The 55,558-nt window shown below is 73.9% G+C and carries 49 protein-coding genes, 2 tRNA genes, 3 pseudogenes and 1 riboswitch (1 of these 55 cut by a window edge); of the genes and pseudogenes, 27 read left to right on the top strand and 27 right to left on the bottom strand.

The genetic code is table 11. The features are described from left to right. Both LN042_RS18735 and LN042_RS18730 read right to left on the bottom strand, forming a co-directional pair. Positions 1-161 carry the start of a class I SAM-dependent methyltransferase gene (locus LN042_RS18735; RefSeq protein WP_230052406.1) on the bottom strand. It extends 631 nt beyond the left edge of the window, so the window shows 161 of its 792 coding nt (coding positions 1-161); the start codon lies at positions 159-161; the stop codon falls past the left edge of the window. Then, entirely contained in the window at positions 158-418 is a 261-nt protein-coding gene (locus tag LN042_RS18730; RefSeq protein ID WP_230052405.1) for an HAD hydrolase-like protein, read from the bottom strand. The genes LN042_RS18735 and LN042_RS18730 overlap by 4 nt, the downstream gene beginning before the upstream one ends. A 153-nt stretch (positions 419-571) precedes the next feature. On the opposite strand from LN042_RS18730, the gene LN042_RS18725 reads away from it, so the two are divergent. From LN042_RS18725 to LN042_RS18715, 3 genes are all read left to right on the top strand, one after another. Beyond that, a complete protein-coding gene (locus LN042_RS18725) occupies positions 572-874 on the top strand; it encodes a hypothetical protein (RefSeq protein ID WP_230052404.1) in 303 nt (100 codons plus the stop codon). A 262-nt stretch (positions 875-1,136) separates the two neighbouring features. Next, positions 1,137-1,682, top strand: a complete 546-nt coding sequence (locus LN042_RS18720; protein ID WP_230052403.1) for a DUF5753 domain-containing protein — start codon at positions 1,137-1,139, stop codon at positions 1,680-1,682. Between the two features lie 619 nt (positions 1,683-2,301). Further along, positions 2,302-2,374, top strand: a tRNA-Lys gene (locus LN042_RS18715). 415 nt (positions 2,375-2,789) lie between these two features. Here LN042_RS18715 and LN042_RS18710 read toward each other — a convergent pair. Further along, the gene (locus LN042_RS18710; protein ID WP_230052402.1) at positions 2,790-4,238 is read right to left on the bottom strand and encodes an ATP-binding protein; all 1,449 of its coding nucleotides are present in this window, start codon (positions 4,236-4,238) and stop codon (positions 2,790-2,792) included. Positions 4,239-4,897: 659 nt separating this feature from the next. Next, positions 4,898-5,002: an LPFR motif small protein gene (locus LN042_RS37325; protein ID WP_283843810.1), complete on the bottom strand. Its 105-nt coding sequence runs from the start codon at positions 5,000-5,002 to the stop codon at positions 4,898-4,900. Positions 5,003-5,520: 518 nt separating this feature from the next. On the opposite strand from LN042_RS37325, the gene LN042_RS18705 reads away from it, so the two are divergent. Beyond that, on the top strand, positions 5,521-6,165 hold the full coding sequence (locus tag LN042_RS18705) for a phosphatase PAP2 family protein (protein ID WP_230052401.1): 645 nt from the start codon (positions 5,521-5,523) through the stop codon (positions 6,163-6,165). A 221-nt stretch (positions 6,166-6,386) separates the two neighbouring features. On the opposite strand, the gene LN042_RS18700 is transcribed toward LN042_RS18705, so the two are convergent. The 3 genes from LN042_RS18700 to LN042_RS18690 form a co-directional block, all read right to left on the bottom strand. Continuing rightward, positions 6,387-8,051 carry a DUF6297 family protein gene (locus tag LN042_RS18700; RefSeq protein ID WP_230052400.1) on the bottom strand — a complete coding sequence of 555 codons (1,665 nt, stop codon included), beginning with the start codon at positions 8,049-8,051 and terminating at the stop codon, positions 6,387-6,389. Further along, positions 8,042-8,746: an ABC transporter ATP-binding protein gene (locus LN042_RS18695; protein ID WP_230052399.1), complete on the bottom strand. Its 705-nt coding sequence runs from the start codon at positions 8,744-8,746 to the stop codon at positions 8,042-8,044. The genes LN042_RS18700 and LN042_RS18695 overlap by 10 nt, the downstream gene beginning before the upstream one ends. Positions 8,747-8,816: 70 nt before the next feature. Then, positions 8,817-9,698: a LysR family transcriptional regulator gene (locus tag LN042_RS18690; RefSeq protein WP_230052398.1), complete on the bottom strand. Its 882-nt coding sequence runs from the start codon at positions 9,696-9,698 to the stop codon at positions 8,817-8,819. Between the two features lie 85 nt (positions 9,699-9,783). Between LN042_RS18690 and LN042_RS18685 the strand changes: the two genes are divergently transcribed. After that, positions 9,784-10,518: a CTP synthase C-terminal region-related (seleno)protein gene (locus tag LN042_RS18685; RefSeq protein ID WP_372495770.1), complete on the top strand. Its 735-nt coding sequence runs from the start codon at positions 9,784-9,786 to the stop codon at positions 10,516-10,518. 12 nt (positions 10,519-10,530) lie between these two features. Here LN042_RS18685 and LN042_RS18680 read toward each other — a convergent pair whose 3' ends face one another. Continuing rightward, complete coding sequence (locus tag LN042_RS18680; protein WP_230052396.1) at positions 10,531-10,854, bottom strand: hypothetical protein; 324 nt, start codon at positions 10,852-10,854, stop codon at positions 10,531-10,533. 71 nt (positions 10,855-10,925) lie between these two features. Next, a complete protein-coding gene (locus LN042_RS18675; RefSeq protein WP_230052395.1) occupies positions 10,926-11,972 on the bottom strand; it encodes an enoyl-CoA hydratase/isomerase family protein in 1,047 nt (348 codons plus the stop codon). Positions 11,973-12,167: 195 nt separating this feature from the next. Between LN042_RS18675 and LN042_RS18670 the strand changes: the two genes are divergently transcribed. The 6 genes from LN042_RS18670 (at position 12,168) to LN042_RS18645 (ending at position 20,777) form a co-directional block, all read left to right on the top strand. Beyond that, positions 12,168-13,574 carry a ParB and winged helix-turn-helix domain-containing protein gene (locus LN042_RS18670; protein ID WP_230052394.1) on the top strand — a complete coding sequence of 469 codons (1,407 nt, stop codon included), beginning with the start codon at positions 12,168-12,170 and terminating at the stop codon, positions 13,572-13,574. 356 nt (positions 13,575-13,930) lie between these two features. Then, positions 13,931-14,680 (top strand): HAD family hydrolase, encoded by a 750-nt coding sequence (locus tag LN042_RS18665; protein ID WP_230052484.1) that lies wholly within the window; start codon positions 13,931-13,933, stop codon positions 14,678-14,680. Then, positions 14,677-17,085, top strand: a complete 2,409-nt coding sequence (locus LN042_RS18660) for a glycoside hydrolase family 65 protein (RefSeq protein WP_230052393.1) — start codon at positions 14,677-14,679, stop codon at positions 17,083-17,085. The genes LN042_RS18665 and LN042_RS18660 overlap by 4 nt, the downstream gene beginning before the upstream one ends. A 111-nt stretch (positions 17,086-17,196) precedes the next feature. Next, positions 17,197-17,793: a helix-turn-helix domain-containing protein gene (locus LN042_RS18655; RefSeq protein WP_230052392.1), complete on the top strand. Its 597-nt coding sequence runs from the start codon at positions 17,197-17,199 to the stop codon at positions 17,791-17,793. Between the two features lie 97 nt (positions 17,794-17,890). Next, entirely contained in the window at positions 17,891-18,046 is a 156-nt protein-coding gene (locus LN042_RS18650; protein WP_230052391.1) for a DUF6126 family protein, read from the top strand. 181 nt (positions 18,047-18,227) lie between these two features. Continuing rightward, complete coding sequence (locus tag LN042_RS18645; RefSeq protein ID WP_230052390.1) at positions 18,228-20,777, top strand: WD40/YVTN/BNR-like repeat-containing protein; 2,550 nt, start codon at positions 18,228-18,230, stop codon at positions 20,775-20,777. A 100-nt stretch (positions 20,778-20,877) separates the two neighbouring features. Here the strand turns inward: LN042_RS18645 and LN042_RS18640 are convergent, their stop codons facing one another. The 4 genes from LN042_RS18640 to LN042_RS18625 all read right to left on the bottom strand — a co-directional run bounded on the left by LN042_RS18640 (position 20,878) and on the right by LN042_RS18625 (position 23,111). After that, the gene (locus LN042_RS18640) at positions 20,878-21,204 is read right to left on the bottom strand and encodes a hypothetical protein (RefSeq protein WP_230052389.1); all 327 of its coding nucleotides are present in this window, start codon (positions 21,202-21,204) and stop codon (positions 20,878-20,880) included. A gap of 94 nt (positions 21,205-21,298) precedes the next feature. After that, complete coding sequence (locus LN042_RS18635; protein WP_230052388.1) at positions 21,299-21,880, bottom strand: TetR/AcrR family transcriptional regulator; 582 nt, start codon at positions 21,878-21,880, stop codon at positions 21,299-21,301. After that, a complete protein-coding gene (locus tag LN042_RS18630) occupies positions 21,880-22,713 on the bottom strand; it encodes an alpha/beta fold hydrolase (RefSeq protein WP_230052387.1) in 834 nt (277 codons plus the stop codon). The genes LN042_RS18635 and LN042_RS18630 overlap by 1 nt, the downstream gene beginning before the upstream one ends. A gap of 110 nt (positions 22,714-22,823) precedes the next feature. Next, the gene (locus tag LN042_RS18625; RefSeq protein ID WP_230052386.1) at positions 22,824-23,111 is read right to left on the bottom strand and encodes a YiaA/YiaB family inner membrane protein; all 288 of its coding nucleotides are present in this window, start codon (positions 23,109-23,111) and stop codon (positions 22,824-22,826) included. A gap of 182 nt (positions 23,112-23,293) precedes the next feature. Next, positions 23,294-23,448, top strand: a riboswitch (cyclic di-AMP (ydaO/yuaA leader). An 11-nt stretch (positions 23,449-23,459) separates the two neighbouring features. Between LN042_RS18625 and LN042_RS18620 the strand changes: the two genes are divergently transcribed. After that, entirely contained in the window at positions 23,460-24,374 is a 915-nt protein-coding gene (locus LN042_RS18620) for a M23 family metallopeptidase (protein WP_230052385.1), read from the top strand. Between the two features lies 1 nt (position 24,375). Here the strand turns inward: LN042_RS18620 and LN042_RS18615 are convergent, their stop codons facing one another. Continuing rightward, entirely contained in the window at positions 24,376-25,287 is a 912-nt protein-coding gene (locus tag LN042_RS18615; protein ID WP_230052384.1) for a hypothetical protein, read from the bottom strand. 43 nt (positions 25,288-25,330) lie between these two features. On the opposite strand from LN042_RS18615, the gene LN042_RS18610 reads away from it, so the two are divergent. The 3 genes from LN042_RS18610 (at position 25,331) to LN042_RS18600 (ending at position 27,098) form a co-directional block, all read left to right on the top strand. After that, positions 25,331-25,915 (top strand): GNAT family N-acetyltransferase, encoded by a 585-nt coding sequence (locus LN042_RS18610; RefSeq protein ID WP_230052383.1) that lies wholly within the window; start codon positions 25,331-25,333, stop codon positions 25,913-25,915. Between the two features lie 75 nt (positions 25,916-25,990). Then, complete coding sequence (locus LN042_RS18605; RefSeq protein ID WP_230052382.1) at positions 25,991-26,677, top strand: sensor domain-containing protein; 687 nt, start codon at positions 25,991-25,993, stop codon at positions 26,675-26,677. Positions 26,678-26,858: 181 nt separating this feature from the next. Continuing rightward, a complete protein-coding gene (locus tag LN042_RS18600; protein WP_230052381.1) occupies positions 26,859-27,098 on the top strand; it encodes a winged helix-turn-helix transcriptional regulator in 240 nt (79 codons plus the stop codon). On the opposite strand, the gene LN042_RS18595 is transcribed toward LN042_RS18600, so the two are convergent. Continuing rightward, entirely contained in the window at positions 27,089-27,631 is a 543-nt protein-coding gene (locus LN042_RS18595; RefSeq protein ID WP_230052380.1) for a PadR family transcriptional regulator, read from the bottom strand. The genes LN042_RS18600 and LN042_RS18595 overlap by 10 nt on opposite strands. 84 nt (positions 27,632-27,715) lie before the next feature. Beyond that, entirely contained in the window at positions 27,716-28,630 is a 915-nt protein-coding gene (locus LN042_RS18590) for a L,D-transpeptidase family protein (RefSeq protein ID WP_230052379.1), read from the bottom strand. A 136-nt stretch (positions 28,631-28,766) separates the two neighbouring features. Between LN042_RS18590 and LN042_RS18585 the strand changes: the two genes are divergently transcribed. The 3 genes and pseudogenes from LN042_RS18585 (at position 28,767) to LN042_RS18575 (ending at position 31,068) form a co-directional block, all read left to right on the top strand. Continuing rightward, positions 28,767-29,585, top strand: coding sequence for an ArsR/SmtB family transcription factor (locus LN042_RS18585; protein WP_308191826.1), 819 nt, complete (start codon positions 28,767-28,769; stop codon positions 29,583-29,585). A 51-nt stretch (positions 29,586-29,636) separates the two neighbouring features. Next, a pseudogene (locus LN042_RS18580) lies at positions 29,637-30,312 on the top strand (MerR family transcriptional regulator). Between the two features lie 108 nt (positions 30,313-30,420). After that, a complete protein-coding gene (locus LN042_RS18575) occupies positions 30,421-31,068 on the top strand; it encodes a TNT domain-containing protein (protein ID WP_230052377.1) in 648 nt (215 codons plus the stop codon). Between the two features lie 86 nt (positions 31,069-31,154). Here LN042_RS18575 and LN042_RS18570 read toward each other — a convergent pair whose 3' ends face one another. The 6 genes from LN042_RS18570 to LN042_RS18545 form a co-directional block, all read right to left on the bottom strand. Further along, complete coding sequence (locus tag LN042_RS18570; RefSeq protein WP_230052376.1) at positions 31,155-32,300, bottom strand: hypothetical protein; 1,146 nt, start codon at positions 32,298-32,300, stop codon at positions 31,155-31,157. Between the two features lie 505 nt (positions 32,301-32,805). After that, complete coding sequence (locus LN042_RS18565) at positions 32,806-33,630, bottom strand: hypothetical protein (protein ID WP_230052375.1); 825 nt, start codon at positions 33,628-33,630, stop codon at positions 32,806-32,808. Positions 33,631-33,832: 202 nt separating this feature from the next. Beyond that, positions 33,833-33,906 (bottom strand) — tRNA-Met (locus LN042_RS18560). A gap of 300 nt (positions 33,907-34,206) precedes the next feature. After that, positions 34,207-35,052 (bottom strand): tRNA (guanosine(46)-N7)-methyltransferase TrmB, encoded by an 846-nt coding sequence (gene trmB, locus LN042_RS18555; protein WP_230052374.1) that lies wholly within the window; start codon positions 35,050-35,052, stop codon positions 34,207-34,209. A gap of 46 nt (positions 35,053-35,098) precedes the next feature. Then, positions 35,099-36,340, bottom strand: a complete 1,242-nt coding sequence (gene lhgD, locus LN042_RS18550; RefSeq protein ID WP_230052373.1) for an L-2-hydroxyglutarate dehydrogenase — start codon at positions 36,338-36,340, stop codon at positions 35,099-35,101. Positions 36,341-36,402: 62 nt separating this feature from the next. Further along, positions 36,403-37,911: an NsdA family TPR-like regulatory protein gene (locus tag LN042_RS18545; RefSeq protein WP_230052372.1), complete on the bottom strand. Its 1,509-nt coding sequence runs from the start codon at positions 37,909-37,911 to the stop codon at positions 36,403-36,405. Positions 37,912-38,770: 859 nt separating this feature from the next. Between LN042_RS18545 and LN042_RS18540 the strand changes: the two genes are divergently transcribed. Continuing rightward, on the top strand, positions 38,771-40,966 hold the full coding sequence (locus LN042_RS18540; protein WP_230052371.1) for an asparagine synthase-related protein: 2,196 nt from the start codon (positions 38,771-38,773) through the stop codon (positions 40,964-40,966). Positions 40,967-41,223: 257 nt separating this feature from the next. After that, positions 41,224-41,727, top strand: coding sequence for a universal stress protein (locus LN042_RS18535; protein ID WP_230052370.1), 504 nt, complete (start codon positions 41,224-41,226; stop codon positions 41,725-41,727). 7 nt (positions 41,728-41,734) lie between these two features. Here the strand turns inward: LN042_RS18535 and LN042_RS18530 are convergent, their stop codons facing one another. Continuing rightward, a complete protein-coding gene (locus LN042_RS18530; RefSeq protein WP_230052369.1) occupies positions 41,735-42,715 on the bottom strand; it encodes an ABC-2 membrane transporter-related protein in 981 nt (326 codons plus the stop codon). Continuing rightward, positions 42,712-43,443, bottom strand: coding sequence for an ABC transporter ATP-binding protein (locus tag LN042_RS18525; protein ID WP_230052368.1), 732 nt, complete (start codon positions 43,441-43,443; stop codon positions 42,712-42,714). The genes LN042_RS18530 and LN042_RS18525 overlap by 4 nt, the downstream gene beginning before the upstream one ends. Before the next feature lie 159 nt (positions 43,444-43,602). Between LN042_RS18525 and LN042_RS18520 the strand changes: the two genes are divergently transcribed. After that, on the top strand, positions 43,603-44,760 hold the full coding sequence (locus LN042_RS18520; RefSeq protein WP_230052367.1) for a sensor histidine kinase: 1,158 nt from the start codon (positions 43,603-43,605) through the stop codon (positions 44,758-44,760). Then, complete coding sequence (locus LN042_RS18515; protein WP_230052366.1) at positions 44,757-45,419, top strand: response regulator; 663 nt, start codon at positions 44,757-44,759, stop codon at positions 45,417-45,419. The genes LN042_RS18520 and LN042_RS18515 overlap by 4 nt, the downstream gene beginning before the upstream one ends. 109 nt (positions 45,420-45,528) lie before the next feature. Here LN042_RS18515 and LN042_RS18510 read toward each other — a convergent pair whose 3' ends face one another. Next, positions 45,529-46,446 carry an MBL fold metallo-hydrolase gene (locus LN042_RS18510; RefSeq protein ID WP_230052365.1) on the bottom strand — a complete coding sequence of 306 codons (918 nt, stop codon included), beginning with the start codon at positions 46,444-46,446 and terminating at the stop codon, positions 45,529-45,531. Positions 46,447-46,546: 100 nt separating this feature from the next. Between LN042_RS18510 and LN042_RS18505 the strand changes: the two genes are divergently transcribed. The 3 genes and pseudogenes from LN042_RS18505 (at position 46,547) to LN042_RS18495 (ending at position 48,690) form a co-directional block, all read left to right on the top strand. Continuing rightward, a complete protein-coding gene (locus LN042_RS18505; RefSeq protein ID WP_230052364.1) occupies positions 46,547-47,467 on the top strand; it encodes an AraC family transcriptional regulator in 921 nt (306 codons plus the stop codon). A 228-nt stretch (positions 47,468-47,695) separates the two neighbouring features. After that, positions 47,696-47,903 (top strand): annotated as a pseudogene (locus LN042_RS18500) (winged helix-turn-helix transcriptional regulator); the annotation flags it as partial. Positions 47,904-47,994: 91 nt separating this feature from the next. Continuing rightward, positions 47,995-48,690, top strand: coding sequence for a DsbA family oxidoreductase (locus LN042_RS18495; RefSeq protein ID WP_230052363.1), 696 nt, complete (start codon positions 47,995-47,997; stop codon positions 48,688-48,690). 26 nt (positions 48,691-48,716) lie between these two features. On the opposite strand, the gene LN042_RS18490 is transcribed toward LN042_RS18495, so the two are convergent. Both LN042_RS18490 and LN042_RS18485 read right to left on the bottom strand, forming a co-directional pair. Continuing rightward, the gene (locus LN042_RS18490) at positions 48,717-51,080 is read right to left on the bottom strand and encodes a sigma-70 family RNA polymerase sigma factor (protein WP_230052362.1); all 2,364 of its coding nucleotides are present in this window, start codon (positions 51,078-51,080) and stop codon (positions 48,717-48,719) included. Between the two features lie 270 nt (positions 51,081-51,350). Then, positions 51,351-52,142 (bottom strand): TetR/AcrR family transcriptional regulator, encoded by a 792-nt coding sequence (locus LN042_RS18485; protein ID WP_230052361.1) that lies wholly within the window; start codon positions 52,140-52,142, stop codon positions 51,351-51,353. A 313-nt stretch (positions 52,143-52,455) separates the two neighbouring features. On the opposite strand from LN042_RS18485, the gene LN042_RS18480 reads away from it, so the two are divergent. Then, positions 52,456-53,751, top strand: a complete 1,296-nt coding sequence (locus tag LN042_RS18480; RefSeq protein WP_230052360.1) for an NAD(P)/FAD-dependent oxidoreductase — start codon at positions 52,456-52,458, stop codon at positions 53,749-53,751. A 190-nt stretch (positions 53,752-53,941) separates the two neighbouring features. After that, positions 53,942-55,243: pseudogene (locus LN042_RS18475) on the top strand (PP2C family protein-serine/threonine phosphatase); the annotation flags it as partial. Positions 55,244-55,558 lie beyond the last annotated feature (315 nt).

The raw sequence follows: 55,558 nt of genomic DNA, 5'->3' as shown, positions 1-55,558 counted from the left end.
GTCAGCAGGGCTTCGGCGACCAGGCCGGTGCCGGTGCCGATGTCCAGCAGGTGGCGCGGGGTGCGGTGGGGGGCGGCCTCGTCGAGGACAGTGGCGACGGTCTCGGGGATGCCGGGGCGGTATTGGCGGTAGTAGTCGGCGGTGCCGGTGAACAGGCTCAACGGTTCCTCACGGTGGTCACGTGGCGGATGTGCCGGGTGGCTTCAAGGTCCCTTGCTATCAGGGTCTGGGACAGGAAGGCTGACGGGCGATCAGGAACCGTTCGGTCGCGGGAGATCCATGCCGCGTTGAGGCCGGCTGTGGTGGCGCCGGCGATGTCGCACTCCCAGTCGTCGCCGATGTGGACGATCTGGTCGGGGCGGAGGCCGTAGGTGTCGGCGACGGTAGCGGGCCGGGCTTGGCGAGGCTGGTGCGGCACGACGGGAAGTGGGCCTGGACCCAGTTGCCATCAGCTGGTGTAGCTCGTCGGGGTCGTGGTACAGGCAGGTGACATTGGACAGGGGCGCCAATCGTCACGCGCGGCCCGGGCACTGGCCGGCCCTTGAGTACGGCAGCCACAGCAGGGGTGGGCATGGTGTTCTCGGATATTAATGCCAGCGATCAAGCCGCAGCGGCGCGTATGGTCGTGAATCTCCTGATGGGGAAAGGAGGTTCACCAGAAATGGGCTTGTTCAAGGATGCGCCGCCGAGTGAGCATCCGGAATTCGGGCAACTGCGGTTCATGGTGGCCGGGTCACCGTCGTGGTGGAAGCAGAACCGACACAAGGTGCTCGCGATCGTGGGTCTCCTCTGCGGGCTGTGGCTCGCTGGCCACCACGACAGCGCCCCCAAGACCTGCGCTCCAGCCAGCACCTCCAGCAGCACCGCCCACTGATTCGAGAAGGAGTGTCCGGCCCCGTGCCCAGCACGGCGCCGGACACTCCAACCTAGCTGGATGGCCGGCACTGGCCATCGACAGGCCGTCATGGATTTGGCGCGAAGCGCTCTGCTCAAGGGCTGATGATCTGACTTCGCGCATGCTGTTCGGCTGAATGCCCGGACAACAGCCACCCGGCACTGCGACGATCAGCCCCATGCAGAACTCCTCTTCCCGGAACGCCGCCTGGGACGACTTGCTCCAGTCAGGAACCGGACCCGTGCAGCAGGGCTTTCTGGACCTGGTCAAGAACACCCGCAACTACGCCGGCTACCACCCGGACATCATCTGGGGGAACCTCCAGACCCCGGAGTACGCCGCAGCGATGCTGCGGCTCGTCGTCGACTTTCACGAGATCCCGGACGACATCGAGGCCGGCGTCGCCGCCCGGACGGCCAGAGCCCAGTACATCGGCCAGGAAGGGCGCACGTACCACGTGCTGCTTGGCGAGCAGGCCCTGCTGACCAACATCGGCGGCGCAGACGTCATGCGCGGCCAGCTGCAGAGACTGCTCGACGCCACCACCCTTCCCGGACTCACCCTGGGGGTCATCCCGGCCCGCGCCCGACTCCTGGTCTACCCGGGCGACGGCTTCTCCCTGTTCGATGACCGCCGCGCCGAGGTCGAGGGCTACCGCGGAGCCGAGACGATCACAGACCCGGCCAGGCTCGAGGTGTTCCGCAAGGCGTTCGGCCTGCTCCAGTCCTCGGCGGTGTACGGGCAGCACGCTCGTGATCTCATCTCGGCGACGAAGGCCGAGACGTGACGACGGGCCGGGCGGTCATGTACGGGTCCTCACGCCCTCGATGCCCCCACCGGAGCCTTCAGGAAGCCCGGTGGCTCAAGCGCGCCGTAGCCTGTGGGTGCCACGCCTCCCGGGACATGCAGGTCGCCGCTCAATGAGCGGTACTGACCCTGGTCGGTCCTGGTGCGCTCGTGGCCGGCCAGCCGCGGCCGACGAGCCGAGCTGAGCTGAGCCCGTTCCTCTTCCGCTGAGCGGAGCGGGCCCGGAGGCCGGGTATTCAGCGGTGCTGGCGGTCGGCGCCGGGGTAGTCTGGACCCATCAACTCTCCTGCGTCCCACGGGTGACGAGTGCTCGGTTCCTAGGAGAGGGGAAACTGCGGGTCTCGTGTTGGGAAATCCGCAGAGGTGGGGTTTGCGATCAGGCATCGCTGCTGGTCACGGCCAGTGAGCGGTCCCGGAGTCGGGCTGATCGGCCCCTGGCGGGGACGGTGCGGGGATGACGCGGGGACAGCGCGGGGACGGAGCCCCCCACGACCGGGGTGGATCACGGTAGACTCCGGTGGACACCGGGCTGGTGCCAACAACTGAATACGTGGTTTGACCTGCGGAAACCTGGACTCAGGTGGACGTGGATAGAGCAAGGGCTGCTAGCTCAATTGGTAGAGCTGCGGACTTTTAATCCGTAGGTTCAGGGTTCGAGCCCCTGGCGGCCCACCTGGAATGAGGGCGTTAGACCCCCTCTGACCTGCAGCGCAGCATCCCGAACCAAACAAGTGGTCGGGGTGCTGCTGCGTTTTCCGGCTCCATGCGTGAGCGGAGGAACTGACGCCCTGTCGGAGGACGGGTGCGGCGTCTCCGGCGGAAGAGCGTGCGGCAGGGCTCGGCGCCCGGCTTCACGACGTGGCGAACCGAACCGAGGACGTGTCTCCGGTGGTTGTCGTCGTGGCTCCCGCCGGTTCTGGGCTTGTGGGGCACGTGGGGACGCTCGGGACGGGCTGGATCGCGGAGGAGGCCCTGGGCGTCCGGGCCGGTTGGGGCGTGCCGGATCAGGTGATGGCCGGTGCCACGCGCCTGGTCGCGGGCGGGAAGCGCGCATCTGACACGGCAGCGGAGACCGGCGTCCTCGAGCTCAGCCCCAGGCACTGATCACCTGATCGGGCCCCCAGAGCACGCGGACGGCCGTCGGATCGACGTCTGCTGCGCTTCCTGACAGGGAGACCACCACCAGGCCGGTCGTGTCAGGTGTGAAGCCCGGCACCTGCGGGGCGGAGCGGGCCAGAGCCGTGAGGTCGTGGCGGTCGAAGGGGGAGAGCAGCCACTTGATGGAGCCGACGAAGAAGACCTGCTGTGCCACGGGGCTCCGGTCAGCTCCCACCAGGTCCAGTTCCGGGTCGAATTGGCGGTTCCACCAACCGCCGACCGCCTCGACCGGGCTCCAGGGCAGGGCGTCGTCGAGGGCGGCGAGTTCGAGTGACTGGCGCACGAGCGGCTCGACGGCGCGGCCGCGCCATGCGGTCCAGCGGCGTTCGATCACGCGGAAAGCCGCCTCGGGCCGCCCGCGCCGGACCTGGTCCTGGGCGTTGCGCAGGACGGCCAGGTAGAGGCGCAGGTTGCTGTCCGCAATGCGGTAGAGGGCAGGCTTGCTGGGCCGGGTGGACAGCGGCTCGTCCATGGCCAGCACGTGCTTCTCCGCTACGAGGCGGCGCAGTAGTGGCGACAGGGAGCCGGAGGGAAGGGCGCCCTGGCGGCTGCCGGCGGTGGCGGCGATGTTGGCGTGAGTGCGGTCGCCCCCACCGACGGCCTCCAGGACGCGGCGGGCTTGATCGGGTGCGGGGAACTCCGCCAGCAGGGACGACTCGGGGACCGAGAACACGGGTGAGGCGGGGTCGGCGCACTCCTGCTCCAGGAAGGGCAGCGCCGGGGTGGCGTGCGGCCAGACCCGCAGGATGCCTGGCAGGCCGCCGGAGACCAGGTGGGCGTCGATGGCGTCCGCCGGCTCCAGCCCCAGGGCGGAACCGGTCTCGGCAGGGTTCAGCGGACCCAGCGTCAGGTTGTCGGCACGCCCGTAGAAGGGGCGGTCGTAGGCGGTGAGGCGCTCCATCATGTGAAGGTCGCTGCCCAGCAGGAGCAGGAGGACAGGCCGTTGGAACAGGAGCCGGTCCCAGGCGGTCTGCAGTGCCCCGTCGAAGAGGTCGTCCTGCTCGGCTAGCCACGGCAGTTCATCGATCACGACAATGGAGGGCCGGTCGGGCAGGGCAGCCGCCAGGGAGCGGAATGCGTCCGGCCAGCTACCGGAGCTGCCGGAGGGCACCAGTTCGCTGTCCCGTGGCAGGGAGGACTGCCGCAGGTCGGACAGGAACTCGGCGACCGCCTCGACCGGTGAAGCGCCCTTGGTCGCGGTGAAGAAGAGGTACGGGGTGTCGGCCTGATCGCAGAACTCCTGGACGAGGCGCGACTTGCCCACCTGGCGGCGGCCCCGGATCGCGAGCGCGGTACCGGAGCCCGAGTCGATGACCTGTCGCAGGCGCTTGCCGAGCAGGGAGAGCTCCATCTTCCGCCCGACGAACGAAGAGACCATGCGCGGAGCCCAATCTACGTAGGTTCAATCTACCTAGATTGTAACTACATAAGGCCCTGCCTTGGCGACGCGGCCTGTGCTGTCGCGCCCGGCCGCACCGTCGTGGCCGGCAGGGCCTCGGCGAGCGGGGCGATGAACATGGACTCGCCGGAGCCGGTGCTCCCGACGACAGGGCGGTCGGCGCCCGAACGGGCGGCCGGTTTGCGTGAGCGATGCGTGAGCGGACTGGTGGCGGCAACCATCCGACGCCGGACGGAACGCCACCGCGCAGTACGCCGAGCTGCAAGGAGCAGCAGCGAGCAACTGCCCGCAAGCCACCAGATCACGATCCGAATCGATCTTTTAATCCGTGGGTTCAGGGTTCGGGCCCCTGGCGGCCCACTGCACACCCAAGCGCCCCACCTGCGGCTTCGGCTGCCGGCGGGGCGCTTTCTCGTGTCCGGGGCAGGCATCTCGCGAGGGCATCTGCCGGCCGTTGCTGCGGCGAGCCGCTCGGCGACCGGGGGTGCAGGGCCGCACTCAACCATTGCCGCGGCCGTGGTCGGGCCGCGGCACGGACCTGGGTGTCATGTCCTCTGCCCGTGCGGTGACCACTGGCCGGGCTCGGGCACTCACCCGGGTTTTGGCGAGCCGTGTGGCTCAGTGGGTTTCGTCAGGCGTCAGCCTCCCCCGAAGAGCCGGGCGAGGAGCCGGAACGGTGCCGAAACCACGGTGGCGATGGCGTTGCCCACCGAGCGGAAAACGTCGGCGATCACTCCGAACATGACGTGTCCCTCCGGTTGCCGCTGCGCGTCTGTTGGTTTCAGCCTGCGCCTCGGCACGCGCTCTGGCACCTCACGCGGGCGATGACGCCGAGCTGAGGTGATCGAGGCGATCGAGGAGATCGAGGAGAGCGTCGACCGGCTGAGGGCCGGTGGGGCCGGCCGGCTGGAGGTCGGGCAGGTCGGCCTCCAAGCCGTCGCGGGTGTTGCATGTGATCCCGCCTGCGGCGGGAACGACGGCGGTGCCCGCCGCGCTGCCCGCCACCGCCCGCCGCCGCCCGTCGGGCGGGCCTCCGGGCGCGGCTGCGGGCGCCTGTCGGCGGGCGGCGTCGTTGGGCGTCTACTGCGGCGATAGGCTCGGGCGGTGGCCCCGGTCGTTCATGGCTTGGTTCCCCAATGTTCATCATCTACAGTGGCGCAGACCTTCTACGTGAATGTAGAAGGACGCTCGTCGCCGTAGCGGATGCCGGCCGGAGAACTCGGTGGGCCGCCCGCCGGCTCGACTCCGAAGGATCCCGCCGATGACCAACCCCGCGGCCCATCTCGCCTTCGACGGCTCCGGCATCGACGGCTCGCTCTTCACCACCGTCACCGACTTCGCGCGGGATACGAGATGGCTCAACACCCCGATCGACCTGTGGACCAACGCGGGGCTCGGGGTGTTCGCGGTGCTGATGCTGATCGGCTGGTGGAACGCCCGCCGCCGCGACACCTCCGCCATGACCCTCGCCCTGGCCGCTCCGGTGGCCGTGGGCTTCGCCTTCGCCGTCGCCGAGGTCGCCAAGAAGCTGATCGCCGAGGCGCGACCCTGCTATGCGCTGCCGCACGACTACTTCGTCGACTCCTGCCCGGCCCCGAGCGACTACGCCTTCCCCAGCGGCCACTCCACCACCGCCTTCGCCACCGTGGCCGCCCTGTGGGTGCTCGACCGGCGCCTTTCGGTGATCGCCGCCGCCTTCGCGGTGTTCGAGGGCTTCACCCGGGTCTACCTCGGCGACCACTACCCCCACGACGTGATCGGCGCCGCCCTCCTCGCCGTCCCGGTCGCCTACCTGGCCAGCCGGATCCTGGGCCGGGTCGCCCTCCCGCTGGTGGCCCGCCTGCGCACCGGCGCGCTGTCCCCGGTGCTGACCGCGGCCCCCGGCGGCGCCCACGCCGCCCGCTGACGCCGAGGACCCGGCGGGGACCGGGTCGCCGGCGGGGTCCGAGCCCCGGTCCTGAGGGCCGGGGCTTCGTCAGTGGTCCGGGTGGTCTCAGTGGTCCGGGCGGTCTCAGGGGCACGGGTGGTCTCAGGGGCCCGGTCTCAGTGGTCCGGGTGGTCTGGTCCGGGTGGTCTCAGTGGTCCGGGCGGTCTCAGTGGTCCGGGCGGTCTCAGTGGCCCGAGCGGTCAAGGTGCGGCCCGGCGGTTCACCGAGCGGATGACGTGCCGGACGGTGACCGCGAGGGCCAGGACGGCGGAGACGGCGAACTGCGCGACGGTCGTGCCGGAGGTCAGGGCCGCCGCGGTGGCGGCGTGCCAGAGCAGCGGGGCGGCGACAGCGGCCGTGACCAGGGCGGGGGCGCAGTACCAGAGGACGAACGGGACCGCGCCGTACCAGTCCGCCGACACGGCCAGCAGTTCGTAGCGCAGCGGTCCGCGGTAGGCGCCCAGCAGCGCCGCGCCGATGCCCGCCGGGGCGCCCGCCGTGACCAGCAGCAGCACGGTGCGCAGCACGATGTCCGGGGCGCCGATCAGCAGCGCGGTCGCGATGGCGGCCGCCGCACCGAGCAGGGCGAGCAGGGCGCTCGGCACCACCAGGTGGGAGAGCGCGATCCGGGCCGGGCTGAACGGGAGCAGGGCGGTGCGGGCCGGCCGGTCGCTCTCCTCGCGGGCCGGTTCCACCAGCGCGGTAGCCGCCAGGTGGGGCCCGAGGCTCAGCAGGCAGCCCAGCCAGGCTGCGGTCAGCGGGCCGGGGTGGGCCTGCCCGGCCCACAGGCGGGTCGCGTGGAGCAGCGCCACGGTGCCGGCCGACCAGGCCGCGGCGGCGAACAGGCGCCCGGGTCGGCGCAGCAGGGCGACGGCATCGCGCCAGGGCAGGACCAGCAGTCTGCTGCGCGGCATCGGAAGGCGGAGCCCGGGGCCGGTCCGCCGGGCGCGGGCGGCAGCTTGGGCGACCAGCGCGATCTGCCGGAAGTCGAGCAGCAGCAGGCCGAGGTGGGCCCGGCCGGCCGCCCGCGAGCGCAGTGCCAGTTCGCCGGCCGGCAGGGTGGCCAGCGAGCGGTCGGCGGCGGTGACGGCCAGGGCGGTGGTGCCGGCCAGGGCCAGGGCGGCGAGCAGCGGGAGCACGGCGGAGCCGCCCGCCGTGCCGCCGATCGCCCAGCCCGCCCAGCCCCATGGACCCGAGGCCGCCAGCACGTCGGCCGGGGTGCCGATGCCAAGCGGCTGCTGACCGGCCGACAGGTCGACGAGGCCCGCCAGGGTGAGCAGCGTCGAGCCGCCCCGCACCAGCCGTGCCCAGCGCGCCGAACCCTCGGCCAGCACGCCCACCGCCGCGGCCGGCCAGGCCAGCAGCAGGCCGACCACCATGGCGAGCACGATCCCGACCGGCCCGGGACGGCTCCCCGCCGCGGCCACCGCACCGCAGCCCGCGCCCAGCAGGGCGCCGGCCGTCCCCGCGGCGACCAGTGCCGCCGACAGGCGCGGCCTCAGCAGCCAGCGGCGGTCCACCGGCAGCGGCAGCAGCCAGCTGAGTTCCGGCGCGGGCAGCACGATCGGACCGAGCCAGAGGGACAGTCTCAGCAGCCCGGCCGTGCCCAGCGTGGTCAGGCCCACCACCAGCCCCGGCAGTCGGCCTTCGTGGGGGTGCGGGAGTACCGCGCCGACCAACCGGGACAGCGTGCCGACCGGTCCCGCCACCATGCTCACCAGCAGCGCGGCGCTGATCAGCGTGATCCAGATCTGCTGCGCGCGGTCGCCGACCGGGCGCGCCGCCCGCCGGGCCCGGGTGCGCCGCAGCTCCTCGACCGCCTCCCGGGCGGTGTCGACGTCCAATTGACTGTCCGTCAGTTCCATGGTGTCGCGCCCCGGTCGAGCACTTCGGCGGTCGGGCCGTGATCGACCACGCGGCCGCCGTCCAGCACCAGCACCTGGTCGGCGAGCCCGCTGAGCAACTGCCGGTCGTGGACGGCCATCACGATCGCCGTGCCGTCGGCCACGGCCGTGCGCAGGGCGTCCGCCAGGCGCCCCCGGGCACCGGTGTCCAGTCGCTGCTCCGGTTCGTCCAGCAGGAGCAGTCGAGCGGGTCGGACCAACACGGCGGCGAGCAGCAGGAGTTGGCGTTGGCCGGCGGAGAGGGTGTCGGGCCGGGCGTCCGCCCGGTGGCGCAGGCCAAGCAAGTCCAGTACCCGCTCGCAGCGTTCGGCGGCGGTCGGGCCGAGCCCGTGGGCGGTGGCGACCATCCGCACGTGCTCGGCCACGGTGAGATCGGGGAAGCAGGCGGCGTCGTCCAGGAAGACGCCCACCTGCCGCCGGAAGCCGGACTCGTGCTCCCGGACCGGGCGGCCGCCCAGCAGCACGCTGCCCGCGTCCGGGCGGAGCAGTCCCGCGAGTGCCTTGAGCAGTGTGGACTTGCCGGACCCGTTGACGCCGACCAGCCCGAGGCAGCCGCCCGCCGGCACGGTGGCGGACGGTACGGCGAGCAACTGCACGTCGCCCGCGCTGACCCGCAGGTCGGTCGCGCGCAGCAGCGGTTCCAGGCGTTCGGCCACGTGTGTCCCCCCAGGAGCGTTCGATCGCGTCTCGACGGTACGTCAGCGGATCGGCGGGCGGCCGGGCGCGTCAGTCGTCGAGCAGCTCGACCAGCCGCCGCCCGGCCGGGGTGCCCGGGCGGGGCAGTCGCAGCTCGGTGCGGTGGAGCAGCCGGGGGCGGGCGATCGGCACGCCGGTCAGCCGGGGGTCGACGGCGGGGCGGGGGAGGACGGCGAGGCCGTGTCCGGCCGCGATCAGGGCGGTCAGGGCGTGCGGGTCGGTGCCCTGGTAGCGCAGGTGCGGGCGGAAGCCGTCGGTGTGGGCGGCGGCCCGCAGGGCGGCGAGCGGGACGGCGGCCCCGGGGGCGTCGATCCAGCGGGCGTCGACCAGCTCGGTCAGCCCCAACTTCCGCCGGGAGGCCAGTGGGTGGCCGTTCGGGAGGGCGAGCAGCAGCGGCTCCTCGGCGACCATCAGCACGCTGCCCGGGGCCTGGTCGGCCTCCGGCAGGTGGAGCGGGTCGGTGGGGGCCGCGATGCCGTCCAGCAGCACCAGATCGAGTTCGCCGGTGGCGAGTCGGGCGAGCGCCTGCGCGGTCGGCAGGGTCTCCAGGGTGACCAGGAGCCGGGGCAGGTCGGCGCGCAGCCGGGCCAGTGCCACGGCGAGCCGGTCGGTGGCGGCCAGCGGGGTGAGGCCGATCGCCAGCCGGGCGCTGGGTGCGGCGGCCAGCCGGGTCAACTCGGTGCGTACGGCGGCCAGTCGGAGCAGCAGCGAGCCGGCGTGCTCCAGCAGCCGGGTGCCGGCCTCGGTCGGCGCGACCGGGCGGCGGGTGAGCAGCGGCATTCCGAGGTCGGCCTCCAGGGCAGCGATCTGCTGGGAGACGGCGGACTGGGTGTAGCCGAGCTCCTGGGCGGCGGCCGAGAAGGAGCCCTCGCGGGCCACGGAGACGAAGGTGCGGAGCAGGTGCGGATCCATGGGGGCAAGCATCGCCGATCGATAAGCGTTGCTGATGCGGAGTACAGGAATGATCGTTGGCGCTGACCTCACCAGTCGGGGCAGCATGGCGGGCATGACCGAGATCCCTGTTGCGGCACGGCTGGCGCTGGTCGGCGACCGCTCCCCGAACGTCCGCTCGCACGCCAACATCCCCGATCTGCTGGCCGCCCTGGCCGAGCGGCACCGCCTGGCGCTGGATGCCTACTGGATCCCGACGGAGGAGGTGGCGGCCGACGGCGTGGCGGGGTTCGACGGCGTGTGGCTGCTGCCCGGCAGCCCCTACCGCAGCGAGCGGGGCGCGCTGGACGCCGCCCGGACGGCGCGCGAGCAGGGCATCCCGTTCCTGGGCACCTGCGCCGGGTTCCAGCACGCGATCCTGGAGTTCGCCCGCGGCGTCTGCGGGCTCGACGCGGCCGGCCACGCGGAGAACGACCCGAGCACCGAGCAGCCCGTGATCACGCCGCTCAGCTGCTCGCTGGTCGGCCACGAGGGCGCCGTGCTGGTGGCCCCGGACACGCTGGCCGAGCGGCTGCTCGCCGACCGGCGCACCCAGGAGCGCTATCACTGCAACTACGGCGTGGCGCCGGACTACCTGCCGCTGCTGGAGCGGCACGGGCTGCGGTTCAGCGGCCGGGACGAGTCGGGCGAGCTGCGCATCGTCGAGCTGCCGGGGCACCCGTTCTTCCTGGCCACGCTCTTCCAGCCGGAGCTGGCCCCGCTCACCGGCGACGTCCACCCGCTGATCCGGGGCTTCGCCGCCGCGGTGGTGGCACGCGGCAGGGCGGCGGTGGGGCGATGAACGAGCGTTCGGTCAGCGGCCGATCGGGATCGTCGAGAGCGACAGCACCGACAGCACCGCAGCGGCGGGTGCCAGCAGATACAGCGTGGACCTGAGGCCCTGGCCGGCCGACCGCGCGGCCGGCCAGCTGCCGATCAGGAGCAGCAGCGCCACCGGCAGGCAGGCCACCGCCAGTACGACGTGCTGGTCGGTCTGCGGGCAGCCACCGGGATCGCACGGGTCGTAGGCCATCGGCGACAGCAGGGCGAGCAGGCCGCCGTAGGCCAGCAGCGGCAGGGTGACCAGGGTGACGGCGACGGGTGCGAGCCACCACCGTGGGCGGGGAGCAGTGGTCATGCCCCGAGCTTCCCGCCCGAACCCCCCGCCCGGTCACCGCCCGGCTACTCGAACGGCCTGAGTACGCGTACTCAGGACAGCCCGAGCTCCTGGGGCGCCGGCGCGAAGTGCCGGGCCACCGCCTCCTCCGTGACGCCGGCCAAGGTGGCGGGGGACCAGCGCGGATCGCGGTCCTTGTCGACCACCTGCGCGCGGATCCCCTCGACGAAGTCGTGGTCCGCCACTCCAGCGCAGGAGACCCGGAACTCCTGCTCCAGCGCGGCCTCCAGGCAGGGCAGTCGGCCGGCCCGGCGGAGCGCCGCGAGGGTGGTCTTGAGGGCGGTCGGCGACTTGGCCCGGATCAGCTCCGCGGCCTCCTTGGCCTCCGGCAGGCCGGCGCCGTCCAGCCGCTCCAGGATCTCCTCCACCTGGTCCGCCGCATAGCAGTGGTCGATCCAGGCCCGCTGGCCGGCCAGTGGCGCGGGGCCCGTGGGCACTGCGAACTCCCGCACCGCGTCCGCCGGTTCGCGCTCGGCCAGGGCGGCGGTGAAGTGCGCCAGCCGGTCCAGGGGCACCAGGTGGTCGGCGAAGCCGCAGTACACCGCGTCGGCGGCGGTCATCCGGCCGGCGGTCAGCGCCAGATGGGTGCCGAGCTCGCCCGGGGCGTGCGCGAGCAGCCACGTGCCGCCCACGTCGGGCACGAAGCCGATGGTGGTCTCCGGCATCCCGACCGCGGCCCGTTCGGTGACCACCCGGACCGAGCCGTGCGCGGAGACGCCCACCCCGCCGCCGAGCACCAGCCCGTCCATGATCGCGACGTACGGCTTGGGGAAGCGGGCGATCCGCTGGTTCAGCCGGTACTCGTCCCGGAAGAAGGCCCGCACCGCCGCCCCGCCCAGCTTGGCGTCGTCGTGGAAGAACCGGATGTCGCCGCCCGCGCACAGGCCGCGCTCGCCGGCTCCGGTGAGCACCACGGCGGCCACGGCCGGGTCCGCGGCGAACTCGTCCAGCGCGGCGTGCAGGTCCAGGACCATCCGGTGGTCGAGCGCGTTGATGGCCCGGGGCCGGTTGAGCAGCAGCCGGCCGACCCGCCCGTCGCGGTGGGCCAGGACCAGCCGGTCTTCCTGCGCTTCGGCCATCGGGGGTGCTCCTTGTCGGACGTGCGGACGGTGCCGACCGCCCACCGTACGCGGCCCGCCGCGCGATGCCTCCCAAGGGCCCCCGGTACCCCGAAAGACACACTCCCAGCTGCGGTGATGCGGGAATCGGAGTCGGCACCGGCCTCGTTGACCGGGCTGATACCCGCTCAGTCCGCAGTGAACCCGGAGGCCCGCATGACCGTCCTCGACCGGGTGCCGCTGGCAGCCCTCAGCCTTCTCGCCCCGGAGCAGTCGCCCCGGGCCGCGAGCGTGGACGAGGAGCACGCCGCCCGCCTGGCCGCCCTGCCGACCGACCTGCCGCCGATCCTGGTGCACCGTCCCACCATGCGGGTGGTCGACGGTGCCCACCGGCTGCGGGCGGCCGCGCTGCGCGGTGAGTCGACCATCGCCGTGGAGTACCTGGACGGCGATCCGGTGGAGGTCTACCTGCGCGCCGTCGAGGCCAACGCGGTGGACGCCGGGCCGACCGAGGACGGCGAGCCGCTGGTGCTGCCGCTGACCCTCGGCGAGCGCAAGGCGGCCGCCGAGCGGATCATCGCCCTGCGCCCGCAGTGCTCCGACCGCTCGATCGCCCGGGTGGCGGGCCTGTCGGCCAAGACGGTCGGCGAGCTGCGCCGTCGCAGTGGGGTGGCCGAGCTGTGCACCAAGTCCCGGGTGGGCTTGGACGGTCGGCTGCGGCCGGTCAATCCGGACGAGGGGCGGCGCCGGGTGCTGCAGGTGATGCGCGAGCGCCCGGGCGCCTCGCTGCGGGAGATCGCCCGGGCGGCCGGGGTGTCGCTGGGCACCGCGCACGGGGTGCGGGCCCGGATCGGGCGGGGGGAGGCCGCGGTGCCGGCCCGACTGCCCCGGCCGCGGCGCGGTGGCGGCAAGGCGGCGGCCCGGCGGGAGGAGGGGCAGCGGGAGGAGGGGCAGCGGCCCGAGCAGGGCCGGCAGGCGCAGCTGCTCGAGCAGGGCCGGCAAGGCCGGCAGGTCCGGCAGGTGCAGCAGTCGAGCGCTGCCGGGCAGCCGACCGTCACGCGGCCGGCCGCCGAGTCGCAGCCGACCGTCACGCGGCCGACCGCCGCGTCCCGGCCCGCGACGGTGTCCCGGGCGACCCCTGGGACCGGCGCCGTGCCGGCCCCCAGGAGGGCCCCCGAGAGTCAGGCCGCTCCGATCGCCGCCGCTCCGATCGCCGCCGTCCCGATCGCCGCCACCGCGGCCTCCGGCAAGCCCGCGCCCGTGCGCCCGGCCCCGGTGCGTGCGGTGCCGAGCCCGGCCCGCCAGGAGCAGCCCGCCCAGCCGCCGGCCGCCGTGCACCCGTTCGGCGCCGCCCGCCACCACCCGCTCGGTCGACGGGCCGGCGAGGCCTTCGCCGGCCTGGCCCTGCTGCGCCGTGACCCCTCGCTGCGGATGACCGACCACGGGCGCGCGCTGCTGATGTGGCTGCAGCGGCGACTTGTCCCGGTCAGCATCAGCGAGCGCGAACTCCAGCAGATCCCGGCCCACTTGATCCCGGTGGTGGCAGAACTGGCCCTGGAGTGCGCGGCCGGCTGGCAGCAGCTGGGGGAGCAGCTGCAGCGCCGCTCCCGTCAGATCGGCTGACGCCGCGGCGGATGGCGCCCGGGGATCCGGCTGCCCGCAGTTGCCGCGGTGCCGCTGCCGTCCGGCAGGCCGCAGTTGCCGCGGTGCCTCTACCGTCCAGCTGCCCGCAGTTGCCGCTGCCGCCGGACCACCCGGCGCCGCTGCCGCCGCATCGACCGGACGTGCTCGCCTGACCGACGGAACCGCTGCCCACAAGCGAGTTGACGCAACATCGGTTCGGGTCGTACGCGACGGTGAGCGGATGATCCATCGCATGTTCTTCACACGGTCGGCCGAGCCCGAGCCCGGACTGAACGCTGTACGACGCGCCGTTCGGAATCGACCCGGGGATCGGGTTCGTGAGCCAGACTGCAACCATGCTGGGGCTACCCGACCACATCCGCGCCTGTCTCTTCGACCTTGACGGTGTGCTGACGCAGACCGCCAAGGTGCACGCCGCCGCCTGGAAGGCGATGTTCGACGACTTCCTGCGGGCGGAAGCCGACCGCACCGGCGCCGCGTTCGTCCCGTTCGACCCGGTCGCCGACTACGACCAGTACGTCGACGGGCGCCCGCGGCTGGACGGCACGCGCACCTTCCTCGCCTCCCGGGGCGTCACGCTGCCCGAGGGCGGCCCGGACGACGAGCCCGGCGAGCGCACCGTCAACGGCCTGAGCAGCGCCAAGAACGACATGGTGCTCAAGCTGATCCGGGAGCAGGGCGTGCAGCCCTACGAGGGCTCGGTGGCCTACCTGGAGCGGCTGCGCGCGGCCGGGGTGCCGCGGGCCGTGGTGTCCTCCAGCGCCAACTGCCGGGACGTGCTCAAGGCGGCCGGCATCGACGGCTACTTCGACACGGTGGTCGACGGCATCGTGGCCAAGCGTGAGGGCCTGCCCGGCAAGCCGGCCCCCGACACCTACCTGGCGGCCGCCAGGACCCTCGGCTTCGAGCCGTCGGCCGCGGCGGTCTTCGAGGACGCGCTCGCCGGGGTGGCGTCCGGCCGCGCGGGCGGCTTCGGCTGCGTGGTGGGGGTGAACCGGACCGGCCAGGCCGAGGCGTTGCGCGCCAACGGCGCCGACCTGGTGGTGGACGACCTGTCGGAACTGATCGAGGGGGCGGCACAATGACCGCACAGGAGGGCTTCGCGGTCGATCCGTGGAGCATCACCGAACACCGTCTTGACCTGCCGGGCATGGCCCGCAGCGAGTCCGTCTTCGCGCTGTCCAACGGGCACATCGGCCTGCGCGCCAACCTTGACGAGGGCGAGCCGCACGGCCTGCCCGGCACCTACCTGAACGGCGTCTTCGAACTGCGCCCGCTGCCCTACCCGGAGGGCGGCTACGGCTACCCGGAGTCCGGGCAGAGCGTCATCAACGTCACCAACGGCAAGTTGGTCCGGCTGCTGGTCGACGACGAGCCGTTCGACCTGCGCTACGGCGAGCTGCGCGGCCACCGGCGCTCGTTGGACTTCCGCGAGGGCGTGCTGCGCCGCGAGGCGGAGTGGACCTCGCCGGCCGGGCGCACGGTCAGGATCCGCTCGGCCCGCCTGGTGTCGCTCACCCAGCGGGCGATCGCCGCCGTGGACTACGAGGTCGAGGCGGTGGACGGCCCGGTCCGGATCGTCCTCCAGTCCGAGCTGGTCGCCAACGAGCAGTTGCCGGACAGCGCCGACGGCGACCCGCGGGCCGCGGCGGTGCTGGAGGCGCCGCTGGTCGCCGAGGCGCACCACGCGCACGGCACCAAGGCGACGCTGGTGCACCACACCCGCTACAGCAACCTGCGCCTGGCCGCCGGCATGGACCACGTGATCGAGGGCCCGGAGGGGCTCAGCGTGACCAGTGAGGCCCGCCACGACCAGGCCCGGATCAGCGTCACCACCGTGCTGAAGCCCGGCGAGCGGCTGCGGCTGACCAAGTTCCTCGGCTACGGCTGGTCGGCCACCCGGTCGCTGCCGGCCGTCCGGGACCAGGTCGAGGCGGCGATCACGGCGGCCCGCTACTCCGGCTGGGACGGCCTGCTGGCCGAGCAGCGGCAGTACCTGGAGGAGTTCTGGGACGCCAGCGACATCGAGATCGACGGCGACGTCGAGCTCCAGCAGGCCGTCCGGTTCGCGCTCTTCCACGTGGTGCAGGCCTCCGCGCGGAGTGAGGAACGGGCCATCCCCGCCAAGGGGTTGACCGGTCCCGGCTACGACGGGCACAGCTTCTGGGACACCGAGACCTTCGTGCTCCCGGTGCTCACCTACTGCCTGCCCGGCGCGGTCGCCCAGGCGCTGCGCTGGCGCCACTCCACGCTGCCGCTGGCCCGCGAACGCGCCGCCCAACTGGGCCTGGGCGGCGCGGTGTTCCCGTGGCGCACGATCCGCGGCGAGGAGTGCTCCGGCTACTGGCCGGCCGGCACCGCGGCGTTCCACATCGGCGCGGACATCGCGGTCGCGGTGGCCCGCTACGTCCGGGCCACCGGGGACGTCGAGTTCGAGCGCACCTACGGCCTGGAGCTGCTGGTCGAGACGGCCAGGATGTGGCGCTCGCTGGGCCACCACGACTCGACTGGCCGGTTCCGGATCGAGGGCGTGACCGGGCCGGACGAGTACAGCGCGATCGCCGACAACAACGTCTTCACCAACCTGATGGCCCAGGCGAACCTGCGCGCCGCCGCGGACGCGGTGGCCCGCCACCAGCTGGAGGCGGCCGCCCTCGGGGTGGACACCGAGGAGACCGCCGCCTGGCGGGACGCCGCCAAGGCGATGTACATCCCGTACGACGAGAAGCTGGGCGTGCACCCGCAGGCCGACGGCTTCACGCTGCACCAGCAGTGGGACTTCGAGGCCACCCCCAAGGAGAAGTACCCGCTGCTGCTGCACTTCCCGTACTTCGACCTGTACCGCAAGCAGGTGGTCAAGCAGGCCGACCTGGTGCTGGCGATGCAGATCCGCGGCGACGCCTTCACCCCGGAGCAGAAGGCCCGCAACTTCGCCTACTACGAGCGCCTGACGGTGCGCGACTCCTCGCTCTCCGCCTGCACCCAAGCGGTGATGGCGGCCGAGGTGGGCCAGCTGGATCTGGCCTACGACTACACCGCCGAGGCCGCCCTGATGGACCTGCACGACCTGGGCGGCAACACCCGGGACGGTCTGCACATGGCCTCGCTGGCGGGTGCCTGCATCGCGCTGGTGGCGGGCTTCGGCGGGATGCGCGACCACGGCGAGGCGATCGGGTTCCGGCCCCGGCTGCCCGCCGGGCTGGTCCGGCTGGCCTTCTCGATGCGGATCCGGCAGCACCTGCTGCGGGTGGAGATCGGCCACGACGAGACCACCTACACGCTGCGCGAGGGCGACAAGCTGCTGGTCGAGCACGAGACCGAGAAGGTCTGGGTGGAGGTCGGCCGTCCGGTCTCCCGGCCCACGGTCACGCCGGAGGCGGGCGAGCGACCGGTCCAGCCGCCCGGCCGCGAGCCGGCCCGGCGCAAGCCGCAGGCGATGCCGATCGGAAGCTCGCCGATAAGCACGTCGGAGCACCTGCCGGCGGAGTGACCGCCGTGCGAGAGGCCTCCGGGGCGACCCGAAGTCGGGTACCCCCGGGGGTCTATTTGCCTCACAGGCACATTTCTTGCCCCTGTGGCAGCGAAGGTGTGCACTGGGTGCATGACCACCGACGAGGAGCTGCCCGGACTCGGCGCCCGGCTGCGTGAGCACCGGCAGTCGAGCCGACTGACCCTGGAGGCGGCCGCTGCCCGCGCCGGGGTCTCGCCAGCCTACCTCTCCCGGCTGGAGACCGGTCGCCGGCAGCCCTCGCTGCCGGTGCTGCTGTCACTGGCCCGGCAGTACGGCGCCACGGTGGCCGAGCTGCTCGGCGAACAGCCCGCCAGCGCCGATCCGGTGATCCGCGGCGGCCCGATCGAGCCGGGCCGCACCGGCGGCTGGGGCTACCGGCGGGCCGGCGCGCCCGGCATGGCGATGCAGGCGCTGCGGGTGCACGTCCCGCCCGGCCCGGAGGGCGCGGTGGTCCGGGTGCACCCGGGGGAGGAGTGGCTGCACGTCACCAGCGGTCGGCTGCGGCTGACCCTGGGCGAGCAGAGCCATCTGCTGGAGCCCGGTGACAGCGCCCAGTTCGACTCGCTCACCCCGCACCGGCTGGCCGCCGAGTCACCGGCCGGGGTGCAGATGCTCTTCGTCCACACCCTGCTGCAGAGCCCGGTCGGCGACCTCTGCCTGCCGGCGGGGCACCGCGGCGTCCATTGACCGATCCGCTGAGCAAGTCCCCCTGAAGCTGAGCAAGTCCCCCTGAAGCTGAGCAAGTCCCCCTGAAGCTGAGCAAGTCCCCTTGAAGGAGCCCGAGATGGCCGTTCAGCACCTCAACAGCTATGCCCCCACCACCGACGGCGGCAAGCGGACCGACCACCGGGTGGCGATCCGGGTCGGCGTCTACATGGCGGCCGCGCACCTCTTCGGGGCCTTCCTGTTCCTGCTCTTCTGGATCGGCGGCCATCGCTGACGCTCCATCAGTCCTGCGGCTGACAACGGTTGGATCACAGGTCTGCTGAAACCGTGTCACACCTCACCGCTTCTGTGATCGAGTGCGCCCGGCACCGAGGTCACCAGGAACGGGAGGGGTTCTGTTGTCGGCACGACTGACTACCGGGCGATGGCTAACGATCTGCGCCATCACGGCCACCATGGGACTGACCGTCGGCTCACCGGCCGGCGCCGATCCGCTGCCGCACGCGGCGGGCACCACCGCCCGGCCGATGGACAAGGGCGACGGCGGGGACGACGACGAGTCCGACTCCATCCAGGAGGGCGCCGACCAGCGCGCCGAGGCCCGCACCTCGCCCGGCGTGGTGGCCCCGGGTGCGTTCACCGCCGCCTGGAACGCGATGAAGGCACTGCCCGGCACCGGCGGCCAGTGGCAGCACACCACCGGCCTGCCCTACGACTCGGACGACCCGCGCTACCGCGACGTCGCCTCCAACTCCAGTGCGGGCATGGGCAAGGTGACCGGCCGGGCGTCCGCGGTCGCCGCCGATGACAAGGGCGACGTCTACGAGGGCAGCGCGGGCGGCGGCGTCTGGCGCTCCACCACCGGCGGCGGCCACTGGCAGCCGATCAGCGACAAGCTGCCCGCCCAGGCCACCGGTGCGCTGGCGCTGGACGACCGGGGCCGGCTCTGGCTGGGCACCGGCGAGGCCTCCACCAACTCCGACGCCTACCTGGGCGCCGGCGTCTTCGTGCTGGACCACCCGGAGCACGGCGAGTTCAGCGCCAAGTCCCGGGTCGGCGGATCGGAGTTGGACGGCACCACCATCCACGAACTGCGCTTCGGCGCCGGCCTGGTGTGGGCGGCGACCAGCAAGGGCGTGTGGAGCCACTCCACCACCGACCTGAGCGGCCCGTGGACCCTTGAGTTCGCGCCCAACCCGGACTACCTGCCCGGCGGCAAGCTGGCCTCCGACCCCGACGCGCCCTACAAGAACCTCACCAACGACATCGCCATCGACCCCAAGGACCCGTCCAAGGTGGTGCTGGCCGTCGGCTGGCGCAGCGGTGACACCTACAACGGCTTCTACAGCAAGGCCGCGGACGGCAGTTGGCAGCGGCTGAGCTCGCTGGGCGACCTGCCCACCGATGCCGCGGACATCGGCGAGGTGACCTTCGCCCGCTCGGCGGACGGCTCCAAGTACTACGCCATCGACCAGTCCCCGACGATGCAGAACTCCGGTGCCCCCAGCGCGCTGGCCGGCATCTTCGTCTCCGACTCCGGCTCCCCGCTCGGTCCGTGGACCAAGGTCGCGGACGCCAACAAGCTGGCCGGCTCCGGTTCGGCGCTCAACTCGCCCAGCCAGCTGCCGGGCCAGCAGTCCTGGTACGACCAGTCGCTGCAGGTCGACCCGAACGACCCCGAGCACCTGTGGGCCGGCCTCGAGGAGGTCTTCGAGTCCAAGGACGGCGGCGCGACCTGGAACACCGTCGGTCCGTACTGGAACTTCAACTTCGCCTGCTGGAGCATCGACCCGACCAAGCAGAGCGGCAGCTGCCCGCAGACCACCCACCCGGACCAGCACGCGCTGGCGGTGGGCTCGCTGAACGGCAAGTCCTACGTGCTGGCCGGCAACGACGGCGGCCTCTACTCCCGCCCGGTCAACGGCCAGGTGGACGCGCTGGGCCACGGCACCGACTGGACCTCGCTCAACGACGGCACCATCGACACCCTGGAGTACTACTCGGTCGGGGTCGGCAAGGACCTGACCTACGGCGGCGTCTCGGTCACCGGCGGCATGCAGGACAACGGCCAGTCCATGTTGCGCCACGGCGACAAGGTGATGGGCTCCAACTTCGGCGGGGACGGCGGCGGCACCCTCACCGACCCGAACAACGGCTGCAACATCGCCCAGGAGTACGTCTACCTGGCGATGAACGTGACCCAGAACTGCGCGGTCAACGACGGCGGTTACCTGACCGACCCGAGCAAGGCCACCACCTTCTCGGTGGCCCCGCCCGACAACGCGCTCGGCGGCGCCGGTGCCCGCTTCATCGCCCCGATGGCGGCGGACCAGCAGAACGGCAACCTCTGGGTGGCCGGCGGTCGGCACGTCTGGGTGCAGAACCAGGGCTACGCGATCCGGGACGGCAGCGCCTGGAAGAGCGCCTTCGACCTCGGTGACGGCCATGTCGCCACCGCCGTCGCGGCCTCCGGCGGCAAGGTCTACGCCGCCTGGTGCGGCCCGTGCAACAACCAGGGCTTCACCCGCGGCATCGCGGTCGGCAACGCGGACGGCACCGGCTGGCAGCAGCTGGCCCTGCCGGTCGACGGCACCGTGCCCAACCGCTACCTGGCCGGCCTGGCGATCGACCCGAAGAACCCCGACCACGTCTTCGTCGCGGTCAACGGCTTCTCGCGGGCCTGGACTTCGGGCCCGGGGGCGGGCGTCGGCCACGTCTTCGAGTCCACCGACGCGGGTGCGCACTGGACCGACATCTCGGCCAACCTGCCGGACGTGCCGGCCGACTCGCTGGTGATCACCAAGACGGGCGGGCTGGCGCTGGCCACCGACCTGGGCGTGGTCTACCGGGGTGCGGGCCGGAGCTGTTGGCAGCGGGTGGGCGAGCTGCCGGCGGTCGCCGTCGACCAGCTGACGCTCGGCACCGACGGCCGGCTCTACGCGGCCACCCACGGCCGCGGCATCTGGTCGTTCAAGGCGGCGGACCTCGACCAGAACGAGCAGTAGTCCGCAGCGGTCCATCGGGCGGGGGTCGGGGGCGTGCGCTCCCGGCCCCCGCTCCGGGTTCCTCCCTCGCCCCGGGCTTGCGCCGGTGCTCGCCGCGGGCCTACTGGCCGTCCACCTCGCCGTAGCCCGGCTGCGGCCGGGCCGGCACGGTGGCGAGCGAGCGCAGTCCGCGGATGACGGCCAGCCCGCGGCGCACGGCGGCCCAGCCGGTGGGCTGCGCGGGGTCCGCCGGCGGTGCGGCCGGCGGTGTGGCCGGCGGTGCGGCGTTCGGCACGGCGTTCGGCGGGGTGGTCGGCACGGCGTCCGGTGCGGTGGTCGGTGCGGCGTTCGGCACGGCGTCCGGTGCGGTGGCCGGCCGCGGCGTCGGGCCGGACCGCTGGGCGGGGGTCGTGGCGGTGCCGTCGGCGGTGCCGGGCTGCTGGGTCATCGCCCCTCCTGGTCTCCACGGGTGAGAGGGACTGTAGTCCGATCCGATCCGCAGACCATCACACCGGGGCGGAATCCGCGCGGTTCCGGCGCCCTCAGGCGCTCTTCGCACCCGGCCAGCTGCGCAGGCCGTCGGTCAGCAGGGTGAGCAGCCGGTCCTGGGTCTCGGTCAGGTCCTCGCTCAGCCGGAACGCCCCGGCGATGCTCAACGAGGCGAAGCCGTGGGCGATGGCGCGCACCGAGCGGGCCGCGTGCACGGCTTCGGACTCGCCGATGCCGTAGTCGGCGAGGACCTCGAAGATGGTGCCGACCAGCAGGGTGGCGGCGTCCATCAGCTGCTCGTCACCGGGCAGCGGCGCCTGCGGCAGCGCCGCGTACCGCTGCGGGTGGGCCATCGCGTAGGAGTGGTAGGCCCGCATCAGCGCCGTCACGGCGGGCTCGCCGTGCTTGCCGGCGATCGCCCGGCGCAGCTCCTGGGCCAGGTCGGTGGTGACCCGGACGGCGATCAGCCGGCGCAGTCCGGCCAGCCCGCCCGGCACGTGCTTGTAGAGCGAGGGGGCCGCGACCCCGGCCCTGGCGGCGACCGCGGCCAGGGTCAGGGCGTCCGGCCCCTCCTCGTCGATCAGGGCCAGGGCGTGGTCGACCACGGCATCCGGATTGAGTCCGGCTCGGGGCATCAGGCCACCTCCTTCAGGAACGGGAGCAGGGCGTCGGCGGTGGCCTGCGGGAACTGGGCCTGCGGATAGTGACCGGCGCCGTCGATCATCACCTTACGGCCGCCCAGGGCGGACGCCTGGCGGTCCGCCACCAGCTCCGGGCTGGGGAAGTCGGGGTCCTTGCTGCCCATCACCGCCAGGGTCGGGACGTTCACCCCGGTGCTCCAACCGATCGGCGCCGAGTCGCCGTAGACGTAGCCGCGGGTGGCCTTGCGGCGCCCCGGAGTGCGCAGGTTGGCCACCAGGCCGGCGTTGTAGGCGGCGATCTCCTCGGTCACCCCGCCCGGGTAGGCCAGCTTGTTCAGGTACCAGCCCCAGATCCTGGGGAAGGCCAGCACCGCCGAGCCGAGGGCCTTGACCATCGCCTTCTCGAAGGCCGTCGCCGGGACCTTCTCGATGAAGGCGTTCAGCAGCACGATCCCGGCCACCCGCTCCGGGGCGTCGGCTGCGACCCGGACCACGCTGGCGCCGGTGTAGGAGTGGCCGACCAGTACGGCCTTGTCGATCCCCAGGTGGTCGAGGAGCGCGATGGCGTCGGCGGCAGCCGAGGCGGGGCTGTAGTCGTCCCAGTCGATCGAGGACTCGCCGAACCCGCGCAGGTCCATGGTGATCACCCGGTAGCCGGCCGCGTTCAGCAGCGGGCGCAGGTGGCGGAAGCTGCGCCGGGTCTCCAGCATCCCGGGGAGCAGCAGCACCGGGGTGCGGTTGCCGGTGCCCGCCGTGTCGTCGTAGGCGAGGCTGCCGCCGGGGAGCTGGAGGTACTGGGTCTGCGGGGCGGTGCTGGTGGCGTTCATGGGGAGCCTCCTGACCGGGAGCGGTGGGTGCCGGCCGCTGCCGACACCCACAAAGCTATGGCTAATAGCCTTAGCCGTCAACCCCTGGGCGCCCGGGTGGACTCCGGTGCTCAGGACTCCACGCGGAACGGGTCGTGCTCGGCGAGCAGCTTCTCCAGGCGCGCCTGGTCGACCCGGTTGACCACCTCGCCCTCCTGCTGGCGGTCCCGGACCACCTTGGCCAGGGTGAACGCCGAGGTCACGGTGTAGAGCGCGCCGAGCGCGAGGAAGGCGCGCATCCACGCGCTGACCGGCAGGTAGGCGATGCCGATCGCGAGGCCGCCGCCGGCGAGGGCGAAGGAGAGGATCGCCTGGACGTAGTAGGCGGACGTGGTCCGCGGCTGCACCGAGGAAGTCATGTGTGAAGGATCGCCAACTCCGGTGTGCGGCGCCTGAGTACGCGTACTCAGTTCGGCACTCAGAGTGAGGGGCGGTCAATCCCACGAGAGCGGCTTGGAATCACGGGCTCCTAGGATTAACGTTTGATAACGCAGCGCGGTCGGCAACGCCGTACCCTGACGGCACCGTGCGCGTCGCCTAATCCGCAGGCCTGCCTGAACCGCAGGCCGGGAGCCGGGGAACCACCGTTCCTTGGGGTGAATCGGAGCGCTCCCGTCCACGGCCGGGGTCGCTCGGTAGGAGACCTTCCTGCTCCGAACCCGTCAGCTAACCCGGTAGGCGCGAGGGAAGGAAAGGAGCGCGCCCCCGTGGCGTTGACGCACACCCCGCACAGCAACAGCGGCCTGCTCGACCACACCGACGCGCCCGATGACTCCGCCCGCCACCGAGTGCCCAAGCAGGCCCGCAGCAGCGCCCCGGTGCTCGGAGTCACCGCGATGGCCGCCGCCCTCGGCGCCACCGGCTTCACCGCCGCCGCGGCCGCGACCCCGGCGAGCGCCGCGCCGGCGGTGAGCGCACCCGACCAGGCCGACCCCGGGCTGGCGCTGGCCGCCCGGATCCAGCAGCAGGCCGACGGGGCCCCGGAGGCCGAGGACGCCGACCAGCTGACGGGCAGTCAGGACGCCGCCCACCAGGAAGCCGCTCGGCAGGAGGCGGCCCGGCAGGAGGCGGCCCGGTTGGCCGCCGCGCAGGAGGCCGCCGCCAAGCGGGCCGCCCAGCAGGCGGCCGCCACCGAGCGGGCCGCCCACGCCGAGCAGGTCACCGCCCACGACGAGCAGGCCGCCCACGCCGAGCAGGTCACCGTCCCCGCCGCGGCCGCCTCCGCCGAACTGCCCGCCGCCGTCCCCCCGCTGCCCGGTCACTCCGTCGACACCCCGGCCGCCACCCCCTGGGACCAACTGCGCACCGGCATCGAGATCTCCGCGCCCGCGCACACCCCGGTGCGCGCGATCACCGCCGGCACCGTCAGCTCGGCCGGCTGGTCGGGCCGCTACGGCTACCGGGTGATCCAGACCCTGCCGGACGGCACCGAGCTCTGGTACTGCCGCCTCGCCTCGATCTCCGCCACCGCCGGGGAGCTGGCGCCGGGCGCCGTGCTCGGCCAGGTCGGCGCCACCGGCAGCGGCGCCACCGGCCCGCGCCTGCACCTGGAGGTCCGCCCGGGCGGCGGCGCCCCGGTCGACGCGCTGGCCTGGCTCCAGGCGCACGGCGTCACCGCCTAGCTCACTCGCCCTCGGCGAGGCCCTCCCACTGCCCGATGTCCGGCAGCTCCACCAGGCCGCGCTTGATGATGTACTGGTCCACTTCGGCGGCGCCCGGCTCGGGCGCCAGGTCCTGATACTCCGTCAGCAGCAGCTCCGGGAGCCCGGGCACCGTCCACTGGCCGAGCAGCCGCACCGCCTCCGCCTGCACCGCCGACTCGAACTCGGAGAAGTCCCCGGCCAGTTCGGCGGGCATCGGGCGGCCCAGCGCGGTCAGGTCGGCCAGGTTGCGGTAGCTGCGCTGCTTCAACTGGTCCTCCACCAGCAGCCGGGCGCCGTCGGTGGCCATGCCGATCGACAGCAGCACGCCCTCGGTCCAGCCGTCCACGCCGTCCGGCTGGTCCAGCTCCGTGAGGTCGGCCAGCACCGCGATCCGGTCGTGCGGATCGAGCACCCGGAACCAGTCCAGCCAGGCCCGCACCGCGTTCTCGTCGGCGGTGTCCACACCGGCCTGGCGCAGCAGCAGCGCGTACAGCCGGGGCCAGGTCAGCAGGTGCGGCTGGCGCAGCAGCCCGGCGAGCAGCTCGCCCTGCCACTCGGCCTCCTCGCGCAGCCGCTGCTGCCGCTTGGCGTTCAACCGCCGGGCCGCCCGCTGGTGGTCGATCAGCAGTCGGACGGCGGCGCCGTAGGCCAGCGGGTCCTCGTCCGGGGCCGGCTGCACATAGAGGTGGATCCGCTCGTAGAGCAGCTCCTGCACCAACGCGGAGGTGAGCTCGGGGAAGCCCTCGTACATCCGGGCGTCACCCAGTTCGAGCAGTGTCAGGACCGCGTTCAGCGGCTCCTCCGGCACTGGGTCGAGACCCTGCTCGGCAGCCCAACGCAGCAGCTCAGCGGTGTGCGGCCGGGGTGTCAGCCGCAGGTCCTCGTCGTCCATGGCAGGTACGGTAACCGCTTCGGCGGGCACTACCGTACGTGCCATGCATCCCGTCCTGCTCACCGGGCCACGGCTGACCATCCGCGAGTTCCACCATGTTCCGCGTGACATCGACGCGTTGCACGCGATCTTCGGTGATCCCGAGGCCGCCCGCTACCTCTCGTTCGAACCGCGGGACCGGGAGGACTGCGCCGACCAGGTCGCGCTCTACCTGGACGAGGCGGAGAAGGAGCCGCGCACCGTCTTCCGGCTGGCGGTCACCCTGACCGGGGACGGCGAGGACGCCGTGCCGCTCGGCAACGCGGTCCTCGGCATCGAGGGAACCGAGGCCCAGCGCGCGGCGTTCATCGGGTACGCGCTGCGGCGGGACGCCTGGGGGCTCGGGTACGCCACCGAGACCGCCCGGATGCTCTGCGACTTCGGCTTCGGCGAGCTCGGGCTGCACCGGCTGGCCGCCCGCCTGGACCCGGCCAACCTCGCCTCGGCCCGGGTGCTGCGCAAGGTCGGCTTCCAGCTGGAGGGCCGGATCCGCGACGACCTCCACCTGCGCGGCGAGTGGCACGACGCGCTGCAGTACTCGCTGCTGGAGCACGAGTGGAGTCCGGCCGGCACCCGGGTGGGCGGCTGACCGGGGGTTAACCCCACCCCGGGTCCGCCGGTCAGCCGCATTACCGTGCGGCGCCCGCCCCGGCAGGGTGGAGGCATGACGACGAGCTTCGCGACCACGACCACCGCTCCGGCCGCCCGGCGGGCCCTCCACAGCCACCGGACGTACCGCGAACTGGGCTACGTCTGCACCTCACTGGTCACCGCGATCACCGGCTTCACCTGGGTGGTCGTCCTCTTCGCGCTCGGCGCCGGCACCCTGGTCACGGTGCTCGGCCTGCCGGTGCTCGCCCTGCTGCTCTCCGGCGCCCGCGCCCTGGGCCGGCTGGAGCTCGACCGAGTGCACCGGCAGCTGGGCCTGCCGCTGGCCGCGCCCGCCCCGGTGGCGATCCCGGCGGGGGCCGGCTTCTGGGGCCGGGTCGGCGCCCGGCTGCGGGACGGCGCGGGGTGGCGGGCGGCCGCCTACCAGCTGCTGATGTTCCCCTGGCGGGTGTTCAGCTTCTGCGTCGCGGTCAGCCTCTGGACCACCGGGCTGTCGCTGGCCACGCTGCCGGCCTGGAACTGGGTCTTCCCGACCTACGTGGGCTGGCCCGGCTACCGGCTCTTCGACTACACCGACGCCCACCACGTGCACCACGCCTACTACATCGCGTCCTTCTGGCAGGTGACCCGCGCCTCGCTGGTCGGGATCGGGCTGCTCTTCCTCGCCGCCTGGGCCACCCACCTGCTGACCAACGTCTCGCGCGGCGCGGCCCGCGCCCTGCTGGCGGACTGGCGCTCCTAGCCCTTCCCGGCCGGACGCCCCGACGACCCGTCCGGGCCGGTGAACGCGGTTGGCCACCACGCGCACCCCGCTGCCTCCCCGTCGGCCGAATCCCGATTCCCGGGCTGCTGTTGCGTGCTTGGGGCCTTCGAGCCAACACCTACGTGGGCGATGCCCTGTACATCGCGTTGACCGAGACCCTGTGCTGCCCGTTGATGACGACGGACAGCAAGATGGCGGGCGTCCCGGGTGTGCGCTGCGCGATCGAGCACGTCCCGCACTGCCCCCCGAGGCGCCGCCCCGCGTCGACTACCAACTGACCGAGGCGGACCGGGCGTTGCTGGTTCCGATGGCGGTGATGGGGGAGTGGGCGGCCCGCTACGGTGACGACGTGCCGGCCGCCCAGGACCGGTTCGCCGAGCGGCGGGTGGGTCAGCCCTGACGGGCCTCGATCTCGCCCGCCAGCTCCGCCGTGATCTCCCGCAGCCACTGCAGCTCCGCCCGCCGTGCCGCGCCCGCGCGGACGAAGATGCCGCGGCGGAACCGGTTGACCTCCTCGGCGCGCACCGGTCGTCCGTGCTCGTAGAAGAAGCTGGCCGACTCCTCGGTGTACTCCAACCGGCGGCGCAGCACCCGCAGTTGGTCCTCGGCCTCGGGGAGGAGGTGGAGGAAGGCGAGCAGCGTGGCGAAGGCGTTGTTGTCGGTGATCTCCACGGCGCCGGGTTCGGCGAGCCGGCGCAGCAGTTCGGCCCGCCCGGTCTCGGTGAGGGTCAGCACCTGCCGGGGCGCGCCGGCGCTGCCGGGCTCCTCGCGGCGGGTGAGCAGGCCGGCCGCGCGCAGGCGGTTCAGCGCCGGGTAGAGCGCGCCGTCGCTGACCGGCCGGACGTGACCGGTCAATCCGGAGATGCGGGCGCGGAGTTCGTAGGCGTGCAGCGGTTCCTCGGCCAGGAATCCCAGGACGCACAGGGTCAGCATGACCGGTAGCCTACCCAGGGTGCCTCGATTAGAGTGGCTGGGGCTGGGGCTGGGGCCGGGCGGTACGGGGGTCCGTCCGGCCCTTCACTGCCTGAGCAGGTCGGCCGGGCCCATGGCGATCACCGGGTGGTCGGCCGGGTCCAGCAGGGTGAGCAGGGCGCGCATGTCCTCCTTGGCGAGGGTGACGCAGCCGTGGGTCGGGCCGCCGTGGTCGACGTGGAGCCAGATGCCGCCGCCGCGGTAGCCGCCGAGCGGGTGACTGTCGTCGAGCGGGGAGCGGCCGGGGACGCGGTTGTAGTCGATGGCGACCACGTAGTCGAAGGCGCCGGTCAGGGGCTCGCCCTCGAAGCCGGTGCCGCCGACGGTGAACTCGTCCGACCGGTAGTAGGGCAGTTTGGCGCCGGGGTCGGGCAGCTGGCCGCCGGCGTCGCTCAGCGAGAACACCCCGATCGGGCTCTGCAGGTCGCCCGAGCGGTGCTCGGCGGTCCAACCGTGACGGGCGTTGTGGGCGCGCCAGACTGGGCCGGCCGTCCAGCGACCGGCGTCGGCGGCGGTCCACAGCTGGACGGTGGTGTCGGAGGAGTCCGAGCCGCTGCCGGCCGCCACCAGCACCTGCCGGGCGTCGGGGGGCAGCAATCCCATGGTCTTCGGGCCGAGGCCGGCGATCGCGGTGGTGGACGCGGGCGGTGGTGCCTCGGTCGGTGCGGCGGCCGCCGGTGCGGCGCTCTGCGCGGTGTGCGCCCGCAGCGTGGAGTGGGCGGTGGGCGCCGCACACGCGGAGGCGGCGCCGGCCAGCAGGCCCAGCGCGCACAGCAGCGCTCGGCCGCGCCCGCGCACCGTTCCCCGCACCGTGCCGTGCGCCGAGTCGCGCACCGCGCCGCGCACCGAGTCGCGCACCGTGCCGCGCACCGAGTCGCGCACCGTGCCGCGCACCGAGTCGCGCACCGCGCCGTGCGGCGGCCGGGCGGCGGCACCGGCGTACTTGGCGAAGTCCTTCATCGAGGAGGCCCTTCACTGGACTGGTGGTGTCCTGGCAACGACGGCGAGGGGTGCGGGGTGCTTGTCGGAAACCGCCAAATTGCGATAGGCAGGTAAATGCCTGCACAGTGGACCCATGAGCCTCGAGGGATCAGCCATCGACGCGGTCTTCAAGGCGCTGGCCGACCCGACCCGCCGCCTGCTGCTGGACCGGTTGCGCGAGCAGAACGGTCAGACCCTGCGCGAGCTGTGCGAGCGGTTGGAAATGGCGCGCCAGTCGGTGACCCAGCACCTCGACGTCCTGGTGCGGGCCGGCCTGGTGACCGTCGTGCGACGCGGCCGGGAACGGCTGCACCACCTCAACCCGGTGCCGATCCACGAGATCGAGGAGCGCTGGATCGCGGGCTTCGACCGGCTCCGGTTGGATGTGATCAGCGCCATCAAGAACCAGGCAGAGCAGGAGCGAGCCATGAGCGACACCCCCTCGGGCGCGACCGGTCCCGTGCCCGACTACGTCTACGTCACCTACATCAAGGCCACCGCCGAGCAGGTCTGGCACGCCCTGACCGACGCCGACCTGACGGCACGCTACTGGGGTCACGCCAACGTCTCCGACTGGCAGTCGGGCTCGGCCTGGGAGCACCGCCGGACCGACGGCTCGTCCATCGCCGACGTGATCGGCGAGGTCCTGGTGGCCGAGCCGCCGACCCGCCTGGTGGTCACCTTCGACGGTCCCGCGGACCGCCCTACGGGGCGCCGACCGGCGACCGTCACCTTCCTGATCGAGGCATGGGGATCCCCCCGGCCGGAGGCTGGGGGAGAGCAGATCGTCCGCCTCACCGTGACCCACCAGCACCTGCCCGACGAGCAGGCACTGCGTGACGTCTCGCGCGGCTGGCCGGCGGTGCTGGCCAACCTCAAGTCGCTGCTGGAGACCGGCGCGGTGCTGCCGCAAGTGCCGTGGGAGATGCCCTGATCCGGCACCGCGCTTGAGTCTCCACCCGGTGGAAACCGGCAAGCTGCTCCCATGTCCAACGGCGACGGCACCCACTACTCCATCGGCGAACTGGCCCGGCGCACCGGGCCGGCGGTGCGGACCATCCGGTTCTACGCCGACGAGGGCATCGTGCCGCCGACCGACAGGAGCCCCGGCGGCTACCGGCGTTATGACACGGAGGCGGCGGCTCGGCTGGATCTCGTCCGTACGCTGCGGGACTTGGGGATCGACCTGCCGACGGTGCGGCGGATCCTGGACCGGGAGACCACGCTGCCCGAAGTGGCCGAGCTGCACGTACGGGCGATCGAGGCGCAGCTCGGCACGCTGCGCCGGCGCCTCGCCGTCCTGCGCGCGGTGGCCAGGCGCGGGGCCTCAGTCGAGGAGACGGATCCGATGCACCGGCTGGCCAAGTTGTCCGATGTAGAACGGCGAAGCATCATCAGGGAGTTCGTGGAAGAGGCGTTCGGCGGCCTGGACGCCAACCCGGAGTTGGCGGCGATGCTGCGGGCGGCGATGCCCGAACTGCCCGAGGAGCCGACCGTGGCCCAGGTGGGGGCTGCGGCAGTGGATGCTGCGGCGCCTGGAGGTGGCGGCCGACCCCCGCACTGAGCGCTACTGGCAGCTGCTCTCGGCGGTCAACGGCTGGCCGGCGCCGGAGAGCCTGGCGCCGGTCACGGCCTGGCTGGTGACGGCGCTGCGGCAGTAGCTGACCTGTGGTCAGAAAGCGGTGCCGGACGAGAAGGACCGCGGTGGAATCCAGCCAACTGCGGGAAAGACCGGAGCGGGAGCGTCCCCTCCTATTACCGTCCGTCGAGTGAATATCACCCAATTGAAGGCCGGAAGCCTGCTCGCCGCCGCGATGGCCGGCGCCGCCCTGTTCACCGTGGCCGCCCCGGCCGCGCACGCCGACACCCTGCCGTCCGACCAGTGTTCGACCGACTTCCAGGCCGGCGACCCCCGGCTCGGTCCGGCCCGGCTACCCGCCACCGGCCCGGTCGGCCGGGAGGTGCTCGGCTATGACCGCACCGGCGGCGCGAGCGACCAGGCATTCCTGCAGCAGTACTACGACTCGGCGTCCGGCGGCTGGAAGTACCCGCCCGCCGACGGCTACGTCGTGCTGAACGGCCGGCCGGTGGAGTTCGACCAGACCCTGCTGACCGGGCAGGACATCGACCGGTTCGGTTCCGAGTACGGCGCCTACCTGGCGCCCGCCGGCCTGCCCTACGCGATGCGCTCGCTCCCGCCGCAGAGCCTGGACGGCACTCCGGCGGCCGGCTGCAACTACCACGACTACAAGGTGCTCAAGCCGTTCGCCGTGCACGGCGGCCCGATCGCACCCTGGTTCAACCAGCCCGGCTACGGCTGGCAGTACCAGCTCGACGGCGCCCTGCTGCCCGGTGCTCCGGCGAAGGTCAACGTGGGCTGGCTGGTGGCCAACGGCTATCTGCAGCGCCTGGTCTGACGCCGGAACCGCCTCAGCTTCCGGAACCGCCCCAGCCCCCGGGGGGGGCTCAGCCCCCCCGGACAGGCTCAGACCCCCGGAGAGGCTCAGACCCCGGACGGCCGGGGCGACGGCACGTGGCCGATGGAGTCCAGCCTGGCCAGGATCCGCTCGGCGATCCAGCGGCGGTCGGAGGCGTCCGGAATGCCGTCCGGGGCGAGCAGTTGGTTGATGATGGCCGTCCGCAGCCGCATCCGCTGGTCCCGGCCCAGCCGGCTCAGCATGCTTCGGGCGGCGAGCAGCGCGTGGTAGTGCTCGAACGCGCTGCGCGGGTGCTCGACGTACTCCAGCACGCTCTCGAAGTCGCCCAGCGCGGCGTTGCCCTGAGTCAGCGCGAGGGCCTGCAGCCGCAGGCCCTCGTCGTCGGAGGCGAACAGCCCCCGCACCTCGTCCTGGGTGGCGGGGGAGCGCTTGGCCCCGGCCCGCACCTCGGACACCTGGATCACCGGCGCGGCCGGACTCCCCGGGGCGGGCTGCCCGGCCTGGTGGGCGAACTTGCCGAGTTGGCCCATCGCCTGGATCCGCAGGTCCTCGGCGTTGACCTCGTTGCCCTCCTTCAACTGCTCCTGGGCGTTGGCGAACAGGTGCAGCGCGGTGCCGTCGGCCCGGGTCATTGCGCCGGCCAGCAGCAGCCGGGTGGTCAGCCAGCCGCCGAGGAAGCCCAGGACCACGAAGTAGAGCACCAGGGCGGCGGCGAACGGGGTGGCGTCGGCGCGGCCGCCGAGTGCGGGGGAGAGTGCCCGGCCGAGCTGGCGGGCGCTGTGCCAGATGCTGCCGAGCTGGGTCAGTCCGACACCGAGCAGCAGCTTGGTGAGCCAGTCCGAGACCTGTTCCAGGTTGGTGTTGGCGATGTACGGCCCGCTCTGCGGTGCGGTGCCTGCCGTACCCGGCGAAGCCGTCGGACCGGCCGCGTCGGCGCCCGTACCGCCGGCCAGCACGTGCGGGACGCCGAAGAGGAAGCCGACCAGGGCGCCGGCCACCGTGGTGGCGCAAGCGATCATCACACCGGCGCCGAGCGCGCTCACCGGATGCGGTGCGCCCGTGGTGTAGAGCAGCAGGCCGAAGAAGCCGAGCCCGAACATGGTGCCCACGGCGGTGCCCTGCCGGCGCCGCACCACCGAGACCGGTCCCTGCCGCTGACCCGCCGACCCCTTCAGCCGCGGCAACCCCTGCAGCCCCTCCAGCCCCGCCATTCGCCCGCTCCCCGTCGCACCGGTCCGCTCCGAACGCGAGGAACTGTAGCGCTCCGCGGGCCGACGCGCCGACGGCGCAGCCCCGATCAGCGGACGCACCCGCGTGCAACGTCGACGAGCGGGAAGGGGCCCCGGAAATGCCGAAGCCCCCGGGCCTCGCTGTGAGGAGTCCGGGGGCTCGACAACTTCTGCGCGGTTCCATCCGCGGGGCGGCGGCTGATCAGGCCGACAGCTCCACGGAGGCGCGCCCGAGCGAGTCAGACGCGCGAAGCGCAGTCGTCTTGGTACTCAACTCAGGATCACCTCCTTTCCGTGTTCGCCGCCACGATAGGCAGACGGTGCCGCCGGAGGCAACGGATTATCGGAGCCGATTGGCGGAACCGACCACCGCAGCCGCTCCGCGTCCGGTGGCGCGTCCGGTGGCGCGTCCGGCTCGGCGGCAGGGAGGGCGGTCGGTTCGGTCACCGGTTCGGCGGTCGGTTCGGTCACCGGTTCGGCGGCCGGTTCAGTGGCCGGCGAGCGCCTTCAGCTGGGCGGCCGAGATGACCTGGTCGGCCGGCGGCGCGGTGACGGTGACCGGCACGTCGTAGTCGGTCAGCGTGATCTTGTCGGTGCCGCCGGTGCCGTTGCCGCCGGTGGCCTGCAGCGGGTACGGCTTGCCCTTGGTGGCCACCCAGAGGGTGGACTTGGTGCCGTCCGAGGCGACCTCCTGCAGCGTCTGGGCCGGCTGGCCGTTCAGCGTGGTGGCCTGCCCCTTGGTGGGCTTCTCGCTGCCGTCGTCCATCTGGGAGCTGAGTGCCTTGAGGTCGCAGAAGCCCACCATGCCGGCCATGGTCGGGTCGGTGGGCGGTCCGCTGAGCCACTTGCCGTGGAGGGCCACCACGGCCTTGGCGCCGCCGAGGGTCTTCCAGTAGGTGTCGTCGGGCTTGAGGTAGGTGGTCTTCGACTTGTCCTGGATCACGTCGGCCGAGCCCTGGCCCGGCATCGAGACGTTGCCGGTGCAGCCGCTGCGGCTGTCGGTGGCCAGCTTGATCCGCTGGTCGCCGGTGGCGCCGGCGATCGTCATGTCGATCTTGACGGCCTGGGCGCCGGTCAGCGCGGTCTCGGACGCCTTGAGGATCTGGTCGGCGGTCATCGTCGACAGGTCGGGTGCGGCCGACGCGTCGGCGGCGGGCGCGCCCGAGGCCGCGCCGGAGTTCGCCGCGGCGGGCGCGGCGGCGCCGGCCGCGGCGGCCGCGTCGGAACTCTTGGCGCTCGAACCGCAGGCGGTGGCGGCCAGCGCGATCGCGGCGCAGGAAAGGGTGACCCCGAAGGTACGGGAGATTCGCACGTTCTGTCCTTCTCGCGGGACGTACCCGGCCGGTCGGTGCCGGGCGAAAGCTCACGAGAAGCTATCACCAAGATCAGCGCGTTTTGGTTCCACTCTTCGAGCCTTGAATGCCGTGAACGCGGCTCGTGGGGCCGTGGGACCGTGGCGCCGGGAATGCCGAAGGCCCGGTGGAGAATCTCCACCGGGCCTTCGTGCTACTGAGTAGCGGGGACAGGATTTGAACCTGCGACCTCTGGGTTATGAGCCCAGCGAGCTACCGAGCTGCTCCACCCCGCGTCGGTGAACACAACAGTACGCGATGACGTCGCGGAAGGGAAATCGGTTGTGGGGCGCCCACCTGCCACGGAATCCGCGCAGCTCGGACCGGCTGTACGGGAGGCATCCGAGGTGCGTGCGGCGCGGGCCCGCGGCGGTGATCCGCCGCGCGCCCTGCTCGGCGGCGTCGCAGCGGCAGCAGGGTGGCCGGCAGGATCGGGCCCCGCGCAGTGGTCGTGCCCGCCTGGCAGCAGAGCCGCCGGAACGGGCCGTCGTCGGAGCTCGCCGGAACGGGCCGTCGGAGTCCGCCGGAACGGGCGGTCAGAGCTTGCGGAACAGCAGGTCGTGCACCACGTGGCCCTTGGCCAGGCCGGCCCGCTCGAACTTGGTCACCGGGCGCCACTCGGGCCGCGGCGCGTAGCCGGGCACGCTGCCGTCCCCGCGGTCCTCCAGCCAGGACGAGCCGTCGCCCTCCGGGTGCAGGTTGACCAGTTCCGGCCGGGCCGAGAGCACGTCCACCATCTGCTCGGCGTAGTGCTCCCAGTCGGTGGCGCAGTGCACCAGCGCGCCGGGGGCCAGGCGGGGCAGCACCAGGTCGAGGAAGCCGTGCTGGACCAGCCGGCGCTTGTGGTGCTTGGGCTTGGGCCAGGGGTCGGCGAAGTAGACCCGCAGCCCGGCCAGCGAGGCGTCCGGCAGCATGTCGCGGATCAGGATGATCGCGTCGCCGGCGGCCAGCCGGACGTTCTGCGAGCCGTTCTGCTCCAGCAGGTTGAGCAGGGCGCCGTGGCCGGGGGTGTGCACGTCGGCGGCCAGGATGCCCATCTCCGGGTCGGCGGCGGCCATCGCGGCGGTGGTCTCGCCCATGCCGAAGCCGATCTCCAGGGTGACCGGCAGGCCGCCGAAGAGCTCGGTGAGGTCCAGGGGCGTGCCGTCGATCGCGACGCCCCAGCGCTCCCAGTGCCGGTCCAGCGCGCCGGCCTGCACCTGGGTCATCCGGCCGCGGCGCGGCTGGAAGGTGCGGATCCGCCGCTCGCGGTGCTGGGCCTCGGTGGCCTTGTGCGGGTACATCGGCGCCGGGTAGCCGGCCGGGGCCGCGGAGAGCCGCTCGGAGGGGCGCTGGCCGGGGATCTCGGCGGGGACCTGGGGAGAGGGGGCAGTCGCAGTCACAATGCGGTCGAGTTTACGGGGGTCGGCGGAATCACCAGGGCCCGGATCAGCCACCGGCGGCGAGGGCGGCCAGGGCCCGCCGGGCCACCTCGGCGCCGATCGGCAGCGACGCGGTGGCGGCGGGTGACGGCGCGTTGAGCACGTGCACGGTGCGGCGCGGGGAGCGCGGATCGGCGGGGTCGAAGCCGGCGAACGCGAAGTCGTCCAGCAGCGAGCCGTCCGGGGCGACCGCCTGGGCCCGCACGCCCGCCGCGGCCGGCACCAGGTCGGGGGAGTCCACCGAGGGCAGCAGCCGGCGCACCGCCCGCAGGAAGGCGCCCTTGCTGAGCGAACGGTGCAGCTCGCCCAGCTCCTGGCGCCAGTGCCGGCGGGCCAGGCGCCGGCTGCCCGGGAAGCGCAGCGTCTCGCCGAGGTCGGCGAGCCGCACCGTGCCCCAGTCGTAGCCCTCGCGGGCCAGCGCGGGCACCGCGTTCGGGCCGATGTGCACCTCGCCGTGGACGCCCCGGGTCAGGTGCACGCCCAGGAAAGGGAAGGCCGGGTCGGGCACGGGGTAGACCAGGTTGCGGACCAGCCCGCGGCGGTGCGGCACCAGTTCGTAGTACTCGCCGCGGAACGGGACGATCCGCACGCCCGGTTCGTCCCCGGCCAGCTCGGCGATCCGGTCGCTGTGCAGGCCCGCGCAGTTGACCAGCACGGCGCAGCGCAGTTCGGCGCCGTCGGCGGTGCGCACCGCCACCGTGTCGGCCCGCCGCTCGATGCCCAGCACCTCGCGGCCGGTGAGCACTTCGGCGCCGCGCTCGCCGGCCAGTCGGGCGTAGCAGCGGGCCACCTCGGCGAAGTCGCAGATGCCGGTGGACGGCACCCAGAGCGCCCGCAGCCCGGCGACCGCCGGCTCGCGCTCCCGCAGCCGGGCCGGCGGCAGCTCCACGACCTCCAGCCCGTTGGCCCGGCCGCGTTCGGCCAGCGCCGCGAGGCGGGGCAGTTCGGCGGGCACGGTGGCCACGATCGCCTTGCCGGTCACCTCGTGCGGCAGCCCGTGCTCCTGGCAGAACCGCACCATCGCGGCGGCGCCCGCCACCGCGAACCGGGCCTTGAGCGAGCCGGGCCGGTAGTAGATGCCGCTGTGGATCACGCCGCTGTTGCGCCCGGTCTGGTGCGTGGCGAGCTCCGGCTCCTTCTCCAGCACCGCGACCCGCAGTTCGGGCCGTTGCTCCAGCAGGGCCCGGGCCGTCGAGAGGCCCACGATGCCGCCGCCCACCACCAGGACGTCGTAGAGGTCGTCCGCCATCGTGCGATGGTGACACGGCGGGTGCCGCCGTGTCAGCCGGTAGCGGCGGCTGGGGCGGGTGTTCAGACGGGCGCGGCCAGCACCAGACGGGCGCGCTCGGTGAGCTCGCGCACCTGCTGCTCGCCCTGGAACTGCTCCAGCCTGCGCACCAGTTCCCACAGGTACTCCCGGCTGCGCTGGGAGGAGATCCGGCCGGCCACCTCGACCGCCCGCTCGCCGGCGGCCACCGCCGCGTCCAGGTTGCCGGCCTCGGCCTCGGCCATCGCGGAGACCACCAGCCGCAGGCCGTGGGAGCGGACGAAACCCTCGGTCGGCTGGGCCAGCGCCTCCAGGGTGAACTGGCGGACCTTGGCGGGCATGCCGAGATCGCGGAAGCACTCGGCGGCGTCGGCGGCCAGCCGGTCGTAGGCGTAGAAGTCGAGCCAGGCCGGGTCGGGATCGCCGGGGCGCGAACGCTCCAGCGCGCTCTCGGCGGCGGCGAGCGCCGTGCCGCACGCCGCCGCGTTGACGCCCTTCGCCTGGGCCCGGGCCTCCACCAGGTGGAAGAAGCTCATCGTGCGGTTGGTGGCCACGCCGCGGTTGCGCTCCAGGGCGGCCTGGGCCAGGTCGACCGCCTCCTCGGCGAAGCCCCGGTAGCCGGCCTGCAGGCTCATCGAGGCCAGGACGTAGCCGCCCAGCGGCACGTCGGCCGCAGCGCGGGCCAACCGCAGCGCCTGGATGTAGTAGCGCTGGGCGGCCTCGTGCTGGCCGGTGTCGAAGGCCATCCAGCCTGCCAGTCTGGTGAGTTCAGCGGTCGCGCCGAACAGGGCCCGGCCCACCGCGTCACTGTAGGAGGCCAGCAGCAGCGGCGTGGCCTCCTGCCGCAGGCACTCCGGGACCATGGACGAACGCCAGTCCCCGCCACCGTACTTGGAGTCCCAGCGGCGGGCCTCCTGGGCCGCCTCGCGCAGCTTGGCGGCGTCCGCCTGGCCGACCCGCCCCCGGCGCCCCCTGCCCTGGGGGTTCCCCCGGCCCGGGGCCGGAGGAGGCTGGGAGGCGCCCGCGCCGGCCGGGGGCGCCGCCGGGCCGCCGGGGCTTGCGTCGGTCGGCTCGCCGCGGGCCACCGAGCCGTCCGCCGGGTTGATCAGCCAGCGGGAGACCGGGGTGGTGTAGGCGGCGGCGGAGAAGGTGCCGGCCAGTGCGTCGCTCCAGCGCCCGCCGCCGGCGCCCCGGCGCAGCTCCAGGTCCACCCGCCACAGGTCGGTGGCCGAGCGGACCGCGTCGGCCACCTCGCGCGGAAAGGCCAGACCGAGCTCCGGGGCCGGGTCGGTGCCGCCCAGGCCGATCTCCTCCAGCGGCACCGGCCGCCCCAGTTTGCCGCCGATCGCGGTGGCGATCAGGTGCGGCACCGGGCCCTGCGGAACCATGCCCTTGCTCACCCAGCGGGCCACCGAGGTCTTGTCGTAGCGCAGGGTCAGGCCGCGTTGCGCGCCGAGGTCGTTGACCCGGCGGGCCAGGCCGGCGTTGCTCATCTGGGCCTGGGTCAGCAGGGCGCCGAGCCGCTCGTTCGGTCCTCGTGAGGTGGTGCTCATGCGACGGCCCCCCTGTGGGTGTGCGCGGCGGCCCGATGCGGTGGCACCTAGCGTAGTCGGCCGCGTTCCCAGGGTTAAGGGGAGGTATTCCGGATGGCGGGATCGTGCGCCCCGGGGTGCCGCGCCGGGAGCGCACCTCCTGGCGTGCGGGGGTGGCGCGGGGCGGAGGCGGCTGCGGCGGCGGGAGCGGTGGTTCGCCGGCGGTGCGCCGCTCCGTGCTGACGTTACGTCAGGGGCGGTGCCGTGCTCCGGTCATGTGTTGACGTGCGCCCACCTGTGCCCCCTGGCTCCACCGGCGCCCCGGCAGTTCGCTTGGGGGCAGTGGGTCGGCCCGCCGTCGAGGACCCGGCGGGCCGGGGGATGCCGCTGCCTCAGTTCCCCGCGGGCGGTGGCCGAGGCTCGGGAGGGCATGCGGATGCCCTCCCGGGCTTGCGCTACTTTCGGCCATTTCGCCATGGCCATGACGCGATTGGAGCGGTACGCGGCCGGGCGCCGCGGATCGGACGCGCGGCGCCCGCCCCCACAACGAGCTCGGGCGGCCAGCCACCGGGTGGAACCCGGCAGCGCCGTCCGCGCCGCGCGGTCCGGGGCAGGGAGGGGGAGCCCCGGGTCGCGCGGCACCCCAACCCCGCGTCCGGATTCGCCCGCGCGGCGCCCCAATCCCGCGTCCGGATTCGCCCGCGCGGCGCCCCAATCCCGCGTCCGGATCCGCCCGCCCGGCACCGGAACCACCCGGCCCGGCCGACCCCGCGCCCGGGCGCCCGCAGTGGGACGATGTCCCTGGCCCGCACCGGGCCGGTACGACCACGGGGTTCCGGGTGGAGGCACGATGCGGTGGCTTGCGGGATGGAGCGGTGGCGTGTCGCAGGGCCGGCTGCTCGCCGCCCGGCGTCCGTTCGACCAGACCGTGCAGGAGGCGCTCGCCGCCCTCGCCACCGTGCGCCCGATAGCCGCCCGCGCGCTGTGGACCGGCCCCGACCCGCTGTGGGCGGTGGGCGACTGGCGCCCGGAGGAGATCCGCCAGTTCGTGCACCGGCCCGGCGACCGCGCCCCGCAGCCGGTCACCGGCCCGGCCGACCTCAGCGCCGACACCGAGGCCACCGCCCGGCTGCTGGTGCTCGGCCACTGCGGCGCCGCCGACCAGGAGTTGGCCGCCGGGCTGGCCGCCGCCCGCGGTGGCGCGGTGCGCCACCTCACCGGCTGGGCCGGCAGCTACACCGCCGTGCTGCGCCTGGGCACCCGCTCCACCCTGCTGGTCACCGACCTGGCCGGCCTGCAACCCGTCTTCCACACCCCCTGGTGCGGCGGCACCGCCTACGCCACCGCCGGGCTGCCGCTGGCCGACCTGGTCGGCGCCGGCGTGGACACCGGTCACCTGGCCGCCGCGCTCGCCTGCCCCGAGTCCGCCGAGGCGCTCGGCACCAGCACCCCCTACACCGGCGTGCACCGGGTGCCGCCCGGCCACACCCTGGCGATCCGCGGCGGCAGACCCCAGGTGAAGGGCTACGACGAGGAGGGCACCGCCGGCACCGGCCCGTCCCCCGACGGCGAGGCGGCGGCAGTGCGGGAGTTGACCCGCAGCCTGCTTGAAGCAGTCCGCTCCCGGGTCCGCCAGGCACCCGGCGGCCCCGGCAGCGGCCGCCCCCGGATCGGCGCCGACCTCTCCTACGGCACCGCCGCCACCGCCGTCGCCCTGCTCGCCGCCGCCGTGCCGATCAGCGCCGCCCCTGCCGCCCCTGCCGCACCTGCCGCCGCTCCGCCGGCCGTCGGCGTGCCGGCCCAGGTCCGCCGGACCGGCGCCACCAAGGGCTCCTGGGCCCGCGACGACGCCCCGGAGGGGGAACCGCCGACCCCCGAACTGCTCGCCGCCGTCACCTCGCACGAGTCGCCGCGCCCGGCCCCCGAGCCGCCGCACGACACCGGCCGCCCCCGGCTGCGGCACACCGTGCTCCCCACCGGCCCGAGCCAACTCCCGTACGCCGAACTGTCCGACGACCCGCTGGCCGGCCCGCTCCCCGACGCCCCCGGGCGGGCCCTGGTCACCGGCGGCGCCGCCGCCGCCCGGCTCGCCGCGGGCGGCACCGACCATCTCACGGGCCACGGCGCCCGCCAGGTGCTGGACGGCCACCCGGCCCGGCTGGCCGACCTGCTCCGGGACGGCCGCCCGCGCGAACTGCTGCCGCCGGTGGCCGCGTTGGCGGGCGCCGACCGGGCGCTCACCGGCACCCTGAGCGGTGCCCTGCGCACCCCCGTCACGGTGCTGCGGGCAGCGCGCAGGCTGGCCCGGGCCCGCTGGGCCGAGGCGTTGGACGACGCCGCCGTCCAACTGACCACCCGGCGCGGCACGACCGGCCCCGGCGTGCGCCAGACCATGGGCGCCCACTCGGCCGCCGACCTCGCCTGGCTGGTGCCGGGCCCCGCCGCCCGCTGGCTCTCCGACGACGCGCTCGCCGCCGTGGCCCTGCGGCTGCGGCTCGCCGCCCGGGGGCCCGAGCCGCTGCTGGCCCCCGGCGCGCACCGGGCCAAGCTGGCGCTGCACCACCACGCGGCCAACTACCGCACCCTGGTGCAGGTCGCCGAGCGGCACGGGCAGCGGGTGCACGCGCCGTTCTTCGACAACCGGGTGGTCCGCGCCGCCCGGCTGCTCCCCGCCGACCTGCGGTTGCAACCCGGCGCCCGGCACGCCCTGCTGCGCACCGTGCTCGCCGGGGCGGGCCGCGTCGACCTGCCGCCCGACTGGGGCCGGGCGCCGCGCCCCGACCGGGCCGCCGCCGCCCGGCTCGGCCTGCGCCGGGCCGGCGACGCGCTGGCCGACCTGTTCCGGGCGCCGCTGCTCGCCGAGGCCGGGCTGATCGACCTGCCCGCGGTGCGCCGGGCGCTGGGTGCCGCCGCCGACCCGTACGGCGAGGTGCCGCCGGGCGCGCTGGACGGGCTGGCCGACCTGGTGGCGGTGGAGCTGTGGCTGCGGCGCTTCGAAGCCCGGCGGGGCGGCGCCTGCTGGACCGGCCTGCCGGTGCCGCAGCGGCGGGCCCTGGCGGGGGTGCGGGTGGGCTGAGCGTCCGGTGGGTGGCTGCGTCGGCATGGCGGCTGTTGGGGCGGAGCGCCCTGTGGCGGGCCCTGGCGGGGGTGCGGGTGGGCTGAGCGTCCGGTGGGTGGCTGCGTCGGCATGGCGGCTGTTGGGGCGGAGCGCCCTGTGGCGGGCCCTGGCGGGGGTGCGGGTGGGCTGAGCGGCCGGTGGCGGGCCGACGGCGCGGCGCCTTCCGGCGGACGGGTGGCTCACCGATCATGGCGCTGTCAGCCGAGGAGGTGCCCGTGACCACCGTTGACGAGCTTCCGGTCAGCACCGCGCTGCCCACCCCGCCGCATCCGCCCGGGGTGCTGGCGGCCTGCGACGGCTCGGACGGCTCGCTCTGGGCCCTGGACCGCGCGATGACCGAGGCGCAGCTGCACGGCGTGCCGCTCTACGTCATCGGCGTGGTCGACCCGGCGCAGGGTGACGGCCACCCGGTGGGCCTGACCGACGTGCTGCGGCACAGCACCGAGCAGCTCAGCGGGAGCCTGGCCGACGGGCTGTGCCGCGCGGTCCACGCCGTGCGGCGGGCCCGGCAGCTCCCGTTCACCGGTCCGTGCTCGGTGCACGTCGCCTGCGGCCAGGTGATCGAGGTGCTGCTCACCGCCGCCGTCGGTCAGCACACCCTGGTGGTGGGTGCCCGGGGCAACGGCGGGTTCAGCCGGCTCCTGCTGGGCTCGGTCAGCTCGGCGGCCGCCCACCACGCCGCCTGCCCGGTGCTGATCGTCCCGGCGCCGCCGGGGTGACCGGCGGTCAGGCCGGCTGCCGGCGGACCCACCTCAAGCACAGCGCGGCGATGAGCAGCGCCAGGGCGAGGAGCAGCCCGGTCTCGGCCCACTGCAGCGGCCAGAAGTGGCCGGCGGGATGGAAGGTGGTCTCCTGCCGGTAGCCGAGCTTGCCCAGCACAGCGCCGCAGACATTCGGATCGCCGCCGGACTGCATGCAGTTGGTGAACGCGGGTGGCAGCGGGACGGGTTGGCCGGCGGCGTCCAGGGTCCGCTCGGCGACCACCCAGGCGCTGTGCCGGTCGAAGTCCACGGACAGCGCGCCGTTGCGCAGCCCCTGCAGGTTGTCGGCGGTGATCGGCACGGTGACCTTGTCGGGTGCGATCAGCATCGGCCGGACGAGGATCGACATCACGCCCTCGGCCACCGCCAACCCGGCGAGCGTGGCCGCCATCGCGGGCACCGTCCGGCGCAGCACGATCCCGACCGCCACGCCCAGGGTGAAGGCCAGCGCGGCCCAGCCCACCGGCACGACACCGCGCGAGTCGAAGATCATGCGGGAGAGCCGATCGGGGAAGCCCGGCGCGTCGCCGCCGTGGGCGATGGCCTGGTCGATCGGGACGCACCACCAGGACGTCGCGAGCGTGAGCAGCCCGGTGGCGGCCACCGCGGCCAGGCCGACCAGCCCGAGTTTGGCGGCCAGCCAGCGGGTCCGGGTGACCGACTGGTTCCACACCAGCCGGTGCGTGCCCGTCTCCAACTCCCGGGCCACCAGCGGCGCTCCCCAGAAGACGCCGATGACGGCCGGCACGGCGCGCACCAGCAGGGCGCCCAGCAGGTACAGGTCGTCGTAGCTGCTGCTCAGCAGCTGGAAGAACTGGTCCCCCGCCGTCCGGTGCAGCTCGGCCAGCCGGGGGCCGGTGGCGGCGAGCACGGCCGCGAAGACGGCGACGCCGCCGAAGACCCAGGCGGCTTGGGCGCGGAACTGGCGCCAGGTCAGCCAGGTCATCGGGTCTCCTCCAGGGCGGTCAGCACCAGGTCTTCCAAGGTGGGTCGGCGGCCGGTGAGTTGCTGCCCGGCGGTGAGCAACTCGTCGATGTCCCCGGCCATTCGGACCCGGGAGCCGACCAGCACGACGAGGTGGTCGCAGGCCCGCTCCAGGTCGGCGACCAGGTGGGAGGAGAGCACCACGCTCAACTCCAGCTCGGCGGCGGCCTCCGTCAGGTCGTCGAGGAACCTGCTGCGGGCCAGCGGGTCGAGGGCGGCCACCGGTTCGTCCAGGAGCAGCAACTCGGGGCACTTGGCGACCCCCAGGGTGAGGGCCAGCTGGGCGCGTTGGCCGCCCGACAGGCTCCCGGCCCGCTGGGCCGGGTCCAGTCCGAGCCGGCGGATCCGGTCACGGGCCAGGCGGTCGTCCCAGCCGGGGTTGAGCCGGGCGCCGAGCCGGAAGTGGTCCTCGATGCTGAGCCCGGCGTAGGTCGGGGTGTCCTGGGCGACGAAGCCGACCTTGGCCAACTGTGCCGCGCCGTCACCCGGGCGGCCGCCGCACACCTCGATCGTGCCCGTCGTCGGCGTCAGCATCCCGGCGGCCAGGTTCAGCAGGGTGGACTTCCCGGCTCCGTTGGGGCCGACCAGGCCGACGACGCGGCCGGCCGGGATCTCCAGGCGGCAGTCCGCCAGGGCCCAGCGCTGTTTGTACCTCTTGCCCAGTCCCTGGGCCCGCAAGACGGCGGTCACGCGCTCTCCTCGTGCGTCGGGTCGGTGCCCCCACGGTGTCCCGGACCGGGCCCGTACCGCGTCCGGCCGGTGGCGGACACCGGTAGCCCGCGGGGCGTACGCCCCCGGGGGGACGACGCGGGTGGGGTGGCTGGCTACGATCGCCGGGTGGATCAAGCGATGCCGCGACCCCCGTGGCTGAGGCGACTGCCGCCGTACGTCTGGTCGGCATTGACCTGGTGCGCCGCCGGGCTGTTCGCGCTGCTGCTGTTCGTCACCACGACCGGTCGGCCGGGGCCGTTCGGCCCGCCGTCGCACCAGTCGGTCGTCGCGGTCCTCCCGGCCCGGGCGGTACTGGCGGCCGCACTGGCGCTTCCGGTCGGCTGGGCCCGCCGGTGGCCGCTGCCGGTCTTCGGGGTGCTGCTGGCCGAGTCGTGCGCGGTCGCGGTGCCGGGGATGCGGACCTGGCCGTTCTTCCTGGTGCTGTCCGTCCTGGTCGGTTACCTGGCGGCCACCCGGCCGCGCCGCGCCGCCCTGGCGGCCGCCGGTGCCGAACTGGCCGTCTGGGTCTGCCAATGGGTGGCACTGAACCATGGGCAGGAGGTGCTGAGCGACCTGGTCAGCATGCTGTCGGCGTTGGCCGCTGCGGTCGCCATCGCCTGGCTGGTCGGCAACTCGATCCGCCGGCAACGGGATTACGGCGAGGCCTTGCGCTGCCACGCGCTGACTGCCGAACGGCTGCGGATCGCCCGGGAGTTGCACGACATGGTGGCGCACAGCATGGGCGTCATCGCGGTCCAGGCGGGTGCGGCCGGGCTGGTCCTGGACACCCAGCCGGCCGACGCGCGCAAGGCACTCGGTGCCATCGAGGCCACCAGTCGCGAAACCCTGGCCGGGCTGCGGCGGATGCTGGTCTCGCTGCGCCGGGCCGACGAGGACCGGTCAGGCGTCGCCGTGGCCGTGGGCCTGGAGGCGCTCGACCGGCTGGCCGAAACGACGGCGGACGCCGGGGTGCGGGTCCGGGTGCACCGGGAGGGCCGGGTCCGACCGTTGCCCCCCGAGGTCGACGTCGCCGCCTTCCGGATCATCCAGGAGTCGGTCACCAACACCGTGCGCCACTCCGGGGCCAGGCACTGCCGGGTCCGAGTGGCTTACGGGGAGCAGGAGTTGGCCATCGAGATCACCGACGACGGGCACGGGGCGCGGCGCTCCGGCGCGGCGGGCTCCGGCTTCGGCATCTCCGGCATGCGCGAGCGGGTCGCCCTGCTGGGCGGCCGGTTCAGCGCGGGCGCCGGGCCCGAGGGCGGTTTCCGGGTCGCGGTGGAGCTGCCGGTATGACCGCCACCCGGGTGCTGCTGGCAGACGACCAGGAGCTGGTGCGCGCCGGGCTCAGCATGGTCATCACCAACCTGCCCGACCTCGCCGTCGTGGGGGAGGCCGGCAGCGGAGCCGAGGCCGTCCGGCTGGCTGCCCGACTCCAGCCCGACGTCGTGGTGATGGACATCCGGATGCCGGTCATGGACGGCATCGAAGCCACCCGTGCGATCACCGCGAACGCCACGGCACCGCGCGTCCTGATGCTCACCACCTTCGACGAGGACGACAACGTCTACGCCTCGCTGCGGGCCGGCGCCAGCGGGTTCCTGGTCAAGGACATGGCGCTGCTCGACATCATCGCCGCCATCCGCGTGGTCGCCGCCGGTGACGCCCTGATCGCCCCCAGCGTCACCCGCCGCCTGATCGCCGACTTCGCCACCCGTGCCACCGCTCCCGCCAAGCCCCGCCGACACCTGGACGGCATCACCGACCGCGAACGCGAGGTCCTCACCCTGGTCGGCAGGGGCCTGTCCAACAGCGAGGTCGCCGAGCGGCTCCACATCGGCCCGGCGACCGCCAAGACCCATGTGGCGCGCCTGCTGACCAAGCTGGGCGCCCGGGACCGGGTGCACCTGGTCATCGCGGCCTACGAGGCGGGGCTGGTGTCGGCGAACGGGTGAGCGCAGGGACCGGGGGCCGGCCCCAGTAGGCTCCCTGACGTTGAGCCGGGGTCGACCAGCAGCCGCAGCCGCAGCCGCAGCCGCTACTCCGCAGCCGGAGCCGCAGCCGCTACTCCGCCGCCGCCCAGGTCGCCCACTGCCCGAGGGCCAGCCCGCCGCCCGCCCGCCGGACCTCGACGGCGCCGGTGCCACCGAGGTGCGCGGGGATGACCAACTCCCCCAGTTCGGCCGCACGTTCGAGGACTCGCCGGCGACTGACCGCCGCGCCGGCCGGATCCAGGCAGAGGCAGCTGCTGCAGGAGGGGGCGAGGATCTGCACCGGGCTGTGCAGCAGATCGCCGACGAACACCGCCCGGTCGCCTCCGGACTCCAGCCGCAGCACGGACGAGCCGGGCGTGTGACCGGGTGCCGACTCGAGGCTGAGGTGCTCGTCGATCCGGTGGCTGCCGTCCCACAGCACGACCTGCCCGGCCCGGTGGACGGGGGCGATGCTGTCCTGGTAGATCAGCCGGTCGTCCTCGCGCCGCCCGTTCGCGTACGCGTTGTCCGGACCGAAGTGGAAGTCGTCCGCGGCCGGCAGCAGGTACTGGGCATTGGGGAAGGTCGGCACCCACTCTCCCGCCACGTCCATGGTGTTCCAGCCGACGTGGTCGACGTGGAGGTGGGTGTTGACGACCACGTCCACGTCCTTGGGGCGGACGCCGGCCTGGGCCAGTCGCCCGAGGAAGTCGCCCTGCCAGTGGTGGAACGCCGGCGAGCCGGGGCGCTCGCGCCCGTTGCCCACCGCGGTGTCGACCAGGACGGTCCGCCCGCCGCTGCGCAGCACCCAGGTCTGCAGCGCCAGGACCGCCCGGTCGCTCTCCGGTTCCCAGTGGTCCGGCGCCAGCCAGCCCTCGTTGTCCTCCCACTGCTCCGCCGGGAAGTCCGGGACCAGCTCACGGGCGCTCATGTACGCCCCCTGCCACTCGACGACGCGAATCGCCTCGACGTCCCCCAGCATCATGCGCTGCACGCTCTCGCTGTTCATGGAACCGAGCCTAGGGAGGGGTGCTGATGCTCTCAATGCCCTGGCAGCTCACCGGGATACGCATGGCTCTCACTCTTGAGCTCCCGGCTACCCTGACCCGATGGACGTGGTGAGCGACGCGATATCGGCCGTGCGCATCGGGCAGCCCTCATCCAACCGGGTGCGGATCGGCGGGAGTTGGTGCACCCGGCTGGCCCCGTACGAGGGGGCGGGGTTCCATGTGGTGCTGAAGGGCGGCTGCCGGCTGCTGACCGACGGCGGCGCGGTGCTCCCGCTCGGTACCGGGGACGCGGTGCTGCTGCCGCACGGAGCGGGTCATGTGCTCGCGGACGCCGACGCCGACGGGGCCGCCGTCGAGCGGGCGGTGCCGTTCGAGCGCTGGCTCGACGGGAGCACCCCGCGTCCGGCCCGGCCGGATGCCGGCGAGGTGGAGCTGCTCTGCGGCAAGTACCGGCTCGACCGAAGCCGGGTGCATCCGCTGCTGGCGGAGCTGCCGCAGGTCGTCCACCTCCCCAGCCGGGTCGGCAGCCATCCGGAACTCCGGACGGCGATCGACTTGCTGGGCCGGGAGGTGGGCGAGCAGCGACCGGGCTCCTGCGTCGCCGTTCCGAGTCTGCTCGACCTCCTCCTGGTCTACATGATCCGCTCCTGGATGGCCGAGAGCACGACCGGAGCGTGGCCGGGCGTCCTGGGTGATCCGGTGGCCGCCGCCGCCCTGAGGGCGCTGCACTCGGACCCGGCCGCGCCCTGGACCAATGACCGGCTGGCCGCCGAGGTGGGAGTGTCCCGCCCCACTCTCGCCCGGCGGTTCACCGCTCTGGTCGGCCGCCCCCCGATGGGCTACCTCACCTGGTGGCGGCTCACCTCCGCGGCCACCCTGCTGCGCGACACCGGGGACCCGCTGGCCGCCATCGCCCGCCGGGTCGGCTACGGCACCCCTTATGCCTTCTCCCACGCCTTCAACCGCGAGTTCGGGACCACCCCGGGCCGCTACCGGGCAGCGGTGGCACGAGAATCGTGAGGACGTGCCGGGGCGCGGCGGAGACGCGAGGACGAACACGACGGAAGCCACCGTCACCCCCTGGGACGGCGCGGCCGTTCGGGCCCGCGTTTCCCTGGTGACCGGCGGCGTGCCGCGGTCCAGCGGGGTGCGGAGCACGCCGTCGATGCGGGGGCGCTCCCGGCCGGCGGCTGGGGAAGCGCCGGCGATGGCCAGGGCGAGCCCGGCGGGGTAGCGGCCGTTGCGCAGGACCGGATCGGCGACAAGTGGTCGGTCCAGGTGATGGTGGAGCTCAGCCGCGGCGTGCGCCGGTTCCGCGAGCTCCAGCGCGTGCTTCCCGGGGGGATCAGCCAGCGGATGCTCACGCTGACAGTGCGCCGCTTGGAGCGCGACGGGCTGGTGGCGCGGACCGTGTAACCCGACCGTGCCGCCCCAGGTCGAGTACCAGCTGACCGACCTGGAAGCCGTCAGGAATAACGGGGTCGGACATATTGGTTGAATCTTCACGTTCATCCGCAGGACCGCCCCCCACAGGAGTCACCCCCGTCATGAAGGTCGAGATCTACTCGGACATCGCCTGCCCCTGGTGCTACATCGGCAAGCGCCGCTTCGACCGGGCGGTGGCCCGGTTCGGCGGAGAGGTGGAGGTGGTCTACCGCCCGTACCAGCTGGTGCCGGACGCCCCGGCGACCGCCAGTCCGCACCGCGCCTGGCTGGCCGAGCGCTACGGCCCGCAGTCCCGTGCGATGGACGACCGGGTGGCCGAACTGGGCAAGGCCGAGGGCATCGACTTCGACTTCGACGCCGCGCTGCACGCCAACACCTTCCTCGGCCACCGGCTGCTGCACCTGGCCGGGACCGAGTACGGCGCCGAGGTGCAGGGCGAACTCAAGGAGGCGCTGCTCAAGGCCCACTTCTCGGACGGGGTGGACGTCGGCGACCGGGCCGCGCTCACCGAGGTGGCGGTGGCGGCCGGCCTGGACCGGGCGCGGGTGACCGAGTACCTGGCCGGCGACGAGGGCGCGGCCGAGGTGCGGGCGCAGCTGGTCGAGGGCCGGCAGCTGGGGATCAGCGCCGTGCCGACCTTCGTCTTCGAGGGCACGTGGGCGGTGCAGGGCGGCCAGGAGACCGAGACGTTCCTCGAGGTGCTCCAGCAGGTCGCCACCGAGACGGGCACTACGGGGACCGGCCCCGCGGGGCCGGCGGAGGGCGAGGCCTGCGCCGACGGTGCCTGCGCGATCTGAGCGCGGACCCGCGGGGTGGGCGGACGTCAGCAGGTGAACCGCGCGTCCGCCCAGTCCGCCAGGTTGGCCGCGGACCAGCCGCCGTCGTCCTGCGGCGTCACCACCAGCTGGACCCGGCGCAGGCCGGCCAGCGGCAGGTGCACCGGCACGGCCGGCTGCCCGACCCGCAGCGCGGGCGAGCTCCACAGCGGCGTGCCGTCGCCGTCCCGCACGCTGAACCGGAACTCCTGCGGTGACAACGTCAGGTCGTCCAGGCCGACGACCGCGTCATACGCCGAGCAGGCCCGGTTGAGGTCGATGGTCACGGTGTCCGGGGCGTGCATCGACAGGCCCCGCTCGTGGGGCGTCCCGCCGATCACCAGGAGGCTGCGCTGCAGCAGCCAGCCGCTCCCGTCGCCGTCGATGCTCGGGCCGGGCGACCGCCGGCCCGGCGTGGAGAACGGCAGGGTGTCCACCCAGAAGCTGGTCGGCGGGGGCGGCGGCGGTGTGACCGGGCTCGGGGTGGGTGTCGGAGTCGGGGTCGGAGTCGGGGTCGGAGTCGGGGTCGGCGCGTGGGTGGGCGGCACCGGGGTGGGCGCTGCCGGAGGCGCGCCGCTGGGCGCGGGCGGCGGCGGGGTGGTGGGCACCGGGACGCCGGGGGCCGGCGGCGGCAGGGCTCTGGTCGGGGTGGGCGCGGCGGTGGTCGGCTCGGGCGCCGGGGGCTGGGCGTGCGTGGGCGCCGGCTGCGGCGGGACGGGCACCGGTGTCGGGGCAGGGGGCGTGGGCCTGGGAGCCGGCGGCGCGGGAGCGCCCGGCGCCGGGCCGGCCGGGGCGACGGCGGGCTGGACGGGCGCGGCGGCGGCCGGCTTGGGCGCCTGGGAGCCGGAGAGCGCGAAGACGACGGCGGTCGCGGCGGCGACCGCGGCGGCGGCCACGATGCCCGCCTTGACCGCGACGCCCAGCCCCTCGCCGACCGCGCCCGTCGCGGCTCCACTGCCACCTGAGGCACCACCAGCACCGGCGGCACCGGCGGCACCACCGGCACCGGCGAGACCACCAACCGCACTCGCCCCTGCTGTCCCAGCGGCCCCACCGGCCCCCGCCGCGCTACCGGCCGCCGCGCTCGCAGCCGTGGCCGCCCCACCGGCGGCCGCCCCACCGGCCACCGCACCGGCACCGAACGCCGCGGCGACCGCCGAGAACGCGCCCGCCCCGAGCCACACCAGCACACCGCCGGGCAGCACCAGCCGCAGCGCGTGGTTGATGTCCACCAGCTCCAGCAGCGCGGCGGTGCACTTCTCGCAGTCGCGCAGGTGGGTGCCGACCTCGGTCGCGGCCCGCTTTCGCAACGCCCCCCGGGCGTACTGGCCGAGCCGGTTGGCGTACTCCTCGCAGCCCTGCTGCGGGCTGCCGGAGACGTGCGCCTGCAGGAAGGCGGCGGCCAGCCGCGAGCGGGCCCGGTGCGCCTGCACCGCCGTGGCGTTGGCGGTCTTGCCGAGCAGCACGGCGACCGTCTTCGGCGACTCCTGCTCGACCTCGGTGTGCCAGAGCAGCAGCCGGTCGTCCTCGGGCAGTTCGACGAACGCCCGCATCACCATGCGGCGGTCGGCCATCGCCATCGCCCAGGCGTCGGCGCCCGGATCGGCCAGGTCGAAGTCGATGGCCGCACCGGTGGCGGACTGCTCGAACGCATCGAAGTCGTCGACCAGTTGCTCGCGCTGCCCGGTGCGGCCCCAGGCGGCGGCCACATTGCGCACCGCGGTGAGCAGGTAGGCGCGGACGGCGAACTGCGGGCCCTTGCCGGCCTTCAGCGCCTGCAGGGTGCGGGCGAAGACCTCGCCGGCCAGGTCCTCGGCGGTGAAGCTGTCCCGGCAGCAGCCGCGCGCGTAGCGGCGCACCGCCTCGACGTGGCGGCGGTAGAGCTCCTCGTAGGCGGAGTCGTCGCCGGCCCGGACCAGGGCGGTCAACTCGGCGTCGGAGGGCGGCCGGTCGCCGTCCACCGGGTCGGCCGGCGGCGGCACCATGCCGAACGGGACGGTGACTTCGAGCTCCGTGGCGGCCAGGTCGGCCGGGCCGCCCGGCCGGTGCGCCACGAACGCCTCCGGCATCACCCCGCCCTGCCCGGCCACCGCCTGGCCGGGCACCCGGGGTTGGGCCTGCGGTCCGTCCGTGGTCGGGCCGGTCGACGTGGGGTCGTCGGCGGACTGGGCGAGCGACTCCCGGACCGGGGCGCCGCTCTGCTCGGGCACCTGGCCGGCCGGTGCCTGGGCGCCGGGATCGGCGTTGCGCTCGTTCTGCTCCTCGGCACTCATCAACTCGCCTCGCCCGATCCGCCCGCACCAGTCCCGTCCGGTGGCGTGCCGCCCTGCCAGGCGCACGTCGGGGGCGCGCTCGGCCGTCGGACGTGCCACCGGCCGCGTGCCGACGTACCGCCGACAACGCCGCGCACCGGGACAATGGCTCCAACCACGGGCAAAGGATGGCATAGCGGCGATGACGCCGGTAGCCGTCAACGACCCGATGCCCCCTTTGGAGGGAGCGCCCGAACAGCGGCCGAGCCGCGCCCCGGCGCAAGCCGATCCGCACCGGACCGACGCCGAACACGCCGCGGCACGCGCAGGTCGACACGCGCGCCGCACAGCATGGCACCGCCGGTGGGTGCCGACGAGCAGGCGCGCCGGTCAGGCCGCCCGCAGTCCGTCCAGCAGGATCCGCAGCAGCCGTTCGCCGGGGTCGGCACCCGCACCCGGCGGCTCCACGGCCCGCCCGATCGCCGGCGGCACCGCGGCGGTCAACACCAGCACGATCTCCGACACCGTGATGCCGGGCCGGAGTTCACCGGCCGCCGCGGCCCTGGCCACCAGCGCGGCCAGCAGCTGCAGCAGCAGCCGCGGGTCCGCGTGCGGCGCACCGGAGGGCGAACCGGGCTGCTCCTCGGTGCTCGGGTGGTCGTACCCGTAGCCGTCCGGCGAGGGCCGCTGCTCGGGCACCCGGGCCAACTCCTCGGCGTAGCCGAACGCCTCGGGCGGCAGCAGCCGGCCCGCGCCGGTGCCGACCGCGGTGGCCAGGTACCCGGCCAGTGCCTCCCAAGGACCGGCCGACCCGTAGAGCGCCTCACGTGCCCGGGCGGTGAGCCAGGCCACCTCCTCGGCGGCGATCCGCTGGACCAGCACCTCCTTGCTCGGGAACCGCCGGTAGACCGTGCCGACCCCGACACCGGCCCGCCGGGCGACCTCCTCCATCGGTGCGTCGTAACCGAGTTCACCGAAGACCTCGCGGGCCGCACGCAGCACGCTCTCCAGGTTGCGCCGCGCGTCCACCCGCAGCCGGGTGGCCCGCCGCTCGTCGGCGCGGGGCGGCACCCCGGTCGGTGCCGGCACCGGCACCGGCTCCGGTGTGCGCTGCTCCGGTACGGTGTGCGATCCGGCCTGCGGCATCGCCGGCTCGCCGAGCAACTGATCCTGATCCATCATCCCCAACCCTCCCCCGGGGAGCCTGTTTCGGGCTCCTAGCGCGTAGTCGTCGCAGCCGCCCGTGACCTGCCCACGGGTCCGGCCCCAGCACCCGGCCCCCGCGCCGGACCCGCACGGCCCGCACCTCATCCGGGTAGGGATCCTCCGCGGACTACCCTTCCCCGTTTCAGCGTGGGACAGTCGGGCTGGTCGGCCAACGGTAAATCAGGCCGTAATGGATTCACCACCCGGGGTGACGGTTGACACTGCGGCAACGGGGGCAATCCGGTCCGGAGTGTGGACAAGAGCCCCCTGGCCGGGGCGTCATGGTTGCGTGAACCAGGTCACATCGACAGGGGGTGGCACCATCCGGATCCTGATCGTGGGCGGCGGCTGTGCCGGGCTCGCCAGCGCCCAGCGGCTCCAGCGGGAACTCCAGCAGGACCTGCGGTCCGGCCGGGCGGAGATCACCCTGGTCGAGGCCGCACCCTATCTGACGTGCCGTCCGCTGCTCGCCGAGGTGGCCGCCGGCGCCGTCGACCCCCGGCACGTGGTGGTGCCGCTGCGTGGGGCACTGCCCGACTGCCGGGTGCTGGCCGCGCGGACCTCCCGGATCGACCACGCGCGTCGACTCGCCTGGCTGGCGCCGCAGGGCGGCATCGAAGTCGAACTCCCGTACGACGAACTGATCCTGGCGGTGGGCGCGTGCTCCCGGCGGCCGCCGATCCCCGGGCTCGCCGAGCACGGCCTGGGCTTCGAGACGGTCGGCGAGGCGGTCGCCCTGCGCGCCCGGGTGCTCGAACAACTGGACCTGGCCTCCACCACCCGGGACGTCGAACTGAGGCACGCCGCCCTGACCTTCGTCTTCGTGGGGGCGGGATACGGCGGCGTCAGCGCCCTCGCCGAACTGGCCGACCTGGTCCGGCGGGTGCTCCGCGACTACCCCAACATCCAGTCGGAGGACCTGCGTTGGGTGCTGGTCGAGCCCGGCGACGGGATCCTCGCCGAAGCCGACCCCGAACTCGCCGAGTCGGCCCTCGAGCAACTGCGCGACCGGAACGTCGACATCCGGCTCGGCACCACCCTGGAATCCGCCGAGGAAGGCCTGCTGGTGCTCTCCGACGGCACCAAGTTCGCCGCCCGCACCCTGGTCTGGACGGCGGGGGTGCGGCCCGCCCCGCTGCTCGCCGCCACCGATCTGCCGCTCACCGCCGACGGCCGGGTGCACTGCCTGGACACCCTCCAGGTGGTCGGCCCCGACGGCGGGCCGCTGCCCGGCGCCTGGGCCGCGGGTGACTGCGCGGCCGTGCCCGCCGCACCGGGCGGCCACTGCCGGCGGGGCGCCCAGCACGCCCTGGCGCAGGCCGAGCTGCTGGCGGGCAACCTGCTGGCCACCCGGACCGGGGCGGTGCCCGAGGCCTACCACCCCGAACCCGGCGACGCCTCCGCGTCGCTCGGGCCGCGCAACGCCGTCGCGCACGCCGGGGGGCGCCGCCTCACCGGCCGCCGCGCCCGGCTGGTGCACCGCGCACGCACACTGCGCCAGGTACCGAGCGCCGAGCGGCGGGTGCGGATCCTCGCCGACTGGCTGCTGGGCGGGCTGTTCGCATCCGGCCCACGGGTGCCTTGAACGGCGGTCGACGGACGTGCCGTACAACACGACCAACACACGTACGACTTCCGGAACCAGGCCTCCACCTGACAGGATCTGGGTGACACCCCATCACGGCCAGTACGGAAACCAGTACGAACCGTGACGTGACCGAGTGGCCCCCGGCGGAGTCCGGACCGGCGGGAGCCCCGAGGAAAGCGACGATCGGTTGAACCTCATGCGCTGGAGTGCGCGGCTCACCGGAGCGCCGTGGCGCGTCGCACCGCCCAAGGACGACCAGGTCGCCCTCCCCGGGCCGCGCGACCCGCTCGGCCCGTCCGGCGTGCCCGGACCCGATCAGCTACTCGACCTGCACGAGCTCTACGACCTGCGCGACGTGCTCGGCCGGCTGCCCGCCCCCGTAGTGATCACCTACGGCAGCCGGCACCGCCTCGGCTACGCCAACGACGCCTACCGCGAGCTCTTCGGCACCCGTCCCAACGGCGCGCCCGCCGACGAAGCCCTGCCCGAGCTCGCCGAACTCGGCCTGCTCCCGCTCCTCGACCAGGTGCTGCGCAGCGGGCGCGGGCGCAGCGTCAAGGCCCGCAGCACCGCCGACCGCCGCCACTGCTTCAACGTGTCCTGCGTGCCGCTGCACACCGCCATGGGGGCACCCCCGGCCGGAGGCTGGGGGAGGGGCTGCACCAAGGACGGCCACGCCCGGCCCGCCGTCGGCGTGCTGGTCTACGCCGCCGAGGTCACCGACCAGGTCGCCATCGCCACCCGACTGCGGGAGGCCGAGCGCAAGCAGCGCGAAGCGGCCGTCACCCTGCAGCACAGCCTGCTGCCGCAGGAGCTGGAGCAGCCCGCCGACCTGCGGGTCGCCGCCACCTACCGACCCGGCGGCGCCGAAGCCGCGGTCGGCGGCGACTGGTACGACGTGATCAGCCTGCCCGCCGGGCGCACCGCCCTGGTGATCGGCGACGTGATGGGCCGCGGGCTGCGCGCCGCCGCCGTGATGGGACAGCTGCGCACCGCGGTGCGCGCCTACGCACGCCTGGACCTGCCACCCCACCAGGTGATGACGCTGCTCGACGGCATCGCCATGGAGATCGACGCCAACCAGATCGCCACCTGCGTCTACGCCGTCTACGAGCCGCCCCCGGCTTCCGGCCGCGACCAAGGCTCCATCCTCACCTACGCCTCGGCCGGCCACCTGCCGCTGATGCTGCGCACACCCGGCGGTGCCGTGCTCCAGGGCGAGCAGCAGAACGGCCCGCCGCTCGGCACCGGCGACGGCAGCCACACCTCGCACACGCTGCGCCTGCTCCCCGGCACCACCGGAGTCCTCTACACCGACGGCCTGGTCGAACGCCGGGACCAGGACATCGACCAGGGCCTGGGCCGGCTCTCCCGGACGCTGGCCGGCGCCGTCGGGTCACCCGAGGTGGTCTGCGCCCGGCTGCTGCGGGCCATGGGAGTGACGGCCGACCACGACGACGACGTGGCCGTGCTCGCCTTCCAACTGCCGACCGACGGCGCCGACGAGGCCGGGCAGCCGTGCCTGACATCGGCGGTTGACTCGGAGCTCGAAGAGGTCTAGTGTTCTTCGAGCTGCCTGTCAGGGAGCACCGGACGCGAGCTCTGTGCGGACGGTCCCGAGTGCAGCCACTTCCTTGAAACACCACCCTCAGTACGATCGTCGGCTTCGGCGCGCACATTCTTTCGTGCGTTTCCGGGCGGGCTCGTTTTGTTGTGCCGGTAATTCTGGGGAGTGAGGCCGGATTCGCTTTTCGGAGCGGGGCTGGGCTAAAGTTCAACACGTCGGACGGCCCGTCAGGTCCGG

The organism is Kitasatospora humi (genome assembly GCF_020907985.1).
Taxonomy (GTDB): Bacteria; Actinomycetota; Actinomycetes; order Streptomycetales; family Streptomycetaceae; genus Kitasatospora; species Kitasatospora humi.
This window is presented reverse-complemented; position numbering and strand designations above follow the sequence as displayed.

Coding starts and splice junctions, on each gene's coding strand:
- LN042_RS18725 (WP_230052404.1), top strand. CDS start 572: ATGGTGTTCTCGGATATTAATGCCAGCGATCAAGCCGCAGCGGCGCGT.
- LN042_RS18710 (WP_230052402.1), bottom strand. CDS start 4,238: ATGGTCTCTTCGTTCGTCGGGCGGAAGATGGAGCTCTCCCTGCTCGGC.
- LN042_RS37325 (WP_283843810.1), bottom strand. CDS start 5,002: ATGTTCGGAGTGATCGCCGACGTTTTCCGCTCGGTGGGCAACGCCATC.
- LN042_RS18705 (WP_230052401.1), top strand. CDS start 5,521: ATGACCAACCCCGCGGCCCATCTCGCCTTCGACGGCTCCGGCATCGAC.
- LN042_RS18700 (WP_230052400.1), bottom strand. CDS start 8,051: ATGGAACTGACGGACAGTCAATTGGACGTCGACACCGCCCGGGAGGCG.
- LN042_RS18690 (WP_230052398.1), bottom strand. CDS start 9,698: ATGGATCCGCACCTGCTCCGCACCTTCGTCTCCGTGGCCCGCGAGGGC.
- LN042_RS18685 (WP_372495770.1), top strand. CDS start 9,784: ATGGCGGGCATGACCGAGATCCCTGTTGCGGCACGGCTGGCGCTGGTC.
- LN042_RS18680 (WP_230052396.1), bottom strand. CDS start 10,854: ATGACCACTGCTCCCCGCCCACGGTGGTGGCTCGCACCCGTCGCCGTC.
- LN042_RS18675 (WP_230052395.1), bottom strand. CDS start 11,972: ATGGCCGAAGCGCAGGAAGACCGGCTGGTCCTGGCCCACCGCGACGGG.
- LN042_RS18670 (WP_230052394.1), top strand. CDS start 12,168: ATGACCGTCCTCGACCGGGTGCCGCTGGCAGCCCTCAGCCTTCTCGCC.
- LN042_RS18665 (WP_230052484.1), top strand. CDS start 13,931: ATGCTGGGGCTACCCGACCACATCCGCGCCTGTCTCTTCGACCTTGAC.
- LN042_RS18660 (WP_230052393.1), top strand. CDS start 14,677: ATGACCGCACAGGAGGGCTTCGCGGTCGATCCGTGGAGCATCACCGAA.
- LN042_RS18655 (WP_230052392.1), top strand. CDS start 17,197: ATGACCACCGACGAGGAGCTGCCCGGACTCGGCGCCCGGCTGCGTGAG.
- LN042_RS18650 (WP_230052391.1), top strand. CDS start 17,891: ATGGCCGTTCAGCACCTCAACAGCTATGCCCCCACCACCGACGGCGGC.
- LN042_RS18645 (WP_230052390.1), top strand. CDS start 18,228: ATGGGACTGACCGTCGGCTCACCGGCCGGCGCCGATCCGCTGCCGCAC.
- LN042_RS18640 (WP_230052389.1), bottom strand. CDS start 21,204: ATGACCCAGCAGCCCGGCACCGCCGACGGCACCGCCACGACCCCCGCC.
- LN042_RS18635 (WP_230052388.1), bottom strand. CDS start 21,880: ATGCCCCGAGCCGGACTCAATCCGGATGCCGTGGTCGACCACGCCCTG.
- LN042_RS18630 (WP_230052387.1), bottom strand. CDS start 22,713: ATGAACGCCACCAGCACCGCCCCGCAGACCCAGTACCTCCAGCTCCCC.
- LN042_RS18625 (WP_230052386.1), bottom strand. CDS start 23,111: ATGACTTCCTCGGTGCAGCCGCGGACCACGTCCGCCTACTACGTCCAG.
- LN042_RS18615 (WP_230052384.1), bottom strand. CDS start 25,287: ATGGACGACGAGGACCTGCGGCTGACACCCCGGCCGCACACCGCTGAG.
- LN042_RS18610 (WP_230052383.1), top strand. CDS start 25,331: ATGCATCCCGTCCTGCTCACCGGGCCACGGCTGACCATCCGCGAGTTC.
- LN042_RS18605 (WP_230052382.1), top strand. CDS start 25,991: ATGACGACGAGCTTCGCGACCACGACCACCGCTCCGGCCGCCCGGCGG.
- LN042_RS18595 (WP_230052380.1), bottom strand. CDS start 27,631: ATGCTGACCCTGTGCGTCCTGGGATTCCTGGCCGAGGAACCGCTGCAC.
- LN042_RS18590 (WP_230052379.1), bottom strand. CDS start 28,630: ATGAAGGACTTCGCCAAGTACGCCGGTGCCGCCGCCCGGCCGCCGCAC.
- LN042_RS18570 (WP_230052376.1), bottom strand. CDS start 32,300: ATGGCGGGGCTGGAGGGGCTGCAGGGGTTGCCGCGGCTGAAGGGGTCG.
- lhgD (WP_230052373.1), bottom strand. CDS start 36,340: ATGGCGGACGACCTCTACGACGTCCTGGTGGTGGGCGGCGGCATCGTG.
- LN042_RS18545 (WP_230052372.1), bottom strand. CDS start 37,911: ATGAGCACCACCTCACGAGGACCGAACGAGCGGCTCGGCGCCCTGCTG.
- LN042_RS18530 (WP_230052369.1), bottom strand. CDS start 42,715: ATGACCTGGCTGACCTGGCGCCAGTTCCGCGCCCAAGCCGCCTGGGTC.
- LN042_RS18520 (WP_230052367.1), top strand. CDS start 43,603: ATGCCGCGACCCCCGTGGCTGAGGCGACTGCCGCCGTACGTCTGGTCG.
- LN042_RS18515 (WP_230052366.1), top strand. CDS start 44,757: ATGACCGCCACCCGGGTGCTGCTGGCAGACGACCAGGAGCTGGTGCGC.
- LN042_RS18510 (WP_230052365.1), bottom strand. CDS start 46,446: ATGAACAGCGAGAGCGTGCAGCGCATGATGCTGGGGGACGTCGAGGCG.
- LN042_RS18505 (WP_230052364.1), top strand. CDS start 46,547: ATGGACGTGGTGAGCGACGCGATATCGGCCGTGCGCATCGGGCAGCCC.
- LN042_RS18495 (WP_230052363.1), top strand. CDS start 47,995: ATGAAGGTCGAGATCTACTCGGACATCGCCTGCCCCTGGTGCTACATC.
- LN042_RS18485 (WP_230052361.1), bottom strand. CDS start 52,142: ATGATGGATCAGGATCAGTTGCTCGGCGAGCCGGCGATGCCGCAGGCC.